Raw genomic sequence first — 57671 nt, 5'->3', positions numbered from 1 at the left:
CTGTAGCCATAAGGCATTCATTCCGGCACGGGTTGCCCCTTGCACATCATTCACTGGGTGATCGCCCACAAAAAGGCAATGTTCTGGTGCAACGGCCAACTTCTGGCTGGTATAGAGAAAAATTTCCGGATTCGGTTTACTGATGCCGACCCGTTCCGAACTGACGATTGCGTCAAAATAATGACTAAGACCCAAACCCTGTAAAATGGTTAAACGGGTGGCATGACCACCATTAGAAACAACAGCCAGCTGATAACCTTGTTGTTTTAATTCAGTTAAGAGCTGACCGGCCCCCTGCATGGCCACTGCGGATAAGCCAAATTGCTGAAACCAAAACTGGGTCAGCTCATCCAGTTCAGGTATGCTTTTCCATGTTAATTCCTGCTGCAAGGCATAAGCCACAGACGCGGCAATACTGGGATGGGTGAGCAATTCTTTTTTCGGGTAACCGCCATTATCAATACGACGGATAATCGCCTGAATTTGGCCAGTTGCATCATGCTGTAACTGGTGCTGATAGGTCTGTGCCAGATATTGGCTATACGCCAGAATACTTTGATCACGATGGGTTAAGGTATTATCCAGGTCGAATAAAACAGCACGAATAGTCATTTGAATACCTATACAAATCTTGCCGATAATGTAGCATTGAAGCTTTATATCATTATGCTCTTTCCTGAATATGCTTATCAGCATTTAATCCAACATCATACTTAACCCGATACCTTTGCAGCGATTTTCCCCACCGATTCAAGCGCGCTTAAGTCTGGATTAAGTTTTTATTGCTGTAATCGCAGCACTAAAATCAATTGATCTTTATTATGCACGATCAGCAACGCTTCATGCTCTATCAGGGCTGTTTTCTCATCATCAGTTTCTGCCTGCTTTTGGTTTTCTTTCCGATCGGGGGCGCGCTGGATCTTGCGCTGATTCATCCCTGGGTCAGTGAATCCGGGAAATTCCTGTTACGTGACAATTGGTATTTAGCTGAACTGAACCATCGTTATGTCAAAAATCTGATTATTGCAGTATATGTCGGCTTTTTAATGATCTGGCTGGCATCGTTCAAGTTTGAGAAAGTCAAAGCTTTACGCTGGACCTATGGTTATTTCTTTGGGCTGGTCATCCTGTCCACCTCGATTATTGGCCTGTTAAAATCGCAGTCTGCCCATGCCTGCCCCTGGAATATCACCATTCCGACCCATCAAGGGTTTTTCTGGGATTTTTCTGCCACCAAAGGCCACTGTTTCCCGGGCGGACATGCATCTACCGGCTTTGCACTGATGGCGGGTTTTTTTGTATTCAGGCTTTCCGATAAAAAGCGGGCCTATTTTTTTCTGGTTTCGGGGCTTATTTTAGGTTTTGCCATGGGCTGGGCGCAAATGATGCGCGGGGCACATTTTCTCAGCCATAATTTATGGACCGCATGGATTATCTGGCTCGTTAACGTGAGTTTTTATCTACTCAATTATCAAAGATTTGCACCAGGCCAAAGCATGGATAAAGCAGCCGAGAAAGTTTAACTGCTCACACCCATCTGAGAAAAGTGATCTGCTAGAGTGGCAATTGCACATTAACCTGCAAGCCACCCAGGCTTGCACTCCTGGAAAATGAAAGCTTGCCGCCGAGTCGTTCTGTGGCTTTATCCACAATAGACAGCCCCAGACCACTGCCTATTTCCAGGTGATGATGGACACGATAAAAACGCTTAAGGATTTGCTCATACAGTTCGGGAGAAATTCCGGGTCCACTGTCTTCGACCTGAATCATGGCAAAACCTGCCTGCTCAAATACCGACACATTAATCACCCCCTGATTGGGCGTGTATTTAATCGCGTTATCAATCAGGTTATAAATAATGGAATGTACCGCGGATTCCTGGCAATGCAGCAGTACGTCTTCCTGACGTTCCATACCCAAGTCAATTTCTTTTTGCATGGCCAGATGAACGAGCTGTTCTACGCAATTTACTGCGACCTGATTCAGTAAAAACTGCTGTTTGGTTTCGACCTCCAGAATTGAAGCATCCTGTTTTGCCAGACTAAGCAGCTGGCTGACCAAATGCTGAATCCGGATTAATCCTTTGCTGAGATTCTGTAGTTCCTGAGCATCTGGAAACTGCTTTAACAGAATCTGCATCTGTAAATTTAATGCAGTGATAGGCGTGCGCAGCTCATGTGCTGCATCGGCAATAAACTGCCGCTGTTCCTGCTGTGCAGAGAAAATCCGTTCAAACAGATGATTCATTTCCATAATGGTCGGTACAATTTCTAGGGGATAAGTATTCGACTCAATGGGACTTAACTCTTCCGAACCACGTTGTGCCAATTCTGCTTTAAAATCATCCAGAGGCTGCAGGCTGCGGCTAATAATCCAGCTCAGTCCCCAGATGATAAAGGGCATGAACAGTAAATAAGGAATAAACATACTGCCGGCAAGTTCCAGGGCCAAATGCTGCCGTGTCGATTGCTGCTGGCTCACCTGAATCTGATAATGCTCTAAAGGCAAAATGTAAGTATGCCAAACCCCCTGTGCCGTTTTATGGGTATAAAATCCTGCTTTTTTCACAGGATGCACCAACAAATTCAGGGCATGGGTTTTATGTTCTGCATTTGCATAAGACCAGACATCGACAAACAGGTCTTCTTCATGATAATGCTTAGCCTGATCAAACTGGCTTTGCACCGGTTCAGGATCATGCTGCGCGACGCGTTCTGCCAGATTCTGCATCTGCGCATCTAAGACTTCATTAATTTCTTGTAGTGCAATGCGGTAAGCAGAAAAAATCAGCAAGCAGCCCAGGGCAATACTAAAAACCGAAACATAAATAATCAGACGTTTTTTTAATGAATACTGTGACTGCACCAGTGGCTGACCTTCTAGCTGATTTTATGGTTGTCTGATTTATAATTGTCCCAGTCGATAACCTAAGCCGCGAATGGTGCAAATGAAATCTTTACCGAGTTTGGCACGTAAATGATGCACATACACTTCAATGGTATTGCTGCTGACTTCGCTATCCAGATCATACAATTTATCTTCTAGATTGGCTTTAGAAAATATCTTGTTCGGATGACTGACCAAGGGAATCAGAATTGCCCATTCACGATTGGACAGGTCAATATATTGCCCCTTGAACTTGGCAATGTGCTGTTCAACATCCAGCGTGAGTTCGCCATAACTTAAAATTTGCGGGTTGTCCTGCAGCGCAGACTCTGCCCCGCTACGACGTAACAAAGCATGGATACGGGCCAACAGTTCATCAAACTCATAGGGCTTGATCAGATAGTCATCTGCCCCGCTGTTCAATCCATCCACCCGGTTTTGCAGTTGATCCCGTGCTGAAATAATCAGTACAGGCAAAGCGGGCCACTGCTGGCGAATCTGTTTCAGCACCTGCATGCCATCCATCATCGGCAGGCCCAGATCGAGCAGGACGATATCAAACTTTTCCTGTATGAGTTTTTTTAAACCGTCAATTCCGTTGTTGACCCATTCCACATCAAATTGCTGATATTTCAGCAAAGTCATGCTGGATTCAGCAATCATGAAATCATCTTCAATGATCAATATTTTAATCATGCTTTAAACTCATACCTTCTTTGTTGACTGACAGTGCTGCAACATATTTTTTTGTTCATCAATGGTTTGGGTTTTCACATCCAGTAAACTTAACAGACTCGGGAACAAATTATCCTGACTTAATTCTTTGCTTTTTTGCTGGGCTAAGCAAGTGATTTGCGCAGAATTTTGTGCAGTCCATTCAGGAGAAAACCACATCAGCATGGGAACATGGGTTTGTTGGGTCGGTGCAATCGCATAAGGTGAACCATGTAAATACAAGCCATGTTCTCCTGTCGATTCACCATGATCGGACAGATACCAGAATCCGGTTTGATAAGCACTATTGCCTTTTAACACCTGAATGAGCGAACTCAAAACATGGTCGGTATATACAATCGAATTATCATAACTATTCAACAATTCTGTACGGCTGCAACCTTGAATTGCATTGCTATCGCAACTCGGCTTAAAAGGCTGGAAGGGTGCTTTGGAACGCTGATAATAAGCAGGTCCGTGACTGCCCATCTGATGCAGGACAATTAAACGTGGGGTCTTGTCGGTTTCAGGAATTGCAGCCAGATAGCTTTTTAAACTGTCCACTAGAATTTCATCATAACAGTCCCCATCTTTCACACACCATTTATCTTTGAGCTGTTGCGGAATCTGATACTGTTCAACCCGGTCACAGGCACCTTTACAACCCGAGTTATTATCCATCCAGGTCACTTTATAGCCGGCACGCTGTGCGATATCGAGCAGTCCTTCACGGTGACTGGCCAGCTGTTCGTCATAATCTTCACGCGGCATGCCAGAGAACATGCAGGGTACCGACACGGCGGTTGCAGTACCGCATGAACTCACCTGACTGAAATTGATAATGTCCAGTTTAGAGAGTTCAGGATTAGTATTTTTGGCATAGCCATTCAATGAAAAACTTTCTGCACGGGCTGTTTCACCCACCACCAACACCATGAGCTTCGGTTTAGCCTGCTCATTGACTGGCTGAAGCAAATGAGCATCTTCCCCATACTGAATTAAAGGCAAATTCTTTTTAGGTGCAGATTTGTGGTAATACGATAGGGTCGATGCGATGGCATTTTGTGGAGAAATCATGCCTTTCAAATCACGATGTTCCCGAAAAATTGCAGCATAATCAACATAAAAAAGAAATAATAGCCCACCGACCAGCAGCAACGAAGCAACGCCACTCAATAGCTTTTTAATGATTTTTCGAGGCAAAGATTCAGCTTTAATCCGAATCAGACTGATAAAAAGGAGAGGAAACACAACAAAAGTAGCTGTCCACAATACAAACTGTAGAGACAGTAAATCGCCGACCTCACGGGCATCGGTTTGCATCATGTTTTGAATTTGTTCGGGGGAAATGACTACACCAAGACTATTGACAAAATAGGCGGTAAAACCACCCACCACCAAAAAGATGGAAGCAAATATTTTGGCATTCCATTTCCACTGAATCAGCTGAAAAATCAGGTTATAGGCAGCCACAATCACCAGTACCGTTGCCATTAAAAACAGATAGGCTTTCGGACCCTGGTAGGGAGTCAAACTCTGGATTTTCTGAAAAAATGCAAAATTTAAAATCGCGCCCAGCCAGATCGCCAGCAACACATTAAACTGGCTTAATGAAATCGGCTTTATCTTATCGCGTATGGGACTGATGATATTTGACATGACTTTGGGCTAATCTTTTTACTGATGCCTTAATCTAAAATACCAAACTTAAAATTCACTTAATATAAAAAAAGTAATAAAAAAGGCGATGTTAAACATCGCCTTTTAGAATACAACAACTGACAGATTAGAATTTATATTCCAATCCTGTACCCACTACAGGTTGTTTGGTTTCAAGATCACCTTGTTCAAGAGTCAAGTAACCTACATAACCATAAGCTTTCACCTGTTTGTTAAATGCATAGTCGGCACCGACAAAAATCTGTTGCGCATCAAAATCTGATTTTGCTGATTTAAAGCTGGTTGTATTTTGGCTATATTGCGCTTTTACTGTCCAAGCCTTAGCTGTCGGCAGATTATATTCTGCACCCAACAACCAGCCTTGTGAATCATCAATATCTGCTGCGGCTAGCTCATTGCCGGCTGCATCTTCTACTTCAGAAGTTTGATAAAGTGCTTTTAATGCCAAACCACCATCAATATTTACACGGCCAATCGCACGAAGTGTATTCGCTGCAGCAAAAATAGAAGTTCTATCACCCAATTCACTTTGCTTTGTATTTAAAAAACCTACACCAGCAAAATTACTTGGAATTGCTTTGTCATATGCAATACCAGCCACAACCACTGGACTGTCATAGACTACAGATGCAGACCATGCGTCACCTAAACCACGACCAGCAGTTTTAGAGGTGCCATTACCTTTCGCAATGCCTGAATCTTCGCCAGAAGCCAATAATGCATTTACTTTAATGGCACCTGTAGGCAAGGCAATTGCCGGAGACTCATAAATAACCGCATTCGATATACGGGCTTCGCCAGTCATAATCCCTGTAACATCAGCCTTGTTTGCTACATAGTTATTGAATGTATCAACTGGGCTTGAAAGCTGTTTAAGCGGAGTATCATGTGCACCCACTTTTAAAGTACCGAGCTGAGCATCTTTTAAACCGACAAAACGGTTACGTTGCGACCAGTCCGTACCTTCGCCATCTGCGTTAAATGCCCACTCAATCGCATAAACTGCATTTAAACGTTCAGACAGTTTTTCTTCACCTTTTAAACCAATGAAAGAGCTGTTAGAACTGACTTCTACTACATCTTTATCCGAAGTATTGGCATTGTCTTCTGGCAAGTAATCAATACTTGCATCAATTTCCCCATAAAGAGTTGGCGCTGCAAAAGTTGGTGCTGCCAGTAGGCTTAAAGCAATCGCTGCTGCTAATTTGGTTTTCATTTCAATAGTCCATTGGTTTATTTTGTAACAAATAATACACAAAGGTTTTATGTTACAAAATCATTAATTTTATATTTATATATAATTTTTAATAATTTAGCCTTATCAAACAGTCAAATTATTGATTTGTTAAGTTTTTATTACATTGTTTAAAATATTTTATCCATCGGAAAATTGCCCACAAGCATAAAATCGCAATCAAAGTAATAATGATGAGATAATTTCCATAGCCTAAACGATCGGCAAAAATCCCGCTTAGGCTATACAGCCCCCCGCTCACGGTGGCCATCAACGCCACCTGAAAAGTGAAATCTGTTCCTGCCAAATGTTTGCGGCTGTATTGCATGACCAGAGTCAGCATCACCACCAACAGCATGGCGGAAATCATGTCCTCAGCGGCATTAATCAGATAGATCAGCCAGGTTTCAATAGGACCTTGTGCCTCATATTGAACGGCTAGCCAAGCATAGGCAGCCAGACTGAAAATTTTCAAAATAGAAAACCCGACTAAGGCATGTTCACGGGAAACATACTTCAGGCTGAACCCTGCCAGCCCTGCACCGATGAGCGCAGCCACAGCGCCCAGCATGGTCACATAAATGCCAATCTGGGAAAATGTCAGTCCTAAATCGACCATTAAGGGTTTCAGCAAAGGCCCGGCTAAACCATCGGCAATCTTAAAGGTGATAAGGACTGCAAGCCATGCAGCAAGACTTTGCTCTTGATAAAAATAAGCCAGATAATCTTTTATTTTTTGCCAGCGAAACGTTTCTGCTTTAACTCGGGACGGCGTATGTTTTAATTGTTGCGGTTCTTTCAGCCATAAAATGGGTAAAGTATTCAGCAGCACCAGTCCCGCCAAGATTAAAAATGTGCTTTGCCAGTCCAGCCAGTCCAGTGCCCATAGAATGGTCCCTCCACCGACAATAAAGCCCAGTCGGGAGCCAATGACCTGAAAGGTATTGCCCCAATGTTGCTGCTGACTGTTCAGCAAATTGACCGCCAAGCCATCGGTGGCAATATCCTGGGTGGCACCGACCAGATTCATGCTCAGTAAGGCAATAAAAAAGACCAGTAAATACTCAGGCTGGTTTAAAGCCTGAATCGGCAGGAAAGACAAGCCAGCCAGTACCAGCACACTCAACAACTGGGTCGGAATAATCCAGCTACGGTAATGGCCAAAACGGTCAACCCAGGGCGCCCAGAAAATTTTAATCGACCAGGGCAACATCAATAAGCCAAAACCGCCAATATGTGCCAGCGATACCCCTTGGGCACGTAAAATCACCGGTAAAGCATGGGTCATAAAACCGACGGGTAAACCTTGGGCCCAATATAAAGAGAACAACAAGAGATAGATGTTACGTGTACTCGGCATAGTGTGCCCTTAGGGTCAAAAACCGGATTGACTATTTTGATCAGGCAAGCTGAATGATGCTTTACATTTTGCCAATGAATCTTATTTTACAAAAGCTTAACATATTTAAAAGTCTATAGATTTGCCGGGAAATTACATACAGCACCATGACTCAACACTTTCCGACCTTGCCCGATCAAGTGCCTGCCCGTAGTGGTCACTTAAGCCGAAATATTTTCAAAAAATTATTTCTGGCTCAAGGCTGGAGTTTTGAAGGTGATTTTCCCAACCTGCCGAAAGCGGTCGCCATTATTTCTCCACATACCTCGAATATTGATGCCTGGCATGGTTTTGCAGCACTGCTTGGGCTGGGTATCAAGATCACAGTTTTTGGCAAACACACCTTATTCAACACCCCGTTAAAACCCTTACTGGAATGGATTGGGGTGATTCCGGTCAATCGCAGTATCCAGCAAGGCACGACTCAGCAAATTATCGACTTCATCAATACGCAACAGCAGATCTGGGTCGGTATGGCACCGGAAGGAACGCGCAAACAGGCTGAATCGTTTAGAAGTGGTTTTTACCGCATTGCCGTGGGTGCCCATATCCCGATTGTGATGTTTTCACTGGATTATAAAAACAAGGCGATACACTGCCTGGGCGTGTTTCAGCCTACAGGAAATTATGAACAGGATGTAGAACAAATTCTGGATCACTATACCGGAAAATTTTCTCCCAAAAATCCGGACTGGTTAGCCAAGCCTTTACAAAATCGTTTAAAAAACAACTAGCCAAACATAAAATTATTTGCTGTGATGTGTGCAACCTTGTCTATTTGATGTTCAATTTCAACCATGAAACTTGCACACTATTCCTGTATTGGCTTACTTGGGCTGAGCCTGGTTGGCTGTGATAAAACCACCAAAACCCCACCGCAAACCACAACCATCAAGGCCCGTGAACCTGTGGTTGCCATTGCGCTCGGGGGGGGCGGCGCCAAAGGATTTGCCCATATCGGGGTGCTGAAAGTTTTAGAGTCGCATGGCATTAAACCGAAAATCGTGACCGGGACCAGTGCAGGCAGTTTTGTCGGCAGCATTTATGCCAGTGGTAAAACACCCTATCAACTACAGCAAATTGCACTGACGTTAAAAGAATCAGATATCCGTGATTTAACCTTCAACAGCCAAGGTGTGGTGCAGGGTCAGAAATTACAGAATTACGTGAACAAGCACATTGCCAATAAACCGATTGAACAATTTCCGATTCGCTTTGCCGCTGTTGCAACCCGTCTGGACACCGGCACTAAAGCTGAATTTATTAAAGGCAATGCCGGTCAGGCCGTGCGTGCTTCCTGCAGTATCCCGAATGTGTTTGTTCCTGCCACCATTGGCGGGAAACAGTATGTCGATGGGGGGCTGGTCAGTCCGATTCCGGTGAAAACCGCAAAGGCCATGGGGGCCGATATTGTCATTGCCGTGGATATTTCGGCACGTCCGGCCGGCAATAAACCGATGAACATGTGGGGGCTGCTGGACCAGACCATCAATATTATGGGTCAGCAAAGCATTAATGAAGAACTGAATCAGGCCCATGTAATCATTCAGCCTAAAGTGGGACATTTAGGCACGCTGGATTTAAAAGCCAGTCATGAATCCATTCTGGAAGGCGAAAAAGCGGCCCAGCTGAAAATTATCTCGATTGATAAGGCGATTAGCGATTTTAAAAAGTCACCCGCAGCGTTTAGACCTGCGCCAAAATCCAGAATTTAAAATTTATGCTTTTTTAATATTCAAAGACTTATTCATCTGCTAAATTGATATAGACAGTTAGTCGTCTATATCAATTTTTACAATACACGAGTAGATGTATGGAATTTGTTCTGGAACCTTGGCACTGGTTTGTATTGGGTATTTTACTCATGCTCTCCGAATTGGCCCTGCCCGCTTTTGCTGCCTTATGGTTTGGTATCGGTGCCATTATGGTCGGGGTTTTATACTGGATGTTTCCGATGATGGGTTTCACTACCCAGATTGTCACCTGGATTATCCTGTCTGTGCTATGCACCTTGTTGTGGTTCAAGTTTATCAAACCACTTTCCATTGATAAAACCAAAGCCGGATTATCCCGTGAAGCCACGATCGGTCAGGTCGGCATGGTGATTCAAATCCATTTGCAACATGACCTGATTACGGTACGTTTTCCAATGCCTGTGTTGGGTTCAGATGAATGGAATTGCCGTACTTTAGCGCCGGTACACGTTGGAGACCGGGTTCGTGTGGTCGAAATTTCGGGTAATGATCTGGTGGTTAAACCCCATAATCCCAATAACGAAAATATATAAACTGAGGAAATAACATGTCTGGTGGAACAATTATTGTTTTGGCGCTGCTGGTTTTTGCCGGGGTGACCATTTTTAAAGGGGTGCGCATTGTCCCGCAGGGTTATAAGTGGATTGTGCAACGTCTGGGTAAATACCATACCACTCTGGCTCCCGGCCTGAGCTTTGTGATTCCCTATATTGATGAAGTGGCTTATAAAGTCACCACCAAAGATATTGTGCTGGATATTCCTTCGCAGGAAGTGATTACCCGTGACAATGCGGTACTGCTGATGAATGCAGTGGCCTACATTAATATCACCACCCCGGAAAAAGCGGTTTACGGTATTGAAAACTATACCTGGGCCATTCAGAACCTGGTGCAAACTTCACTGCGTTCTATTGTCGGTGAAATGGATCTGGATGATGCGCTGTCTTCACGTGATCACATTAAAGCCAAACTGAAAGCCGCCATTTCCGATGATATTTCGGATTGGGGCATTACCCTGAAAACCGTGGAAATTCAGGATATTCAGCCGTCCTCGACCATGCAGGCAGCTATGGAAGCCCAAGCGGCTGCCGAGCGTCAGCGTCGCGCTACCGTGACCAAGGCAGATGGTGAAAAACAGGCGGCCATTTTAGAAGCCGATGGCCGCCTGGAAGCTTCACGCCGTGATGCAGAAGCACAAGTTGTCCTGGCTGAAGCCTCACAAAAAGCCATTGAGATGGTCACTTCAGCAGTCGGCGATAAAGAAATTCCGGTCGCTTATTTGCTCGGTGAACAGTATGTCAAAGCCATGCAGGACATGTCGAAGTCCAATAATGCCAAAACTGTGGTGTTGCCTGCCGACATCCTGCATACCATCCGTGGAGTGATGGGACGCAATCAGTAACCTATTCTTTTGACTTGAAAAATAGACAGCAAAGGCTGTCTATTTTTATTTCCGCCACGAAAAAATCTGCAATTTTTTTTAATCTATGGTTAAATTTCGCGTTATTTTTTTGAAATTATTTGTGCTTGTTCTTTAAAAGCCTGTGTTTCGATCTACTGTCCACCGTGTAAATGGATACCGTATGAGCTCCCTGAATCCGACCTTAATTACCTTTCTTTTTTATATTGTCGCCATGGTCGCGATTGGCCTTCTGGCTTATCGCGCGACAGCCAATTTCTCTGATTACATTTTGGGAGGTCGTCGTTTAGGTAGTTTCGTGACGGCGCTCTCTGCCGGTGCTTCAGACATGAGTGGCTGGCTGCTGATGGGCCTTCCTGGCGCAATTTATCTTTCAGGTTTATCTGAAATGTGGATTGCCATTGGCCTGATTATTGGTGCATGGCTTAACTGGCTGCTGGTTGCCGGACGGTTACGTGTACACACCGAAGTGCAGCACAATGCCCTGACCTTGCCGGACTATTTTTCCAACCGTTTTAACGACCAGAAGAAAATCTTGCGAGTGGCATCCGCTTTCATCATTTTGATTTTCTTTGCTATTTACTGTGCTTCAGGCATGGTGGCCGGTGCACGCCTGTTTGAAAACATGTTTGACCTGTCCTATAGCACGGCGCTTTGGATCAGTGCGATTGCCACCATCAGTTATGTTTTTATTGGAGGCTTCCTGGCGGTCAGCTGGACCGATACCATTCAGGCGACATTGATGATTTTTGCCTTGTTACTCACCCCTATTGTGACCATTTTGAGTTTCTCGGACCTGTCTCAAATAACCTTGGCACTTGAGGCAGCACGTCCACAAGCCATGAATGTCATGGGGGATTTAAGCTTTGTGGCGATTATGTCCCTGCTTGCCTGGGGCTTGGGTTATTTTGGTCAACCGCATATTCTGGTGCGTTTTATGGCTGCAGATTCGGTGAAATCCATTCCCAATGCACGCCGTATTGGTATGGCCTGGATGACTTTATGTCTGGGTGGTGCAGTGGCGGCAGGTTTCTTCGGGATTGCCTACTTCCAGCAGCATCCGGAACTTGCAGGTGCGGTAACGGCCAATCCTGAAACCGTATTTATGGAGCTGACCAAAATCCTGTTCAATCCTTGGGTAGCAGGCATTGTGCTTGCGGCCATTTTAGCGGCAGTGATGAGTACCCTGAGCTGTCAGTTACTGGTCTGCTCAAGTACGCTAACCGAAGATTTTTACAAATCCTTCCTGCGTAAAAACGCATCGCAAACCGAACTGGTCTGGATTGGCCGTCTCATGGTGTTACTGATTGCCCTGCTTGCCATCTGGATGGCTGGAAACCCTGAATCCAAGGTCTTAGGTTTGGTGGCTTATGCCTGGGCGGGCTTTGGTGCGGCTTTTGGTCCACTGATTATTCTGTCCTTGTTCTGGCGTCGTATGACTTTAAATGGCGCACTTGCCGGTATGCTGGTCGGAGCCGTGGTGGTCATTCTATGGAAAAACCTGTTGGGCGATACCGGTGTTTATGAAATTATTCCGGGCTTCATTGCTTCAATCATTGCCATTGTCGTGGTCAGCCTGCTGGGTAAAGCCCCTTCTGCTGAAGTGACCACCCGTTTCGATGAAGGTGACCGCCTGTATAAAGCATCTAAATAATTTTTACAGTCTAAGCGCGTAAAAAAAAGAAGACTTTAAGTCCTCTTTTTTTGATTCAATTTTGATGAATTTACATTATTTTTAACTTTTACGCGCCAATAAAAATTCTGAAATCTGGTTCAGTTCAGCTGCATCTTCAGCAAACATCTCCAAAGCATTAAAGGCTTGATCATGCAGCTCCTTGGCATAGGCTTGAGCTTTTTCCAGCCCCATGAGTGCAGGATAAGTCGATTTATCCACTTGCTCATCCTTGCCCGCAGTTTTCCCCAGTACTGCCGTATCGGAAATAATATCCAGAATGTCATCCTGCACCTGGAAGGCCAGTCCAATCGCTTGCGCATATTCACGCAGTTTAGGAATGGCAGGATCTGTACCTTCAAATATAGTTACGGCTGCCATCATAACGGCTGCAGAAATCAGGGCGCCGGTTTTATTACGGTGAATAGTTTCCAACGCATCCTGATTCACCTGCTTGCCTTCAGCCTGTAAATCCAGCACCTGACCACAGACCATTTTCGAGCTGGCAGTCGCCAGAATTTGCATCTGTTTTAAAACAATGGCCGGAGCAACTGCCGGGCCCTGGTCAAACAGACGGCTACCCAAGATTTCAAAGGCCATCGACTGCAAGATATCCCCTGCCAGTAATGCCGTATCTTCCCCAAAAGCGACATGACAGGTCGGTTGACCACGACGCAAGGAATCATTATCCATACAGGGTAAATCATCGTGGGCCAGTGAATAACAGTGAATCATTTCAATGGCGACTGCAGCACGGCGTACGGCAGCAAAATTTGCATTCGGTTTTAAAGCAGCGGTGGCATAACAAAGTGCAGGACGTACCCGTTTTCCGCCCAGCATGACCGCATGATACACAGCCCCTTTAAGCGGCTCCGGTATGGAAAATGCGTCTAATGCCGTTAATAAATCTTGTTGAATACGTTGCTGTGCTTGAGTTAATGCATTTGCTTGCACGTCAGTTAAAGATGACACATTCGCCTCGAATACTTTGCTTTGGGAATAGATCGGGAAAATTAAAAATGCCCCGATCTAATATACAACGCTCTTGTCACCTTCGACAGAGAACTTGCGATTCCTCATCTACATGAGAATTGAACCGTCATCATCGTTTAAGCTTGAACCAGGCTAACTTATTGATCAATGACAAGCAGCATGATACTGCTTTCTCGCAAGATTCTCTATCTTGTTTGCTATTTCAAGCTATCTTCCGGAATTCGAACCCAGCCTTCCATCAGTACCCGTGCACTGCGGCTCATGACCGCTTTTTTGACTACCCATTGTCCATTTTCCTGAACAGCTTGTGCACCGACTCTTAAAGTACCAGATGGATGCCCGAAGCGTACCGCTTCACGTACTCCGCCACCTGCTGCCAGATTGACCAGGGTTCCAGGAATCGCGGCAGCCGTACCGATCGCCACTGCAGCCGTGCCCATCATGGCATGATGCAGTTTGCCCATCGACAAGGCGCGAACCAGCAAATCGACATCAGTGGTTTGAATGTCTTTACCGCTTGAAGATGTGTAGGCTTTAGGTTTCGATACAAAGGCAATTTTCGGGGTATGTTGGCGCTTTTCCGCTTCGGAAATGTCCTGAATCAGTCCCATCTGTTTGGCGCCATAAGCGCGGATGGTTTCAAAACGTGCCAGAGCTTGGGCATCGCCATTAATGGCATCCTGTAATTCACTGCCCTCATAGCCAATATCTTCAGCATTCAAGAAGATGGTCGGAATACCGGCATTAATAAAGGTCGCCTGGAAAGTTCCGATTTCCGGCACTTCCAGGGTATCCACGACATTCCCCGTCGGGAACATGGCTCCGCCCTCTTCACCATCATCAGCCGGGTCCAGAAATTCAATTGCAACTTCAGCTGCCGGGAAAGTCACCCCATCCAGTTCAAAATCACCGGTTTCCTGTACCTGTCCGTTGGTGATCGGCACATGGGCAATAATGGTTTTTTGAATATTGGCTTGCCAGATACGAACGGTACAAATGCCATTTTCAGGAATACGTTCTGCATTTACCAAGCCGTTGGAAATGGCAAATGAGCCGACTGCAGCCGTCAAGTTACCGCAGTTGCCGCTCCAGTCCACAAAAGGCTGATCAATCGAAACCTGTCCAAATAAATAATCGACATCATGATCTGGCTGGGTACTTTTAGCCAAAATCACGGTTTTACTGGTACTTGAAGTTGCTCCACCCATACCATCAATCTGCTTGCCGTATGGATCAGGACTTCCAATTACTCGCAGCAATAACTGATCACGCACTTTTCCAGCCTGCTGTGCAGCTTGCGGCAAGTCATCCAGTTTGAAGAACACACCTTTACTGGTACCGCCACGCATATAGGTTGCTGGAATCTTGATTTGTGGAGCAAAACTCATTTCTCTTTTATCCTTTCATTTATCATTGTTGTACATCTTCAGCAAAATGCTAAAAAGTATCATAGCGATTTTTTGATGAAATAGATGCTTTCTTGACTTAAGTATAAAAAACGGATATCAAACTTTTTTTATCATTAACATCATTTTATTTTATGTAATTAAAAATAAAATTAATTCCTTGATTCGAAATTAAAATATATAAAATATGTTTTTTGTGATTATTTTTTAGCAACCTCCCTCCTGGCCCTGTACTAGGCTTATACATTTCAATCTATTACAATCTATTACAATCCTTTCCTTACACATTGTCGGGCTGAATACTTTGAACAACGAGTCTTCCAAACTTCAGCGTGGCTTAAAGAACCGTCATATCCAACTGATCGCCATGGGCGGTGCAATTGGGACAGGCTTATTCTTAGGTTCCGCACAGGTCATCCAATCTGCTGGCCCTTCCATTATTCTGGGTTATGCCATTGGTGGTTTAATCGCCTTTTTAATCATGCGCCAACTGGGTGAAATGATTGTACATGAGCCTGTAGCAGGATCATTTAGCCATTTTGCCTTTAAATATTGGGGCAAATTCCCGGGCTTCCTGGCGGGTTGGAATTACTGGATCTTATATATTCTAGTAGCCATGACAGAGCTGACTGCAGTCGCCAAATATATCAATTACTGGTGGCCGCATATTCCTGCATGGGCTTCGGTACTGTTCTTTTTCATTGTCATTACTCTGGTCAATCTCGGCAATGTGAAGTTTTATGGCGAATCCGAATTCTGGCTTTCTATTGTTAAAGTGACTGCCGTGATTTCCATGATTGTTTTCGGTTTGTATTTATTGCTGACCGCAGATGCAGGTTCAACCTCTTCATTTAGCAATCTCTGGGCACATGGCGGTTTCTTCCCGAATGGTTTTGAAGGCCTGTTCTATATGCTGGCTTTCCTCATGTTCGCCTTTGGCGGTATTGAACTGATTGGTATGGCGGCTGCGGAAGCCAAAGACCCGGAAAAAACCATTCCTAAAGCCATTAACCAGGTCGTTTTCCGTATCCTGATTTTCTATGTGGGTTCACTTACGATTCTTTTATCCTTAGTGCCTTGGAACCAGCTAGACCTCGGCGGTCTGGATAAAAGCCCATTTGTGATGATTTTCAGTCAACTCGGCATTGGCTGGGCAGCGCACTTACTGAACTTCATTATCTTGACTGCTGCACTGTCTGTTTATAATAGCGGTATGTATGCCAATAGCCGTATGCTGTATGGTCTGGCACAGCAAGGCAATGCACCAAAAGCGTTCCTGAAAGTGAATAAACAAGGTGTGCCTATTCCTGCTGTTTTATTCTCGGCCCTGCTCATTTTCGGTTGTGTGCTTTTAAACTACTTCGTTCCAGAAGACGCTTTAGGTCACTTGATGTACGTGGTCGTGGGTGCATTGGTTCTTAACTGGGCCATGATCAGTCTGACACATCTGAAATTCAAACAGGCTGTCAAAAACGCTGCGATTCAAACCAAGTTCCCTGCACTCTGGGCTCCTGTCAGCAATTATGTGGTACTGATCTTTATTGCGACAGTACTTTATATTATGTGGACCCAAGGTTTTAAAGAATCCGTATTGATGATTCCCGTCTGGATAGTGCTGATGTTTGGCCTATTTAAAAGCCTAAAGACGAAGAAATCTTAAACATAAAAATCATTTTAAAAAGTTATTGTTTCGACAATAACTTTTTTTTTACCGGTATTTGCGCTACATTAGCTGCGCATTGCGCCCTTAGCTTAACTGGATAGAGCAGTTGCCTCCTAAGCGACCGACGTGGGTTCGAGTCCCGCAGGGCGCACAATACTTTTCACCCTAAAATTTTTAATAAAAATAATCTAAAGCCCTATTCAGCTTGCCAGATCTCGCTTCCCTACCTGTCTATATTTAAACTTTCCCTTAGTCAGATAATGAGACGAGTATTTTAAAATTCCCAAATTGCAATTAATAATAAAAAATATTTAAAAAATTAAATTTCCTGACCTCCTGTTTTTTAAATTTCAATTATTACGTTTGAAGAGAGAACTCTATCACATAAAAATACGATACTTTTTATGATAAATGGTCATTTTTTAATCAAATAAATATTCACATAAAATAATTATCAATTTAGTTTAATTAATTATTTTTCAATTGTTTAAAGTAAACTATTAGTATAAATTTAGACTAAAAACTCTAATACGTTCATTTTTTAAACTCTATAGTTTTTTATAGAGCATTTACTCTTTTTTTTATTGTGCTATTTTTGTCACATGGAGTAACAAATGATATCTGGTTATATAACTGATATTAGGAAAATAAATTTAGCGCATTCAAAAACACAAATCAGCCGTAATAAAATTTGTACCTCAAGGAAAGACACAAAATGAAATTAAAAACTCTTAGTACCGCAATGATTCTTGCAACAGTACCAATGACAGGTGCATTTGCAGCTGCACTAGATCGCTCAGGTCAATCTATTTCAGCCTTCCTACAACCGGGTAACTATTTCGAAGCGGGTATTTCTGTTTTAGATCCAAATGTTTCAGGTAAAGTAAATAATGGATATACTCCAAACCCAGCAGCTCCAGCAAGTGCTATTGGGCTTCAAAATACAAACTTATCAGATATGGGAGATGATTATTATTTTCCAAGTGCAGCATTAAAATTACAGCTTACTGATAATTTCTCTTTTGGCTTAATTTACGATCAGCCTTTCGGAGCTGATGCAACTTATTCAGCCACAGACTCAAGTTCACCTGCTGTACTACCAGGTGCATTAGCCGCATTTCAAGGTCAAGGTTTATTCCATAATGGTTCTGAATCAACTAAAGTTGAAGTAAAAACACAAAATATATCAATGCTATTTGGTTTCCAACCAAATAAAAATTTAAATTTTTATGCAGGTCCAGTTTATCAAACTGTTGAAGGTGACGTTCAATTACGTGGTCTAGCATATGGCGGTAGCAGTACATTTGGCTCTTATAATGCCAATATGGAAGAAGACGGTTCAGTCGGTTGGTTAGCTGGTTTTGCTTATCAAATTCCTGATATTGCTCTCAAAGCATCTTTAACCTATCGTTCTGAAATTGACCATGATGCAAAAACCACCGAAACTTTTAATACAGGTTTATTTGCTGGTCTTAACCTACAACCAAATTCAAGTACTTCAATCACGACACCACAATCTGTTAACCTGGATTTCCAAACCGGCATCATGGCAGATACCGTAGCATTTGCTAATGTACGCTGGGTTGAATGGTCTAACTTCTCCATTCGCCCACCTAAATTTGGTACAGCTAGTGTACAAGCACCTGTTGTAGCTTCAACTGGAAAACCAAATGGCTTTGATTTAGTTGCATATTCCGATGATCAAATTTCTGCAACTGTTGGTGTTGGTCGTAAACTGAATGAGCAATGGGCTGGTAACGTTTCCGTAGGTTATGATACTGGTGCAGGCAATCCGGTATCTACCCTTGGTCCAACAGAAGGTTACTGGAATGTGGGTCTAGGTTTACAATTCAGCCCAGCACCAAACTACTTCATCGCTGGTGGCGTGAAATACTTCTGGTTAGGTGATGCTAAAGCACAATCTGGCGCACAATTTGGCACTCCTAATACAGTTGCAAACTTTGAAGACAACGATGCACTTGCATATGGCTTAAAAATTGGTTACCGCTTCTAATATCATGTAATCCATTGATGAAAAAGACCATTGCTAACAATGGTCTTTTTTTTTTCAGTCTTTGATTAGCATTTAATATACATTTATAAATTAATAGCTGTATTTTCCATCAAACGGTTAATTTTTTATTTTGAGATTTACTTCATTCTTCATAATTTCCTTTTTATTTAAAAATCATAAAGATAATTTAACAAAAATAGAATTATTACTCTATCAAGCATCATTTGTGTGCTTACAAGTCAATTATTAAACCCTAGCAGAGTATTTACTCTTTTTTTATTTATGTTACTTTTCCAGCACTTTTAGTTACAAAATGGCATCAGGGAAAGAACCATGAAGCTCAATAAAATATATTCAGCAGTTTTAATTAGCCTACTTCCATCTGCTTCAGTATTTGCCGCTGGCTTAGATCGTTCAGGTCAATCTATCGCCACATTTTTACAACCCGGAAATTATTTTGAAGCAGGCATTTCTATTTTAGACCCTGAAGTTTCAGGTAAAGATAAGTCTGGAAATACGGCTACAGATATGGCTGGTGACTACTATTTCCCACATGCTGCTTTGAAAGTTCAAGCGAATGAACACTTTTCTGTAGGTTTAATTTACGATCAACCTTATGGTGCGGATGCAGAATACTCTGGAAATAATAATTTTGTAGAAAATCGTCCTGTTCTTTTTAAAGATGGCACCTCTGTCGAAGTAGACACACAAAACTTAAATCTCATATTAGGCTACCAACCGACTCAGAATTGGAACTTATATGCAGGTGCCGTATATCAAACTGTGGATGGTACAGTACTACTTCGTGGTACTACCTATAGTGCTTTCAATGGCTACGATTTCAGAACGGGTGAAGATGAGTCGGCAGGCTGGTTAGCAGGTGTTGCATATCAAATTCCGGAAATTGCACTCAAAGCTTCCGTCACCTATCGTTCAGAAATCAAGCACAAGATCAATGCTTATGAACGCTTTAATGCTGCAGGCATGACAGGCAATACCCTATTAGATAATGCAATGACTGCCTTGAATGCATCTTCAGGACAAACTGAATTAACCACGCCACAATCTGTCAATGTTGATTTACAGAGCGGCATTATGGCGGACACTGTTGCCTTTGCAAATCTGCGTTGGGTGGATTGGTCTAATTTTAAAGTTCAACCCTACAATTTTGGAAAACTCTCTCAAATGCTTGGACAAGCAGGTCTGGTACCGGGAAAACCGAATGGCTTTAATCTAATTGACTATAAAGACGATCAAATTTCTGCAACAGTAGGCCTGGGTCGTAAACTGAATGAACGTTGGGGTGCCAATGTCTCTGTAGGCTGGGATTCAGGTGCGGGTAATCCAGTCACTACCCTTGGTCCAACGGAAGGCTACTGGAATGTGGGAACAGGTGTGCGCTTCTCCCCTGCTGAAAACTACTTTATCGGAGCAGGTGTGAAATATTTCTGGTTAGGTGATGCTGATGCTGTGACTGGAGCGCATACCCAAGCAGGACAATTTGCAGATAACCATGCTATCGCTTATGGTTTGAATGTAGGTTATAAATTCTAAATATATTTTATATGTTTAAAAAAGGCGTACCCGATGGTACGCCTTTTTTACTTATATAAATATAAGGATTTAAGCTGGAATATTACGCACTGAAGCATTACGAATCGCTTCTTTTAATGCATCATACCCGTGAATCGGTGGAAACTGTGGGAATTCCGCAATGACATTTTCCGGTGCATCAAACAAGAACCCGTGGTCTGCTTCGCCCAGCATTGTGGTGTCGTTATAAGAATCGCCTGCTGCAATCACACGGAAGTTCAAACCGTGCAGTGCTTTAACGGCCTGGCGCTTTTGATCTGGCTGACGAAGTTTATAAGCGGTGATCATGCCATTTTCATCCGTTTCTAACTTGTGACAGAAAATGGTTGGCCAATCCAGTTGCTTCATTAAAGGATGAGCAAACTCATAGAACGTATCTGAAAGAATAATCAATTGAAAATGAGTGCTGACCCATTTCACAAATTCTTTTGCCCCCGGGAATGGTCCCATCTCTGCAATTACTTCCTGAATATCGTTTAAGCCCAAACCGTGTTCTTTTAAGATATTCAGGCGCTGCGTCATTAACACATCGTAGTCTGGAATATCACGTGTAGTGGCTTCCAATGCTTTAATTCCTGTTTTTTTGGCAAAGTTAATCCAAATTTCTGGAACCAGCACCCCTTCAAGATCAAGACATACGATTTCCATGGGTTCTCCCAATGTCAGTGAAAAAATTTTGCGTTATGATAGCTTAAAAATAGAGATTTCAGGGGCTGTTTTTTAAATCTATTTTATTCATAAGCATTTATTTTTTAGTGCTAAGCAGCTTATTTCAATTCTATTAGAATCATTGTGAATTAAATTAATATAGGTTTTTAAGTGTCCAAGCCTATACGCCAGGAACTGTCATGACTCCAATCCCTACCATTGACCTTGTTGATGCACTTGCATCTGAATATGCCGACAAATCTCCCAGCGAGATTCTGGAACTTGCTTTAAGTCAAGAAGGTGAAATTGCCATTTCATTTTCGGGTGCTGAAGATGTGGTTTTAATTGATATGGCTTCTCATTTGGGCAAACCTTTTCGTGTCTTCAGTCTCGATACCGGTCGCTTACATCCAGAAACCTATCAGTTTATCGACCAAGTTCGTAAACACTATAATATTGAAATCGAAATCTGCTTCCCTGAAACGGAAACGATGCAAAAACTGGTGACTGAAAAAGGTTTCTTTAGCTTCTATCAGGATGGTCATCAGGAATGTTGCGGTATCCGTAAAGTTCAACCCTTACGTAAAAAGCTGGCGACATTAGATGGCTGGATTACCGGTCAACGTAAAGATCAAAGCCCGGGTACCCGCAATGAAATTCCAGTCGTTCAGGCAGATGCCGGTTTTTCCGGTCCAGGAAAACAACTGATTAAATATAATCCCCTGGCAAACTGGTCAAGTTCTGACGTATGGAACTATATCCGCATGATGGAAATTCCGTATAATCCGCTGCATGAACGTGGTTTTATTTCTATTGGCTGTGAACCCTGCACCCGCCCAGTATTACCGAATCAACACGAACGTGAAGGCCGCTGGTGGTGGGAGGAAGCGACCCATAAAGAATGCGGATTACATGCAGGAAATTTAAAATAATATTTTAAAAAAATCACTGTTATTCAGTGATTTTTTTTAACTTATGATTACACATAAAGCAGTTCATTTCTTTTTGAAAAAAGATATACTAAAAACACCTTTTCATATAATTCTAACAAGCCTGTTTATATAAGAACAGCCATAAAATTGCAGTGAGGCATTCAACGCTATGCGTCCATTACACCCAATTGACTTTATTTTCCTGTCGCTGGAAAAACGTCAGCAACCGATGCATGTCGGTGGGCTGTTCCTGTTTCAAATTCCCGACAATGCGCCTGAGACCTTCATTCAAGACCTCGTTGCTGATATTCGTAAATCCAAATGTCTTCCTGTTACACCTTTTAATAATAAACTCAATGGCCTCTTTTGGGATGAAGACCAAGAATTTGATTTAGACCATCATTTCCGCCACATTGCACTTCCTCATCCCGGTCGAATCCGTGAATTGCTGACTTATATTTCACAAGAACATAGCGCACTGCTTGATCGTGCCAAACCGCTCTGGACCTGTAACATTATTGAAGGGATTGAAGGCAATCGCTTTGCCATGTACTTTAAAATTCATCATGCCATGGTCGATGGTATTGCCGGTATGCGTCTGGTTGAAAAATCCCTATCGCAAGATCCAAATGCCAAAAGCATTGTGCCGCTGTGGTGTGTTGAAGGTCCTCGCGCGAAACGTATTAAAAATCCCCCAAAGAGCCGCATCAAAAAAATCATGGGGACTTTAAAGGATCAATTGGAAGCAACGCCAAAAGTCATGTATGAATTATCCCAGACGATTTTTAAAGATATGGGGCGCAATCCTGACTATGTTTCCAGTTTCCAGGCACCCAGTAGCATTTTAAATCAACGAGTCAGTTCATCACGCCGTTTTGCCGCACAATCCTTTGAATTGGGCCGCTTAAGCAAAATTGCAAAAGCACTGGGTGTCACCATCAATGATGTAGTCTTGGCCATCTGTTCTGGCGCACTGCGTGAGTATTTGATCAGTCATCACGCATTGCCGAAAAAACCGCTGATTGCTATGGTTCCGGCTTCAATTCGTGATGATGATTCTGAGGTTTCAAATCGTATTACCATGATTTTGGCTAATCTGGGTACGCATAAAGATACACCTTTAGAACGCCTGCAAATTATTCGCCGTAGTGTGTTAAATGCCAAGCAGCGGTTCAAACGCATGAATTCAAATCAAATTTTAAACTATAGCGCATTAGTTTACGGTGCAGCTGGTTTAAATATTGTCTCGGGAATGATGCCAAAACGCCAAGCGTTCAATATTGTGATTTCTAACGTGCCAGGGCCACGCGAACCGCTATACTGGAATGGTGCAAAACTGGATGCACTCTATCCAGCTTCAATTGTACTGGATGGACAGGCACTGAATATTACCATGACCAGCTATTTGGATAAGTTGGAGGTGGGGTTAACAGGTTGTCGCAATGCCTTACCGAAGATGCAAAACCTGCTCACACACCTGGAAGATGAAATTCAGCGCTTTGAAGAGATTGTAGGACAAGATATTCCGCCAAAGAAGTTGAGAGCGGTGAGTTAGCCGCCATTTCAAAAAGTGAATAGTAAATTAATAAAGGGGCCTTTCAAAGGCCCCTTTATTTTATCTTTGCATGAGATTAATTTTTAATTGCGCGACATTGATTTAATAGTTGATGGCAAACTGAATGAATCATGGCAGCTGTAATTTGAACTTCTTTACCCTGCTCATTGACGATATAACCGTTTTGGCTCATTTTATTATCTGTAACTTTCGTATTTTGTTGAACTGCTACTTGGCTTATACTCATGTCATACCTCTTTTTTGCTAAGCCAAAACTGGGAGATTTTGGCTTTGGCTACTGTGTACGACTAGTATTCAAAATTCAGCTTAAAAAGTAAAATTTCAGATGTAACAAGTGTTTAACGATATTCTGTTACAATTTCAGCTCAGAATGATATCGTATTGCTCTTGCGTATATAGATTTTCCACCTGGAATTTGATGATACGCCCTATAAAGTGCTCCAAATCAGCCACAGCAGGTGCTTCCGCTGTTAACAATCGGTCAATCACCGAAGGATGTGCAACCACGGTAAAACCACTTTTAGATTCAAAAGCACGTGCATATCTCAAAATTTCCCGAAAAATTTCGTAACACACTGTCTCTGCCGTTTTGACATAGCCACGCCCCTGACAAGTTGGACACGATTCACATAATAAGTGTTCTAAAGATTCACGGGTACGTTTCCGGGTCATTTCCACCAGACCCAGTTCCGAAACCTGGGTGATTTTGGTTTTGGCATGATCACGTTCCAGCATACGCTCAAACTGGCTCATCACCTCTTCACGATGCTGGGCTTCCTGCATATCAATGAAGTCAATAATGATAATGCCACCCAAATTGCGTAAGCGCAGCTGACGAGCAATGACCTGTGTCGCTTCCATATTGGTTTTAAATACAGTGTCTTCTAAAGTCCGACCGCCAACATAGGAACCGGTATTGACATCTATGGTAGTCATGGCTTCGGTCTGGTCGATCATCAGATAGCCACCCGACTTCAGTGCTACGCGTGTTTGCAGGGCCTTCTGAATATCTTCTTCAACATTATATAAGTCAAAAATAGGACGTTCACCCGGATAATGAACCAGCCGGTCTTGCATGCTCGGCACAAACTCTTGCACAAATTCTTGCAACTTGGCATGTATTTCGCGTGAATCGACAGAAATTTTAGAAGTATCTTCATTGGCCAAATCACGAATGACCCGCTGTGGCAGCGGCAGTTCTTCAAAAATCAATGAAGGGACGGCAATGCTTTTTTGCTTGCGTTGAATAAATTCCCAAAGCTTGGCCAAATACGCCATATCCTGCGCAATTTCAGCTTCAGGAATCCCCTCTGCCGCGGTACGGACAATGACGCTGCCGGGTAATTTATGCTCGCTTTGAATCCGTTCGATCATTGAACGTAATCGATCTCGCTCTTCTTCAGATTCAATGCGTTGTGATACACCGATATGATGACCATAAGGCATCAGTACCAGATAGCGTGAAGGAATGGAAAGATCGGTAGAAAGACGGGCACCTTTGGTCCCGAGCATATCCTTCATCACTTGCACCGTGAGAATTTGACCGGGCTGAAGCAGTTCAAAAACATTCGGGGTCGGTTGATTGCGCGGCCAGACCATATCGTTGATATGCAGAAAAGCGGTTCGGGAAAGCCCGATATCGACAAAAGCAGCCTGCATACCCGGAAGTACACGCACCACTTTACCTTTATAAATATTGCCCACCAATCCACGCTTAACCGTACGCTCAACAAATAATTCATTGACCGTGCCGTTCTGGATTAAGGCCACACGACATTCCATCGGTGTGACGTTAATCAACAACTCGTCAGACATAATAAAACTCAAAACATTATAAAAATTCTTTTTTGAGGTCAGTTAATTTAGTGCTTTAACTGCCTGTAATAACTGTGCGGTTTCGTGTAAAGGCAAACCCACGACATTGCTATAACTGCCTTCTATACGGGGAATATAACGCGATGCGATACCTTGAATGGCATAACCACCCGCTTTGCCTAAGGGCTCCCCGGTTGCCCAATAACTTTCCATATCATTGAGACTTAATTTTTGAAACTCAACCTGCGTCCGTACCACTATACTTGATTTTTCTTTTCTTGTACGCACACAAACACCTGAAAACACATCATGCTTGCGCCCGGAAATGCGCTGCCACATTTCAAAAGCATGTTGTTTTGATTCAGGTTTACCTAAAATTTGATCATCCACCCCCAAACTGGTGTCAGCGGCGATGACGATGGCATCCGGAAATTGCTCCAACACGGCTTGAGCCTTGCTGCAGGCTAAACGTTCAACATAGGCGGCAACATCTTCTCCGTCAAGAACAGATTCATCGATATCCGGACTATAAATCTCGAAATCCAAACCCAGCTGTTGCAAGAGTTCCCGGCGCCGTGGAGAACTCGAAGCCAGAATTAAACGCGCCATTTTTTTAGCATAAAGTACATGACCGGGAAAACCAGCACACTGCTCAATAAAGGCTGCCAGTGCCGGGTAAGGGAGAACTGCAAGCCGCCCATAATTTGCAAAATCCAGGTCAAAAATAAATGTGCCAGCACGGCCAGGAAGCTGATCACCCAGAGATTGCCAAAAGTCATGATACGGCGCTCACGGGTTAAAAACCGGACAATAAAGGTAATCAACACAAAACTTAGCGCATTCATGCCTAAAGGGGCATCCACTAGCAGGTCGGTGAACATGCCGGTGGCAAAGGCAAACCAGATTCCGCACCAGGTAGGCTGGCACATCACCCAAAACAGCATGAGCAGCAACATGAATAAGGGACGTGCACCTGACACGGCATAAGACAATGGATAAACCATCAGCACCGAACAGACAATGACTGAAACAATAATGGCAATTAAAGGATCACGATTGGTTTCGGCACGTAATTTAGCGAGTGGCATGCGGCTGCTCCATCGCTAATGAATCGGAAAACAGCACCACCACATGATGTCCACCGGCCAGTTGCGCGGCTGGAATGACCTCAATCTGGGCAAACTCACCCGAATTGTGCCGGTTGACTTTGGACACCGTACCGACCAGATAGCCTGCCGGGAAATGCGCCCCCAGACCTGAGCTATAGACTTTTTCACCGACCTTGACATTGGCACTGGTCGGAACATATTCCATCTTCAAATGACCTAAATCACCTGTACCCGATACAATGGCACGCATCCCGGTATGTTCTAAACGCACAGAGAGCGAGTGCTCTTTATCGGACAGCAACATAATACGGCTACTATGCGAATTGACATTGATGATTTGCCCCATAATCCCTTTATCGTCCAGTACGGTTTGACCGACCTTGAGCTGACTACTGGAACCACGGTTAATCACAATAATATGCCGTAAAGGATCTGCATCGGTACCGATGACTTCTGCAATTTCCATGCGCCCATCAATAATCAAAGGTGTATCCAGCAGACCTCTTAAACGGGTATTTTCGGCAGAAAGTTCAGATAATTTTTGCAGACGAACCTGAGCCTGCAACAACTCGGCTTGCATCGCAGTATTTTCACGACGTAACTGGGCTTCAGACTTGGTTTGTTGATTGAGCCATTCTCGCGACAACACCGGATAACTTGCGAGGGCATAAATCGGATTATATGCCGCATACAAGACATCACGTGCGGGCTGAATCACCTGAGGCATGCGCCAGTTAAAAAACAGCACAACCAGACATGTGATCACCGCAATGATAAATGAGCGAAAAGATGGCGGTTGTCTGGAAAACAGTTGTGTTTGCACCGCCTGGTCCCTAACTTAGCCTACAAATAACATGTCGTGATTTGGATTGTCGAAGAACTCCAGAACCTTGCCACCACCACGAGTCACGCAAGTCAACGGATCTTCAGCCACAACCACAGGCAGACCGGTTTCTTGTGCAAGCAGCTTGTCGAGGTTGCGCAGCAATGCGCCACCACCGGTCAGCACAATACCACGCTCTGCAATGTCAGAAGACAGTTCTGGCGGGGTTTGTTCAAGGGCAGATTTAACCGCAGACACAATATTTTGTAATGGATCGGAAATCGCCTGGGTAATTTCGTCTGAAGTCACCGTGATGGCACGAGGTACACCTTCAGCCAGGTTACGGCCACGCACTTCGATTTCGAGTGATTTGGCACCTTCATCAGGAAGAGCCATACCCACTTCTTTTTTAATCACTTCGGCAGTGGTTTCACCAATCACGCAACCATGCGCTTTACGTACATAATTGATGATCTGTTCATCAAATACATCACCGCCAATACGTAGCGAGTCTGCATAAACACAGCCCTGTAATGAAATGATGGCAATTTCAGTGGTACCACCGCCCACATCGACCACCATTGAACCACATGCCTGTTCAACCGGCATACCGGCACCAATTGCAGCAGCCATTGGCTCTTCAATCAAGCGGACATCACGTGCACCAGCATTGAATACCGCTTCACGAATGGCACGGCGCTCAACCAGTGTTGATTTGCACGGCACGCACACCACAACACGCGGTGCAGGCGGGAATAGACGCTTTTCATGGACTTTACCAATAAACTGGTTCAGCATGGTTTCGGTCACTTCGAAATCGGCAATCACCCCATCTTTCATCGGACGGATTGCAGAAATATTTGCAGGTGTACGACCAAGCATTTGTTTAGCATCAAGACCAACCGCGGCAACGATTTTCTGTGAACCGCTGTGACGGATGGCCACAACCGTCGGTTCATTTAATATAATGCCTCGTCCTGGTGCATAAATAAGTGTATTTGCTGTACCTAAATCAATGGCTAGATCGGGCGAAAACAAGCCAATTAGTCTTTTTAGAATCACGGAGACGTTCTCGATTAAACTTTATGTGGACGCAAGGTGGCAACTTTAACTAAATGTGATGATTTGAACAAGTCAATCGCTTATTATAACGCACGATATTTTGAATTTTTTTAATACTGATTAGGTAATATTATGTCTACATCGGATGCACAGCATTCTGCAGATTTAAATGCAAAAACAGTTTCAGCAATCGCACATCTGGCCCGATTGTCGCTAAATGATACGCAATCTGCTGAATATGCTCAAAGTCTAAATAAAATTTTAGGCATGATGGAAACCCTAAAAGGCATTGACACTGAAAATGTTGAGCCGCTTAAAAGTCCATTTGACCATCCACAGCCCTTACGTGAAGACGTGGTTTCTGAAGAAAATCATCGTGAAGAATATCAAGCTGTTGCACCAGCAACCCAAGATGGCTTGTACCTTGTTCCGCGCGTGATTGAATAATCTTTATTCAGTTAAATCATTTTATTAAATTAAACGTAAAGAAATATTTCTCATGACAGATTTACATCGCTTATCAATTCGTGAACTTTCCGAAGGTTTAGCTGGGGCTAAATTTTCGTCTCGCGAATTGACTGAACATTATTTAAAACGCATTGAAAAAATCGATGCCCAAGTACAGTCTTATGTGACCGTAACCGCCGAGCAGGCATTGGCCCAAGCCGACGCCGCAGATGCAGCAATCAAGGCCGGCAACGCCACAGCATTGACCGGTGTGCCAATTGCGCATAAAGATATTTTCTGTACCCAAGGCATTAAAACCACTGCCGGTTCCAAAATGCTGGACAATTTTATCTCTCCTTACGACGCTACCGTTGTAGCGAAAGGTAAAGCTGCGGGCTTAGTCACTTTAGGTAAAGTGAACATGGACGAATTCGCCATGGGTTCAACCTCTGAGTCATCTTATTTTGGCGCGACCAAAAACCCGTGGGCACTGGATCACGTTCCAGGTGGTTCTTCTGGTGGTTCTGCAGCGGTGGTTGCAGCAGATTTGGCTCCTTTTGCCACTGGTACTGATACCGGCGGTTCGATCCGTCAACCGGCTTCATTCTGTGGTTTGACTGGTCTTAAACCGACCTATGGCCGTGTGTCTCGTTTCGGTATGATTGCCTATGCCTCATCTTTAGACCAAGGCGGTCCAATGGCGCGTTCGGCGGAAGACTGTGCTTACTTGATGAACGTGATGGCAGGTCATGACGCGAAAGACTCAACCTCTGTAGAAAAAGACGTTGATGATTATGTGGCAAACCTGAATGCTACCTCAGTTAAAGGTTTACGCATTGGTATTCCAAAGCAATACTTTAACGTTGCCGGCTTAGATGCCGACGTCAAAGCACGTGTTGAAGAATCATTGAAAAAGTTAGAAGAAATGGGCGCTGTGTTGGTTGAGATTGATCTCAACATGACAGAAAGCTACGTGCCGACCTATTACCTGATTGCCCCTGCTGAAGCATCTTCAAACCTGTCACGTTATGACGGCGTGCGTTATGGCTACCGCTGTGAAAACCCAGTGGACTTGATGGACCTCTACAAGCGTTCACGTTCAGAAGGTTTCGGTGCTGAAGTGCAACGTCGTATCCTGATTGGTACTTATGCCCTGTCTGCCGGTTATTACGATGCCTACTATGTGAAAGCACAAAAAGTACGTCGTCTGATCCAGCAAGACTTCCTGAAAGCATTCGAATCTGTCGATGTGATTGCCGCGCCTTCTGCGCCAACCACTGCATACCGGATCGGTGCAAACTTAAGCCCAGTTGAAATGTACCTGGGTGACATCTACACCATCGCGGTGAACCTTGCAGGTCTTCCTGCGATTAACGCGCCTGTTGGTTTTGACAAAGACAACCTGCCAGTTGGCTTACAGCTGATTGGTAACTACTGGTCAGAATCGCAATTGCTGTCTGTGGTACACCAGTATCAACAAGCAACCGATTGGCATACAAAACGCGCTGCAATTGCTGAGGAGAATGCATAATGGCGAAGAACAACGCTAAACCAAAATCTAACCTGATTGATGGTTGGGAAGTTGTCATTGGTATCGAGATTCACACTCAGCTAGCGACGAAATCTAAGATCTTCTCGGGTTCATCAACCGAATTTGGTAATGATCCAAACACTCAGGCAAGTCTGGTTGATTTAGCCATGCCGGGCGTATTGCCAGTACTGAACAAAGAAGTAGTGGATTTAGCGATTCGTTTTGGTTTGGGTATTGACGCGTACATCGACCAGGCATCTGTATTTGCCCGTAAAAACTATTTCTATCCGGATTCGCCTAAAGGCTACCAGATTAGCCAGATGGACAACCCGATTGTGGGCTTGGGTCATATCGACATCCAGCTTGAAGATGGCACCACCAAACGCATTGGCGTAACCCGTGCGCACCTTGAGGAAGATGCAGGTAAATCGATCCATGACCAGTTTGAAGGCATGTCAGGCATCGACTTGAACCGTGCAGGTACGCCACTGCTTGAAATCGTATCTGAACCAGATATGCGTTCGGTTGAAGAAGCGGTTGCCTACATTAAAGCGATTCACACGCTGGTTCGCTGGTTAGGCATTTCTGACGGTAACATGGCAGAAGGTTCATTCCGTGCAGACTGTAACGTATCGCTACGTCGTCCGGGTCAACCCTTCGGTACGCGTTGTGAATTGAAAAACCTGAACTCATTCCGTTTCATTGAACAAGCGATCAATGTTGAAATTGAACGTCAAATGGAAATCCTGGAATGGGACGGCACCATTGATCAGGAAACTCGTCTGTTCGACCCTGTGAAGATGGAAACGCGCTCAATGCGTTCTAAAGAAGAAGCGAACGATTACCGCTACTTCCCTGATCCAGACTTGTTGCCTGTAATTATTGCCGACGAGCAAATCGAAGCGATTCGAGCGACTATGCCTGAGCTTCCTGCTGCACGTCGTGCGCGTTTTGTGGCTGACTTTGCTGTCACTGAGTACGATGCGCACGTTTTAACGCTGACTCGTGAAATGTCAGAGTTCTACGAAGACGTGGTGAAATTTGCTGGCGGTGCTGCACAAGGTAAAGTATCTGCAAACTGGGTAATGGGTGAATTCTCGGGTGCTTTAAACAAAGCAGGCTTAGAATTGGCGGACTCTCCTGTAACAGCTGAAAAATTGGGTGGCATGATTGCCCGTATTGTAGATAACACAATTAACGGTAAGATTGCGAAGCAAGTGTTCGGCTTTATGTGGGAAGAAGGCAAAACTGCGGACGAAATTATTGCTGAAAAAGGCTTGAAACAGGAAACTGATACAGGCGCAATTGAAGCAATTATTAAAGAAGTACTTGCTGCCAACGAGAAGATGGTTGAAGAGTATAAATCTGGCAAAGAGAAAGCCTTTAACGGTCTTGTTGGTCAAGTCATGAAAGCAGCGAAAGGTAAAGCGAACCCTGCGCAAGTGAATGAATTGATGAAGAAATTGATTGGTTGATCTGATCTCTATTTAAAAGAAAACCCGCTTTAGAGCGGGTTTTCTTTTATATTAAATCTAAAAAGCCTTGATCTTCTTGATGATTAATTTCAAACTGACAATCCTGAAGTTGTTTTTGAAATTTTTCATAAATTTTATCAATTAGATTACTGTTTTCATTACGAAAAAATTTAGAAACTTTATTTATTTTAATTTTATCATCTAGAATTGGCATAGTTTGAACAAATCTATCGACACCATAATTTCTTAAATTTTCAAAAATTGCTTTTGATGCTTCTCTACATGAAATTAAGTGATGATAAATCAAATGAGATAAGTAATTACTATTCATATCATTTAAGGTTTGAGTAGTATCTACTATCGAAATTGTTGCTTCCACATATTTTTTGGATATGGAGTTGTCTATATTATCTAAATCTACTTGTATCTCATAATTATCATAACCTTCAATTAAATTAATATGTATACTTTCTTTAAAAGATTTAAGATTAGGATAAATTTGAAAGAAAGACTCTAGCGATGGGTTTAATAAATATTTCTTATATCTATAACTATCAATTTCTGATAAAAATCTAATCTCAGAATTATATTTTTTACTTTTCTCATTTAAAATTTTATAAGTCTGTTCAGCTAAATCCTGAGGTCTCTTTTTAAAGAATGAAGCTACAAAAAACTCCTGAATAGAACGATGAATAAAACTATAGTTATTGCCATCCCGAATAATTAAACATAGATTTTTACTAATATCCTCTAATAAAGCTGATGGATCTTCTTTTTGAAATTTTTTAGATATTGATTTTTTAATACATTCCAAAAGGTCTTGTCGGCTATTAAAAATTAGTTTATTTTCATTTTTAGAAATAAAACACAGAATCTCGAACCACTCTTGTAGCTCACTTTCATTTAAACTACTTTTAAATTCTCTTTGATACCCAGGTTTAGTCCTATCATGCTTATAAATAAGTACACTAAATAATTCTTCATAAAATTTTGACAGACTATCAGGAATAATTAACTTTGCTCTATATGTCATTACAAAAAGAGTAACCATTAAAGGAGTTTTTAATAACTCATCAACTTTTAATGGGCTTTCTTTCAATGCTTTTACGAGATTTCCAAAAGAGTCATCATCATCTACAAGCTTTCTAATTAAACCGATTATTTCATCATCTTCATAGGGTCTTATACTTAGAACCTTAAAAAAATTACTAGATTGAATAGCATTATCAGGTCTTGAAGTTACTACAATTTGTGTCTGTGGATATTGTTGACTAATGCTTTCAAGATCTTTGATTACATTTGATACATCTTTTTCTTTTAGCTCATCAAAACCATCAAGTAATAAAACTACTTTTCCAGATTTTAATACCCAATTTAACAATTCATCACTAACTGAAAAAACCCATGAGCTAATTGATTCTTTTATAAAACTAAAAATCTCAGCCTTTTCATTTAATTTTCTTAATTCAATAAAAATTGGTATTCTTTTTTCTTCTTGATATTCTCTATACGTTAAATATCGTAATAAAATTGATTTACCTTGACCTGCAACACCCTCAATCACGAAGTTTTTTGATGAAATATCTCCTATACTTTCAGCTTTTATATACCCATTATCACTATTAATGTAAGGTGGATAATAAAATAAATTTAAATCAATTGCTTCATCCCCTTTATAAATAGTTTTTACTTTTTTTATATTCTCTATTTTATTATCTAGTTTTCCCGAAATATCATTTAACTTTTGTTTTTCAAGATGAAATTTGGTTTCTTTTCTAATAAAATCATATAGATCATTAAGCGGCTTGTTTATAACTTTAAGTAAAGCTAGTGCTGAAGGGTCTACCATATAAACCTCAATTTAAAGATTAATTATTGACTAAATAATAGCTGAATTAGAATAAATAAAAAATTATAGCTATGAATTATGAAATCAACAAATAAAAAAATCAGAGTTATATAAAGCTTTAAAAATTTAAAATTTTTTCTTTATAGGTGACTATCACCTTCTCCTCACGCAACACTATTACTCATCCCATTGAGAGAAATATCTTTTGCCACATTATCAATTTGATACGCGGTGTTCCCTCTCCTGAGCAAGTTTTAAAGCACTGTTTTTAAAACGAAGCGCAAGAATGGACAGAACTAGGGAGAGGATTAACTTTAACTTCTAATTTCACCTGTAAAAATAACACTTTATAAAAATATAAACTTCAAAAAAACAACATTAACTGTATATTTTATATTCATTTCCTTTTGCAGCTCATGCTGTTTTTTTAGACTATACATGCCCAACTATAAAGCATGAAATGTAGAGTAAATAATGATTTTTAGAACAATAGCACTTTTAACTTTATCCACGGTTCACACAGCTCAAGCTGGCTCAAATCACGATTGGGGTTATGCCAGTCACAAAGCCCCTGAACATTGGGCCAGCTTAAACACAAACTATCAAAGCTGTGCCGGGGCGAACCAATCCCCTATTAATATTCATCAAACCGTACAAGCCAAACTGCCACCACTTAAATTTAATTACCACACTTCAGCTCAAGACATTATTCATAACGGCCATACCATTCAAATTAATTTCAAGCCAGGCAATGACTTAAACCTGGACAATCAACAATTTGAACTCAAACAATTCCATTTGCATAGCCCCAGTGAAAACCAGATTCAGGGTAAATCCTACCCTATGGAAATGCATCTGGTGCATGCATCAACTACGGGTGAGCTTGCTGTGGTTGCGGTGATGTTTGACGAAGGAAAACAAAACCAGAAACTGGCTAAACTGTGGAAAGAATTACCTAAAAAAGCCGGTGCTGCCATTCCACTCAAGCAACAGGACCTGGCATCTGCATTTTTACCTGACAACCTGGAGTACTACCGCTTTAACGGTTCACTCACTACCCCGCCTTGTACCGAGGGTGTCCGCTGGATTGTTTTAAAAGACATTCAACAGGCATCGAAACAACAAATTGAAGCATTTTCAAAACTGATGGAGCATCGGAACAATCGACCTGTACAACCGCAAAATGCACGTGTGGTTTTGGAATAAAGCCACCAATATTTATACAGAAAGCGATTTATATCTCCACACATCTTTTGAAATATACGTTACTTTTAATTCTTAGCCCTTGAACATAAAAAAGACCTGAATTCAGGTCTTTTTTATGGTTGTTTCATCTTATTTTTCCCAACTTATTCCACAAATCCGGCGTCAAAAACGTGATCACCAGTTTATTTAAATCCACATAGCGCAGCACACCTTTGAGCTGACTTTCTACTTCAGGATTTTCTAAAATTTCCTCACCGGTAATTTGTCCAAGCTCCTGAAAACTGTCGCCCACCGCTTGTACACCCTCCGTCGCAATGACTGCTTTAGTCTGGCTCGCGCATTGATCCACCAATATACGCTGTAAGACCTGAGCTAAATTTTTATCCAGCTGGGTTCTCTGTTCTGCATTCACATTGCTGAATTTCTTCAATTCCGGATGTGCAGATAACGCAACAAAGGTCCATTGCAGCACCGTTGTTTTATCTGCTGCCGTAGTGGATTTCACCAGACAGTTACTCAGCTGATCCACCGTTGGTCCGGCCATTGCAACTTGTGTTGTTCCCATGACCGCAGTTGCCATCAAAACAGAACAACCGATTCGAGTAAAGCGACGACCCAAGGTGGTGAAAATAGAGTAAAACATAAAGCAAACTTCCATTCTGAACTGCTGTCTTTTTATCATAAATTGCCGGGCACAGCCTGTTATGGCTGTGTAAAATCAAGCTTCTTTTTCAGCTTGTCTATCCACCTGACAATTTGAAGGGTTTCCGGCTTCGACTAAAGAAAGCCACTTCATCCTTAAAAAGGACCTCTGCTTATGCTATGGTGAATGAAAATAAAACTTTATATAAATCATATCTGAACAGAGGGAAAAATCATGGCTAAACAAATCTTGATGCTGGTGGGCGACTATGCAGAAGACTACGAAACAATGGTGCCATTTCAGTTTTTAACTGGCCTGGGCTATACCGTGCATGCAGTCTGCCCGGATAAAAAAGCCGGTGACAGCATCGCCACAGCCATTCATGACTTTGAGGGCGAGCAAACCTACAGTGAAAAGCGTGGTCATAACTTTGCTATCAATTATGACTTTGACTCAGTCAATACCGAAGATTATGTAGGACTGGTCATTCCGGGTGGGCGTGCACCTGAATACCTGCGCATGAATGCACGTGTGGTGGAAATTGTGCGTGAATTTGATGCTGTTCAAAAACCGATTGCAGCCGTATGTCACGGTGCGCAGCTTTTAGCAGCTGCCGATGTACTTCAAGGTAAAACCTGTTCTGCTTACCCTGCATGTGCAGCGGAAGTCAAACTTGCAGGAGGTTTATATGCCGATATCGCCGTGACTGAAGCAGTCACCGACGGACATCTGGTGACTGCACCGGCTTGGCCTGCGCACCCTGCCTGGATGGCGCAATTTGTGAAAGCCTTGGGTGCAACGATTAACCTGTAATACTGCCACGTTAAAATTTGAAAATTTCAACATTCACGTTCCATCCATGATGATGGAACATGGCACTGATAAAGACGGGTAAAATAGCTTTTTATTTCATCTGCCTGAGCATATTTTTCGCCCCACTGTGATTATAGTTCACGGCTAAATTTTGCAAGACCCGCCTTGCTTGAGCTTTAGAATTCGAAAAGCGGTTGCTATAACTCGGCACACTGGTTAAACAGCGCGCCACCAGCATCCCCGATTCAGTATAGACCCGGGTTCCCTCCGTTCCCTGCAATTTGCCATAATTATAGGCCCGCTGCGCATTATTACAGGCAGCCACCTGATTTTTACCGCTATTTAAATCACGGCGTGCAGCGACGTAAAATTTCATCTGCTGCTGTTGCGGGCTTTCCACCACTTTTAGCGGCTGTTTTTCAGGTAACTCTGCTGCAGGCTTGGTTTCTTTTTTCAGTTCCGTTTCTTTTTTAGCTTCAGCCTCTTGTTGAGGCACAGACTTGTTCGGCGCTTTTTTATTGCCCTGATCATTGGAACTGATTTTTTTATCTGCAACATTTGCAGTCACACGGATATTTTTATAAAACTTTTTGGCTTCCTCCGCAGACATCAGCTTGGTCTGCAAACTGACGACACGCGTATCACGACCCTCATTGAGTTTACGTTCAGCCACCGGCTCAATAGATGCAATCCAGCTTTGCCCATTATTTTGTACACACTTGTAGGCACCTATGCCCTGTTTGACATTGCCGGATGCAGATAAACGCTTTTTATCCGTTGCATCCTTGACCAGAGTCATGGAGCTCTTATAGAGCAGCGTGAATTTGCCCTGCTTGGCAGAACAGTAATTGTTTAAATATTTTCTTGGATATAAAGATTGCGGCTCTTTGTCATTCTGTTTTACTCCCCATGAATAGACATATTCTTTGGCCTGTCCATTGGGTTGGTTAATATTTTTTTGAACGATCATTTCCTGTGCTGAAGCATAATTTTTAGCGGAATCATCTGAGCTCAAAGCATTAAAACTGGTACAGCCATGTAAAGTGATGCCCACTCCGCCAATCAAGATGAATGTTTTGAAATTCACGTATTAATGCTCACTGATGCTGTAACTCAAAAATATATCAAAATTGGGAAAATCACAAATATAGCACTTTGATTTTATTATTAATTCCCTTCAAGTTAAATGATAATTTTTTGCCTAAAAAGGCAAAATAACTGCCAATCTTTTAAAAGTTTTAGCACTGAAATCTGAAGGAGATAACACTTTTTAGCCAATTTGAAACTTTGTATGATTGGTGAAGCTTTAGTTATTCTGGAAGCTATTCGGCAATTTCCATCATGACCTGATGTAAATTTAATCTTTTATATAAATAGCCAGCTGGCGTACTCAAAAGCAAAAATGAAATGGGTTATTTCACCACGGCTTCAATTAAATCAAGATCCCAGGCACCACCGGCAAAACCTTTACACATGCCAGACCAGCGATCTACAGTTTGAACGAAAGCTTGTCCCTGCCAAATCCATTCGCTGATCTTCCAGCAATCACCAATACCACGACCCTTTTGTGCACTGCTGATTTCGCCTGCTGCAAAACCCGATGCAGATTCGGTCACAAAGCTGGCTTTGCCTGTTAAAGATTGATTCATTACCCAAGCCCCATAGCCTTCATTGTAGGCTCCGCGCCAGCATAGGGTGGTAGCTAGAACTTTGTTATTGGTGAGCTTATAGAGTTCAATCGCTTGTGGTTTGGCACCATCTCCATCATAAATACCTTCACAAAATTCAGCTACATCTGACTGTGTCGGCCGGGCTGCTATGAGTAACTGATGCAGGTTTTGGTACTCTCTGGTGTTGGGCTGAAGAATTAAATATGGTTTTTCTGGGATTTTCACTTTGGTGACTACTCGCTTAGGCTGTGCTGCCAATACTTTCGACTCACCTGCCGTACCAGGCTTTACCAAAGCACCTACCGTACCCATACGTTGTTGAAAATCATCCATTTTCAATAATGAAGCCGTCATGCCTGCATCAGAAACCTGCCAGGTGTAATAGGCATTTTTAAATACGATGTTCACTTTTTTCCGGGTCTGTTGTAACAGTGCATTGAGCTGTTTGCTATTTAGCGATCCTGTAAGCAGTTGCTCTGAAATGTTAATCCTGACTCGGCCATAATCCTGATTATTGATAAAAAAGTTTAAACTATTCAGTTTTTTGTTATCTAAGGCTTGATCAAAACTGGATAGGGCAAATGTCCCTTGTACGGTTTGTTTTGCTCCAGCTTTACGGGTCAACAAGATTGTGGCGGGCATGCTTTGCAGATGATCATCCTGATAGCCTGCTGCCCGACAGGTGCCGATATTACTGCAATACACTTCCCAATCCTGATGAGAAAAAGACATGCCTTGAATTTCTTTGGCAAATGTTAGAGGACTGGTCACGGCCAGACAGCAAAGCGAAGTCCACGCATAAAACCTTTTCATTTTTTCTGCCCCTTCCCTTTTTAATTACTATACTTCAACATTTTCATGATTGTGAAATATAAAGCGTTATAAAAAACCCGCATCATGCGGGTTCTGTTGCTCAATTTGATTCTTCATTATTTATGCAAAGTCGATTCAAATGCCCGTAAACGCTTATAAATTGAAAGCAGTTCAATAATCGTTGGCCAAGACTCGATTAAATACTGGAATGACTCGCGTACCTTGCCAAAGACATTGGCAATCTGCATCATCAAACCCAAGGTAATCGCCCCTGCGGCAATACTTGGAAACAGCACAAACAGGCCATACAGATTGTCCAGTTGCATGTACCAGATGCGCACCATGTTGAAATAGGCATAATGAAAATACAGACGGAAATAGTTAAAACGCACGCGACTGAACAGTTCTTTTAAGGTCAGCGGATCGGCACGATCGGCATAGTCTTCACCATAAACCAGTTCCTTACGGTAGGCAGCTTCAACCTTCTGGTTGTTAAATTCCAGACCCGGCAATTTATACCCGACGACCATCAACACCACGGTACCTAGCACTGCCCAGCTAATGGCAGCCCAAACCAGCGCATAAGGAATTTCACCCACCACTGGCAGCTGTTTGACATGCGATGACAACTGCAATAACACCGGTAAAAATGCCATGAGCGTCATGAGAGCCTGAATGAAACTCACTCCCAAACTTTCGGTGGTTTTGGCAAAACGCATGGTATCTTCCTGAATACGCTGCGAAGCCCCTTCAATATGGCGTAGCTGCTCCCAATGTGCAGTGTAATAGTCATTCATGGCCGTACGCCAACGGAATACATAATGGCTGACAAAGAACAGGTTAAATACGGCAATGGTCACATAGACCATGGCGACATAGAGGAAAGTCAAGGTCTCACTGTAGAGTAAATTGACATCGCCACCGCCATTGCTCAGCATTTTCTGAATCAGGTCATAAAAGGGGCTGTACCAGGCATTCACCACCACATTCACCTGTACGGCAAACCAGATGTTAAACAGAATAAAAGCCGAGCCCCAGACCGACCAGCCCTGCCATGGATTGCTGGATTTTAAGCGCCAGAACAGGGCAAAAATAACGGTTGAAACCATGAACCACAGATAGAACCATAAAAATGAAGGGGCCCAAAAGCGACTTACCCCTATCGGTAATTCTGCTGTTGCATAACCCGGTGCAAAGCCTAAAAATGTTCCCCAGCCACTTCCGCCGGAATACCATAGTGCAATATTGATGACAAACCAGAGTACCAACGATGAAAAGAACCACTTCGGGTCAGGAAAAAAAGATTTAAACATTCGCTCAAGCTATTCCTTTATTTTTAGTTTCAAACTTGCCAATCAACCACCCGGCCCATTTAAGACGGATGGGTGAAGCGGCTATTATTCTCGTCTTTTCATCTTTGTAGCAACTTATACACTGTTTGTGAAATGTTTTTTCAGATGAAATATTGTCTTGGGCTGACACCTTAATCAGCAAATGGTAGGGTTCATTCGCCCTATGATGATGTCTTAACCATTCAGTTCAGCTTAAAATCTGCGACATCCTGCATTCAACACAGCACTGATGACTTTAAGCCAGATCTTGACCCAGCTTAGACTGGATAAATTAAAATTTTCTTAAAAATAATCCAGCCATTAAATCCCTAAAAGTTTTATGGAAATGTTCAAAAATGGAAGATAAATCAAAATATAAACTTTAATCCCTTCTCATTTACTTCTTCAGTATGTCGACTACATAATGATTTTTATCCGTTTGTTTTTGATTTAACTCGCAAAACTGATAAAATTGGTTAAATATTTACCAATTTATGGTATAATTAATCTAATTTCTAATAAACAGGGGAAGTGAAATGGAAAAATTAATCATCGAATTATTAAAACCCGTAACCTTGGAAAAAGAAAACTGCAATCCGCTGGTTTTTGAACAAGGCACTATTTTAAAAGTCGTTATGCAAACACCGACCAGCCTGCTGGTATCAGACGACTCAAATTTTAACTTTACTGTTTCTTTGCGAGATGAAAATACAGTCTGGCGTGAGCTATAAATTTCATTGGATTTTTATAGTGATTTAGAAAATTTGACTACGGAATTCTCAACTTGGGTACACCTTCCCTAAACTCAAGTTCGAGATTTTTGATGTGCCATAAACAACCCTAAAGCTAAACAACCACTAAACAATCATAAAGTTTGGCTAAAAAGCCTCCTCTGCTGATCAAAGCCATAGAAAAAGAGATAGATGCTTGATCTGTTATGAAGCTTAAAAGTTCCCTCTATCTCTAGTCCATCCAGCATCCCCCAACCAAGCTGCTTTAAGCTGAATATTGTTTACACCAGTTTTTTTTCAATATTTAAGCGTACTCATAAAGCTTAGCGCAGAAAACAGCCAGATAAACAAGACGAAACTGCGCCCCTGATTAAAATGATTCAGATCCGTACCATGCAAAATATTATGCCGGGTCATGCTCACGGTTGAACTGCTATCCATCTGGTATGCTGCAAGTTCGGGAAAATAAGGATTCAGCTCTGCTGCAATTTTAGATTTATGCCACAGGCTTTTTATCTCGTTGCCTTTTAAGCCTGGAACAATTTTATAAACATCAACAAACTTGGTTCCACTGTGCTTTAAAAAGCCAGCCTCTATCAGTACATCGGTCAAGATGCCTTCGAGCTGTGCATAGACGTTAGGAATACAGCCACTATAAAAACCAAGTTTATACATCTTAAAACTTTCAAGCAGCACAAAACGGCGCTGTGCTTTGATGCTGTCATCAATCTCTAAAGCATCAAATGCTTTAAGCATTTCTGTTTGAAAATATTCGCCATTAATGATGTCGAGTAAATTAAATTTTTCGATATCTTCAAACTGATGAACCGCTTGCCAGAAATACAGCAGGTTTAGAGCATCGTTGGCAACTTTCGCCCCCAGGGGCTGATCAAGTTCTTCTGCCAGTACCTGGAAATACGGTTCCTGCTCGGCTAAGCCCAATAATGTTTTGATAAGAAAAGCATGTTCATCTGCCGAGATCTCTTCCAGATACTGTTCGGCTTCTTTCAAGATTTGATTGCCCATTTGCACTTTATTCTGCTGATTTTGCTGAATACGCGTTACAGGTGGGTCGTAATCAAAATCATCCTGGTCAATCATGGTCTTTACTCTTGGCAGATTGCTTTAAGTGCCTATTATCACAGGTATTCATTACAGCATATAGCGCTATAAAATAAATACTATGACGTTGATTGAATCCCAAGCGAGATTCAATCAACCCTAGCCACCCAATCACAACTTGCCTGATTAAGAGATTGCCCAATCTGCAGCTGGAGCATGTTCGGATGCCATCCGGACAATCTTCAATTTTTCGGCCGTTCTATCCCCTTCAACCATGCCCTGAATGAAGTATCTTTAAAATTGAAACCCTTATTGATGATTTTTATTCTGGTCAGACTTGTGTTGCTCAGATTGATGGGGTTTATCTTGATCCTTTTTGGCCTCATCTTTGTTGTTGGTGTGAGCTGAGTTCTGGTCTTTATCCTGATTGTCCTTGGACGAAGAATCCTGATCCTGTTTTTTCGACTCACCAGACTGAGACTGATCTTCTCCTTTCATTTTACTCATTGTGTCCGTCGCCATCTGTCTCAGTTCACCCAGTTTGACAGAGGCTTCATTGACCAACTCCATAATCTTCTGTTTGGTGTCTTCAAACTTGTGTAGGGCCTCATCTTTTAAATGTGCCATACGGTCCTGCTGATCTGACTGATTTGCCGATTTATCTTCCGATGTATGATCTGCTTTAGCCTTTTTCGTGTCATCCGAACCCTGTTCACCATTTTGCTGGCTGTCTGACTTGCCATTTTTTAGCTCATTCAGAATCTTTTCAGCTTTTTTCAGCAGATCCTCACCAATCGCGATTGCCTTCGCTTTTAAGTCATCCATCTTAATGCTTTCAGTTTTTTGATCTAACTTGCCAGACTGAGCTTGATTAGAATTATCTTTCTGGTCTGCATGTTCGCCACCTGGCTGAGTGCCTTGCCTAGCTTCGGACTTTTCATCAGTATTGTGCTTCTGGGCTTCTAGAACTTCCTGATTATGCTTTTTATCGATCTCGTTCTGCTTTTGCTCTTTTTCCACTTGCTCATTCAATTCTCGTGCATGTTGTTCTTTATCTGGGTTTTGCTTCGAAGTACTTGTCTGGTTATTCTGAGTCATGAGTACCCTCCTGAGGTGTCATAAAATGATCAGACAATTTTTTAGCACAAAGCATGCACCCAAACGGACGAATTAAGTAAACTGCAACAAAGCCTGTACATGTTGTTGCTATTGATTGCAGAAAGTAGCGTTAACTTACCTCGGTCAATTGTTTAATCGTCGCGCATCGGATGATACCGAATGCTGTATTTGAAGATTCAGGTCGCTTTATTCATTGCGCTTCAGCTAAAGCATTTCTTTGTAATCCCCTCTGCATCATGTAAAATTATGGCCCATTGCATAATGAATACGAATGAGAGAGTGAATCCGTGCGTAAAATCCTAGTCACCAATGCCCTTCCTTACGCCAATGGCCCGATTCATATGGGTCACTTACTCGGTTATATCCAGGCTGATATATGGGTACGTGCGATGCGTGCAATGGGTCATGACGTGACTTATGTCTGCGCGGATGATGCTCACGGTACAGCCATCATGCTGCGTGCAGAAGCCAACGGTATTTCGCCTGAAGCGCAAATCGCCAATGTACAAAAAGAACATGAGCGTGACTTTGCCGGCTTTAAGGTTGACTTTGACCACTACGATTCAACCCATAGCAACACCAACCGTGCCCGTGCTTCTGAAATTTATGTGAAAAACCGTGAAGCAGGCAACATTGCAGTTCGTCCCGTCACCCAGTTATTTGACCCTGAAAAAGGTATGTTCTTGTCGGATCGTTTCATTAAAGGTACATGCCCGAAATGTAAAGCGGAAGATCAATACGGCGATTCATGTGAAGTCTGCGGTACAACCTACAACGCAACAGAATTACTCAATCCGAAATCGACTTTAAGCGGTGCGACACCTGTAGAGAAATCTTCAGATCACTACTTCTTTAAATTGCCTAACTTTGGTGAATACCTGCAAAAATGGACCCGTGACGAAGGCCGCCTGCCTGTGTCGATTGCCAACAAGCTGGATGAATGGTTTGAAGCAGGTTTGTCGGACTGGGATATTTCCCGTGATGCGCCTTACTTCGGTTTTGAAATTCCGGATGCGCCAAACAAATACTTCTACGTTTGGGTCGATGCGCCAATTGGCTATATGTCGAGCTTTGAAAACTACATCAAAACCAAACGTCCTGATTTGAGCTTTGACGATTACTGGAAAAAAGATTCGAAAAACGAAGTCTATCACTTCATTGGTAAAGACATTGTTTACTTCCATGCACTGTTTTGGCCTGCAATGCTTGAAGGTGCAAACTACCGTACGCCATCAGGCTTATTTGTGAATGGTTTCCTGACTGTAAACGGTCAGAAGATGTCGAAATCTCGCGGTACCTTCATTAAAGCTGAAACCTATTTACAGCACTTGAACCCTGAATACCTACGTTACTACTTTGCATCTAAACTTTCGGATAAAGTTGAAGATTCTGACTTGAACCTTGATGATTTCGTTCAGAAAGTAAACTCTGACCTGGTCGGTAAAGTGGTCAACATTGCCAGCCGCTGTGCGAAATTTATCAACACCAAGTTTGAGAACAAATTATCTGCAACCTGTGCAGAACCTGAACTGGTACAAAGCTTTATTGATGCGGGTGCTTCAATTGCGTCTCAATATGAAGCGCGTGAATTCTCAGCGGCGATTCGTGAAATCATGGCGCTTGCCGACAAAGCCAACCAGTATATCGATGAGAAAAAGCCTTGGGCACTGGCGAAAATTGAAGGTGAAGAACAACAGGTACATGATGTATGTTCAGTGGGTATTAACCTGTTCCGTCAATTGGCGGTTTATCTGGCTCCTGTATTGCCGACTTTGGCTGAACAGGTTCAAGCCTTCTTGCAGTTAGATGCTTTCGATTTCGCTTCTCGTGAAACAATTCTGGTCGGTCATGAAATTGCATTGTTCCAACCTTTAATGCAACGTGTGGACCCGAAAGCTGTGGCGGCAATGGTCGATGCTTCTAAAGATTCTTTAGCTGCCCCTGCTGAAGCACCAAAAGCTGAAAAGAAAAAAGAGAAGAAGGTAGAAAAGAAAGCTGAGCCTAAAGTGGGTGAAGCTGAAATCATCGGTATCGAAGACTTTATGAAAGTTGACCTACGTGTGGCTGAAGTTTTAGAAGCTGCAACGGTTGAAGGTTCTGACAAGCTTCTTCAACTTACTTTAAACGTTGGTGAAGCTGAACCACGTAATGTATTTAGCGGTATTCGTGAGTTCTACCAACCGGAAGACTTGAAAGGTAAACTGGTAGTGATGGTGGCGAACCTTGCTCCACGTAAGATGCGTTTTGGCATTTCTAACGGTATGGTTTTAGCTGCAGGTAATGGCGATGGCGTTTGGGTGATTTCACCTGAATCTGGTGCTAAACCGGGTGATAAAGTGTCTTAAGATTTTAAATCTTAGATAAGAAAAGCCTCTACTGATGTAGGGGCTTTTTCTTAATATTGATAAATGAAAATTTGAGGGAAAAGGTAAAAATGAGTTCAGTCAATCCTGTAAAACCATTCTTAGATACAACCCAAAGAGTTAGGGAATTAAAATTAAAAAAATATGAATTTCAAGGTTTAGGAAATGAATTAGTAATTTCTCAAGAAGAAATAATGACTCAATATAATAAATCTAAGGGAATGAAACATACACGTGACTTAGGCAATCATCGAGAGGAAATTCTACGTGAATACCTGCTTAATAGTAATTTAGTACCTTCTAAGTATCGGATAAGTCAAACAAGTAGTCGAGTGACGGATACTAACGGCAATTATTCTCGAGAACTAGATATTCTTCTTACTAATAATGATGAAAATATTATTTTGATGAAAAGAGGAAAATCCTTAGAAGTTCATCCCGTTGAAAATACATATGGTACAATTCAGGTTAAATCAAAACTAACCCTCAATGAACTTGAATCTGCATTTGAAAATATTGCTTCATATAAAAAATTAAGAAAAAACTTAACAAATCATTCCAGTGGTTTTTCTAATGAAGGATTTGGAATTATTTTTGCCTATACAACAGACTTTGATCACACACAATTAAATACTCATATAAGTAGTTTAAAAGATCATTATTCTTCTGACTTACTCCCTAATGCAATATGCATTTTAGATCACGGCTTTTTCCTACCATTTCACCAAAATAATAGTGTGATACTTTCCGATACATTAAGCAGCATAAAACAAGACCAAATTCAATATTATTGCAATCCAAATCATAATGATCACTTATTTTATTTCCACCACATCTTATTACAGCTATTAAGAGGCACTAGAACAGATATTGTAGACATAGGCAACTATTACAATATTGGTAATATTGATTTTAGCACTAATATTTCTTTTAAATTTGCTTACGGCGAATACTTCGAATTAGCAAAGTGTACAAAGCATAGATCAGCACAAGCAATTGAATATTTAAAAGAAATTAATAGTCAAAATCTTGAGAAAATATTTCAATATATTAGTACTAGCGAACTTTTTGATGAGCTACTCTTAATAGCTAACAAAAACTCTGGATCATTAGTAAAAATTTACAATCCGGATAATATTGATTTAAAAGATTTATTAAAATATGAGGAGGGTTTTTTGGCATATGAAAAAATTATCCTTAATAAGCTAGGTAGTAAATTTGATGTGCTATTACCCCATTATTACATTCAAAAAGAAAATCTCTTCGAAGATTGCCCCCAGTGCAAAAAAAATGCAAAAACTAGGACTAATAGAGCATTAGCTAAAATTAAGCCTTAATCCTCTAGTCAAGCCTCCCTTACCCACATATGGAGAGGGAGCATTCAATAATATTTTAAAATGTATTATCGAAGTATGATAAAAAATATCTATCCCCTTAGAACTTATAAAAACCTATGAAAACTTTACCCCCCCTATTCCTCACCCTTGCTCTAAGCACCACAGCCTTCACTACGCAGGCAGCTGAACCAACCATCACCGCTCAAAAACAAGTGGCTGGCTACTACCATCACCAGCTCGGTAATACCCAAATCACCGCCCTGCTTGATGGTACGAACTACCTAAACCCATCCATGTTTAAAGGCTTAAGCGACAGCGAAAAAAGCGTCATCCTAAAAAAATATGCTGCTATAAATGACAAAGGCGTTCAAACCTCAGTCAATGCCTTTCTCATCAATACAGGCAAGCAACTGCTCATGGTCGACAGCGGTGCAGCAAGCTGCTTTGGCACACATCTGGGTTCAATCTTTAACAACCTGAAAGCTTCAGGTTATCAACCTGAACAAGTGAATGACATCTTCCTCACCCACTTACACCCTGACCATGTCTGCGGCATCTCAAATAACGGCGTAGCGAATTATCCAAATGCCACTTTGCATATTTCAAAAACAGAATATGACTACTGGCTAAATCCCAATACCGTGAAGAAACTGCCAAAAGACAAGCAAGCAGGTTTCTTGGGTACAGTTGAAAAAATTAAAGCGGCTTTAGCTCCATATGAAAAAGCCAAAAAAGTGAAGGTATTCTCGGACAAATCATTGGCATTGGGTGGAATCGAATTTAAGCCTTCTTTCGGACATACCCCGGGGCATTACAGCTTTAAACTCAAAGCTGATGGTCAGGAAGTCGTGTTTATTGGCGACATCGTGCATTCACACACTTTGCAGTTTGACCGCCCTGAAACCGCGATTGAATTTGATACTGATCCCAAAGCAGCGGTACAGACACGTTTAAAACACTTTGCCGAATATGCCAAAGACGGTCAGCTGATTGCTGCCCCGCATTTACCTTTCCCGGGTCTTGGGCATATCTATTCAAAAGATGGGAAAAGCTACCAGTGGATTCCAGTACATTTTAAGGATTGATAAAAGATGTATAAAAATAATCCCCTCAATACAGGGGATTATTTTTTAATGAACTGCTAAGACCTAAACCGTGATTTTCGCTTCATCGGCAACAAAACGTTTGCGTCCGGTCTGTTTGGCTTTAAACAGGTTTTTATCAACCATATTTAAAAAGTTTATTTTGTCATCTTTCTCTGTCGGACAAATACATTTCACCCCCAGACTTAAACTGACATTTTCTGAAATCGGAGATGCCCGATGAGGGAGATTTGCCTGATTCATCATACGAAGGATATTCTCTGCAATTTGAATCGCCCCCTCTAAATTCGTTTCTGGCAATACAATCGCAAATTCCTCGCCCCCATAACGTGCCACCAGGTCACGTGGACGTACACAGCAGCTTTCCAGCATCTGTGCAATCTGCTTGATACAGGCATCACCGATAATATGCCCATTAAAATCATTGTATTGTTTAAAGAAATCGATATCGATCAAAATGACCGACAGGGGCTTTTGTTCACGTATTGCGTTGTCCCATTCACGTGAATAGAAATCGTCAAATAAGCGTCGGTTGGCAATTTCAGTTAAACCGTCTTTATAGGAAAATTCTTCCAGCTTGCGGTGCAACGCTTTTAGTTCCTCTTCTTTTTTCTTGCGTTCAGAAATATCAAACATAAAGCCGACTAAACGTTCAACTTCACCATTTTCCTTTCGTACCACATGAACCACATCACGAATCCAGCAATATCCACCGCTTGCCTTTAAGGCACGATAGTCCGCTTCATGATCTATACCGGCGATGGATTGCGACACACAATAATTCAGGACATGATCACGATCATCCCGGTGCATACGGTCTGCCCAGTCCTGCACCGACTTCCAGGAACTCTGTTCCCAGCCCAGTAACTTTTCAATTTGAGGACCAATATAACTAAACTGTTTGCTGGCCCAGTCTATGCTCCAGGGTATGGCCAAAGTCGACTCTAATAATGTTTTATAAAACATGTCATTCGACAATTGCTGCTCATCAAACGGATTGTTCGACATAAGACTACTCTAATTTGAATGCACAAAAAATGTCTTAATATGTTCTGGTTTTACCCTACACGACATTTCAATACGCGCTTGATGACTAACCTGCCTGAAACAGGCTCCCCCATAAAAACTGCTTTTTCACCACTGAACATTTTTACATTTCAAGATGATTATTTATTCTACAATTTCTCTCCAAGAAGAAACATATATTTCTAGCAATTTGATTTATTTTCAAGGTAATCCCTATGTTCTGCATTTGGAACAACATCCCTGTATTTTTCTAAAATTTTCAAAACAACACTCAGGATCAGATGATGAATAATATTGTTTACTTTGAAATCCAGTCTTCCAATCCAGCCAGAGACATCGATTTTTACCAGTCTGTTTTTGGCTGGAAATTTAGTAAGGTTGAAGGTTTGCCGATTGAGTATTATCAAATCCAAACTGAGAACATGTCTGGCGGTTTACTGAAACGCCCTGCAGAAATCCCTCCAACCCATTGTGGTACCAATGCTTATACCTGTTCTGTACTAGTTGAAAATTTCGATGAAGTCGCACAGAAAATTCTGAATGCAGGCGGTCAAATTGCCATGGACAAATTTGCCATTCCTGGGCGTTGCTGGCAGGGATATTTTCTTGACCCCGATCACAATACTTTTGGCCTGGTAGAAGCAGATGAAAATGCCCAATAAAAAAGCTTTAGAATTAGGGTCTGTTGACACTTCGTCTATGTTTGCGACTAAGAGTATTTTTTAGAGGATACGAGGCGTGAAATACAAAATTTAGTCATTCTAAATGCGTAGTTCACAACGACGTAGCATCAAAAAATACTCTAGTCCCGAAGGGTTGTGGCTAAAATTATCTCAAACTGCGTCATGAAATTTAAAAATGGAACCACCATTCTTTGCATTTCATTCCTTGTCTGATCAATTTTAGCCTACAACGCAAGCCATTTATGAAATGTCAACAGACCCTAAGTAATTAACATAAATTAAGCGACTACATCGACAATGAAAGGCAGAATAGGTGGCATGATTTATGATAATTTATAAGCTCATTTTATCCATTGTGATTTGGGGCATTCGTGGCTGTTCATTTTCTGCATACATCAGACTGGCATCTGGGACAATTCTTTTATAACCATTCACGCCAGTATGAACATGAACAGTTTTTAAGCTGGCTGCTTCAACAAATCCAGCAGAAACAGCCCCATGCATTACTGATCGCCGGTGATATTTTTGATGTCATCAATCCTGCATCCAGCGCGCAAAAACAGCTTTATCAATTCTTGGCCGATGCCCATGCCCTTGCCCCGCATATGCAAACCCTGATGATTGCCGGTAACCATGACTCGGGCTATCGTATTGAACAGGTCGAGCCCTTACTGGAAAAATACAATGCCAGAACCGTCGGCGTAGTTCATAAAAATGAGGATGGTCAGATTGATTTAGACCGGTTGCTGGTTCCGATTTATGATCAACAGAAACACATTGTGGCCTGGTGTTTGGCGCTGCCCTTTTTACGTCCGGCAGAAATTACTGGTTTTAATGAACACACCACCAATAGTCAAAATGCGATTGCTTATTTGCACCAGCAACTGATTGCAGAAGCCAAAAAACGTAAAATGGATGATCAGGCGCTTATTCTGATGTCACATGCGCATATGCAAGGCGGTGAAACATCCGACTCGGAACGCCCGATTATTATTGGCAATGAAGAAGCCTTATCGACGGCATTATTTGATAACTGTATTGATTATGTCGCGCTGGGGCATTTGCACAAACCGCAAAAAGTTCAACATGCGCACATCCGTTATAGCGGTTCGCCTATTCCTTTGTCATTTAGTGAAATTCACTATAAGCATCAGATTGTAGAGGTGCAGATTGATCCGTTAAAGCAGGACGAATCACGCTTTCAGTTTGAAGCGATTGCCATCCCGCGCTACATTCAGCTGCATAAAATTCGTGGCGAGCTGAATGAAGTAATGCAAAAACTCAAGGCCTTGCCCGAAGGTGAAATTGAACAGATGGATCAGCGTGAATATGTGGATATTGAATATCACACCCTGACGCCACCCTTGCCCAATTTAAGACAACAGTTTGAAGAAGCCCTGCCTAAAAACCGCTATCGTCTGGTGCGCATTTCGCGGCAATATTTATCTGTAGAAAATGACAGCTCAACAATTGCAAAAATCTGCCTGGAACCGCCAACCCCGGAAAAACTGTTTCAGCAGATCTGGGAAAAACAGGGCTATAGCAATGATGAAACCGTCTTGAACGATTTTATGAGTCTGATGCACGAAGCACAAAAATCACTTGAAGAACAACAAATACGCTAAGAACTGTCCATGAAAATTTTATCCATTCGTATAAAAAATTTAGCTTCCCTTTCAGGTGAGCATTTTATTGATTTTGAAAGTGAACCTTTGGCCAGTGCGGGCCTGATTGCCATTGTCGGCAAAACCGGTGCCGGGAAATCCACCATTTTGGATGCCATGTGTCTGGCACTGTTCAACAAGATTCCACGTTTAAAAGACAGCGACGGAAAATTGCAGGATGTGGATGGTTCAGAGTTACTGACCAACTCGCCTTTGACGGTTTTGCGCCGGGGCACCGCGCATGGCTTTGCCGAAGTCTGCTTTGTCGCGCAGGACCAGAAACGCTATCTTGCGCGCTGGGAGCTGAAACGTTCACGTGAAAAAGTCGATGGCAAACTGCAAAGTGTACAGCGGTATTTAAAATGCCTGACCGATGGCGTGGTGATTGCCGATAAAGCCAAAGCCGTCGATGCGCATATTCACCAAATCTGCCAGCTCAGTTTTGAGCAATTTACCCGTGCGGTGTTATTGGCTCAATCGGAAGTGACGGCGTTTTTAAAAGCCCGCGATAATGAACGCGGTGAGCTGCTGGAATATCTGACCAATTCCAGTATTTTTGGCAAAATTGGCCAGTTGGCCTATGAAAAAACCAAACAGATTGCCAACCAGCGTAAAGAAATAGAGAACATTCTCGGACACATTGAAATTTTATCCGAGGAAGAAATTACTGAATTAACCCATCAATTTCAGCAGGCGAATCAGGCATATCAACAGCTGGAACATGAAAAAGCACAACTGGAAAAACAGCAGCAATGGTTTGAGCGCAAGCAAAAACTGGACAGTGAAATTATTCACAAGCAGCAGGCTTATGAGGAGCAAAAACAGCTTCAGCAAAATCTGGCGCCTGAACAGGACCGTTTAAACCGTCTGCAAATATTTTCCAGCATTCGCCCGGTTGTTTTTCAGCAGCAGCAGTTATTCAAAGCCCAGCAGCAACTGGAACCGCAAATTCAGTCTACTCAAAACAGTTTTGATGGATTAAGCTATCAGTTTGAAGCCGAAAAAGTCAAATATATTCAAGCTGAAACAGATTTGAACAGTTTGCAGCAATTTGAACAGCAACATCATGACGCCCTGCTACAGGTGCGTCAATGCGTGCAGGAACGGGATTTTATTGGCGAAGAATACAAAAAGATTAAAGCCCGTTCGCTCCAGCTGGAACATCAGCAAAAACCCTTACTGGACCAACAGCAAAAGATTGAATTGCAGATTCAGCAGCTTGTGCAGCAACAAAGCCAGCTTCACCAGCAACTGCAACAGAGCCAGCAATTTTCCAGTTTGGATAAAGGCTTAAATGCGCATATCCAGCAATTAAGCCAGTTTATTGTGCAATATCAAAATATTGAAAATAGTCTGGGGCAGATCAGTACAGCTGAAACCAGACTTGCCGAAAACAAGGCTGAATTAGATCGGTTGATTGCCCAATTTGGTCCGGCTGAACAGATTGAAATCCGGCTGGAACAACAGCGCCAGTCACGTGAACAGAAACTGGTACAACTCAATCAGTTCGGCTTTATACAGCAGAAACTGAAAGATTATTTTGAGCTGCAAACCGGGTCCCATCAATTGAATGCTAAGCTGGCTCAACTCAACAGCCAGGCTCGGCAAGCTGAAAAAATCGCTCAACAGGCAGAGCAAACTTTTCAAACGGCCAAAGCTGAACGGATTCAGTTGCAGCAGATTTTACAGCAACAACAACTGCTGCATGCTGAAAATATTGAACATTTACGCATGCAGCTTAAAGCCGGAGAAGCCTGCCTGGTGTGTGGCAGCACCTCACATCCTTACCGTCAGGATGAAACCCTGGTCTCCAAAGCCCTGTTTGAACTGCAACAGCAGCAGGAAGAGCAGGCCTTGGGCAAGGAACAGGACTGCTTTAATAACTGGCAGTCAGCGCAGCAAAATCTCGCCACCCTGCAAGCAGAGTTGACCCAGACCACCCACACCCACCAGCAAATGCTGGAAAAATTGTCAGGCTTTAAAAATGAACTGGCTCAGCAACTGCATCAGGTAAACATACAGCTGAACCTGGAGCAATCTCACGATCAAATGAACGCCGAGATGACGCAGCATCTTCAGCAGCTTAAACAGGACATTTCGGCTATTGAGCATCAGCTGGAAAACTTAAGCCAAAATTCCAAAGCCCAGCAGCAACTGATTCAGGCCATCAGCAGTACTGAACATCAAATTACCTCCGCAAAACATTTACAGCAGCAAGTTCAGCATATCCGGGACTGTCTTACTGCAACCGAACAGCAGGCTTGGCAGCAGCACAGTACCCCATTTGCCGAGCAGACCTTAACACGCTTAAATGTGCGTGCCTTGCAGTTAGAGCAATTAGATGCATTCAACAAACAGCTGGATCAGCAAAAGCAGCAGCTCAGTATATCCAACACCCATCAACAGAATCTCGATCAGCAACTGCTGGATACACAGCAGGCATTACAAGAGATTGCCTTAAAGGGACAACACAATACCGATACAGCCAATCAGCTCATTCATGGCATGACCGGATTAACCGGGCTCAAGCCGAATGAATGGCTGGCAGAACATGATACTAAGCGTCAGCAACTGCAACAGAATTATCATCAATTAAAACAAAGCTTTGAGAAGTTACGCCTTGACTATGAAAAGCAAAAAAGCGAACTGGAACAGCTTAAGGCCCAGCATCAGCAAAACCTGAAAGCGTCCGGTCAATGCCAGACTGAAACTGAACACTGGTTAACACAACATGCAGATTTTAGTCATGATGACCTGGCAGACTTGATTCAGATCAATGCCGAGCAAGAGCAGCAGATGCGTAGCAAACTGCACAATGCCGAACGCCTGCTCAATGAAGCCGCCTCTGCCCTGAAGACCATGCAGGAACAGCATGCAGAACATCTTTTGCAGATGCCGGACATGCAGTTTGAACAGCTCGCGCAATTGATCAGCGTAAATCTTGAGGCATTAAAGGCCCAGCTGGAAACCCGTGACCAGTTAAAACTGAAACTTGAATTGCATCAGCGTAATCTCATCAAGCAACAGCAATATGCCGATCAGATCCAGAAAATCCAGCAGGAGGAACACCGCTGGGGCAAAATTTCCGGGCTGATGGGCGATGCCAGCGGCAAGAAATTCCGCGATTATGCCCAGCAATACAATCTGGATATTTTAATTGAGCATGCCAACCAGCAACTGGCGATGCTGTCGCAACGCTATACCTTGAAACGTCTGGATCACTCCTTGAGTCTGGCAATTATTGACCATGACATGGATGGTGAAACGCGTTCCGTCGCCTCACTTTCAGGTGGAGAATCCTTCCTGACTGCCCTTGCCTTATCCCTGGCGATTGCCAACATGGCTTCAGGTTCGATGAAAATTGAATCCCTGTTTATCGATGAAGGTTTTGGCACGCTGGATGCCTCATCTTTATATATGGTGATGAATGCCCTGGATCAATTGCAAAATCAGGGCCGTAAAGTGGTGTTGATCTCGCACATTCAGGAAATGCACGAACGCATTCCGGTACAGATTCAGGTCAAGCCTCTGGGAGCAGGTGCAAGCACGATTGAAGTCATTGGCTAATGACTTCAATTAAATCCACTTCTTTTTCAATGGATGAGGAGACTGCTCTGCAAGGGAGAATTGATTTAAAGTTACGCCTGTTTAGAATAATCTCGTGCCCCAAATAACGCCGTTCCAACACGAACCATGGTCGAGCCTGCGGCGATCGCCTCATTCATATCCCCCGACATGCCCATACTCAAAGTATCCCAGTCTTCAGGATGAGCATGTTCAGTTTTTACATTTTCAAACAAGGCTTTGGCATCGCTAAATGCTTGCGGATTATTCGGTGCGGGAATCACCATCAGACCACGCAATTTTAAATGCGGTAGCTGGCTGATGCTTTTAACCAGCTCAGCCACTTCATTCGGCTGACAGCCATCTTTCGTGTCCTGCGCATCAATATTGACCTGCAAACAGATATTCAGTGGTGCCTGATTCGCCTCACGCTGATTCGACAAGCGCTCTGCAATAATCAGACGGTCTACCCCATGTACCCAGGCAAACTTTTCTGCCAGATGCTTGGTCTTGTTGCGCTGCACATGACCAATAAAATGCCATTCAATATCCAGATCACCCAAAGACTCCATTTTATCCAAGGCTTCCTGTAAATAATTTTCCCCAAATGCACGTTGTCCGGTCTGGTACATTTCGCGCAAAGACTCACTTGGATGGGTCTTTGAAACAGCCAGCAACTGTACGCTTTCCACATTGCGCCGGGCATGTTTACAGGCATCTTCTATTTGCTGTATAACTTGATTTCGTGACTGTTGAAGACTATTCATTGACGAGGTTCTCATTTCATTCATCTTTTTTTGCCTTCCCTTGCAACTAACTGTTGGTTAAGCTTTGGGAAAGCCTTATTATTCTATCAAAATAAATAACATTTAAATGAACTCGGGGAAATTATGGATATCACTGAACTTTTAGCGTTTTCAGCTAAAAACGGGGCATCAGATTTACACTTATCTGCGGGGATGCCGCCACTGATCCGTGTCGATGGTGAAGTCCGCCGTATTAACTTGCCAGCTTTGGAACATAAAGAAGTACACAAACTTGTGTATGACATTATGAACGACAAACAGCGTCGTGATTTTGAAGAAAAGCTAGAAACCGACTTTTCATTTGAAGTTCCAGGGGTAGCCCGTTTCCGTGTGAACGCATTTAACCAGAACCGCGGTGCAGGTGCAGTGTTCCGTACCATTCCTTCAAAAGTACTGACAATTGAAGATCTGGGCATGGGTCAAATCTTTAAAGATATCTGTAATTACCCGCGCGGTATCGTCTTGGTGACTGGACCGACAGGTTCGGGTAAATCCACCACCCTGGCGGCCATGATCGACTATATTAACGATCAGCGTTATGACCATATCCTGACTGTAGAAGACCCGATCGAATTTGTACACGAATCCAAAAAATGCCTGGTCAACCAGCGTGAAGTTCATCGTGATACCCATGGCTTTAACGAAGCACTTCGTTCAGCACTGCGTGAAGACCCGGATATTATCCTGGTCGGAGAGATGCGTGACCTTGAGACCATCCGTTTGGCACTGACTGCCGCTGAAACCGGTCACCTGGTGTTCGGTACACTGCATACCACCTCTGCGGCAAAAACCATTGACCGTGTGATTGACGTATTCCCGGCCGAAGAAAAAGACATGGTACGTGCCATGTTGTCTGAATCCTTACAAGCGGTGATCTCGCAAACCCTGCTCAAGAAAAATGGCGGTGGTCGTGTCGCTGCACACGAAATCATGATTGGTATTCCAGCCATCCGTAACCTGATCCGTGAAAACAAAGTGGCGCAAATGTATTCTGCCATTCAAACCGGTGCCAACTACGGCATGACCACGCTTGATCAAAGTTTAAAAAACCTGGTTGCAAAAGGTGTGATCAGTCCGCAAACGGCCCGCACAATGGCGAAACAGCCAGAAGCATTCTTATAATTTGAAAACGGATTGGGGTTCTTATTATGGATTTTAATGACTTGCTCAATTTGATGATTCAACAGAAAGCATCGGACTTGTTTATTACGGCCGACGTTGAACCATCCATGAAAATTAATGGTCAGATTGTGCCCGTCGCAAAAGCCAAACTGACTGGTGAAGTGGTGGGGCAGCTTTTAAACTCGATTATGAGTGATAAGCAGCGTAAAGAATTTGCCGAAACACGCGAATGTAACTTCGCCATCAACAACCGCGACAAAACTGCGCGTTTCCGTGTCAGTGCATTTCAACAGCGCGATCAGCCAGGTATGGTTTTACGTCGTATTGAAACTGTAATTCCGACTATGGATGACCTCAAGTTACCGTCAATTTTAAAAGAACTGGCGATGACCAAGCGCGGCATCATCATTTTCGTCGGTGCAACCGGTACCGGTAAATCCACCTCTTTGGCATCCATTATTGGCTACCGCAACCAGAACTCCAAAGGTCATATCATTACCATTGAAGACCCGATTGAATTTATTCATGAACATGCCGGCTGTATCATCACCCAGCGTGAAGTCGGGATTGATACCGACACCTTTGAAGTAGCACTGAAAAATACCCTGCGTCAGGCACCCGATGTGATTCTGATTGGTGAGATTCGTTCCCGCGAAACCATGGACTATGCCATTGCCTTTGCCGAAACCGGCCACCTGGTTTTTGCCACCCTGCACGCCAACAACGCCAACCAGGCCATTGACCGTATTATTCACTTCTTTGAAGCGGACCGACACAACCAGCTGTTTATGGATTTATCGCTCAATTTAAGAGCCATTGTAGCGCAGCAATTGATTCCAACCATAGATGGCAACTCACGTCGTGCAGCGATTGAAATCCTGATCAACTCGCCTTTAATTTCAGACCTGATCCGTAAAGGG

49 protein-coding genes and 1 tRNA gene (2 of these 50 running past the window's edge) are annotated in these 57671 nt (G+C 42.7%); 26 read left to right on the top strand and 24 right to left on the bottom strand.

Annotated elements, in window-relative coordinates; translation table 11 throughout:
* Positions 1–612, bottom strand: the 5' portion of a protein-coding gene (locus ACPUEY_RS00825; protein WP_425120787.1) for an HAD family hydrolase. 72 nt of this gene lie to the left of the window's left edge; the window shows 612 of its 684 coding nt (coding positions 1–612); it begins with the start codon at positions 610–612; its stop codon lies off the left edge, out of view.
* A gap of 206 nt (positions 613–818) precedes the next feature.
* Here ACPUEY_RS00825 and ACPUEY_RS00820 point away from each other — a divergent pair, with 206 nt between their 5' ends.
* On the top strand, positions 819–1523 hold the full coding sequence (locus tag ACPUEY_RS00820; protein WP_425120793.1) for a phosphatase PAP2 family protein: 705 nt from the start codon (positions 819–821) through the stop codon (positions 1521–1523).
* Between the two features lie 31 nt (positions 1524–1554).
* Here the strand turns inward: ACPUEY_RS00820 and ACPUEY_RS00815 are convergent, their stop codons facing one another.
* The 5 genes from ACPUEY_RS00815 to ACPUEY_RS00795 all read right to left on the bottom strand — a co-directional run bounded on the left by ACPUEY_RS00815 (position 1555) and on the right by ACPUEY_RS00795 (position 7874).
* A complete protein-coding gene (locus tag ACPUEY_RS00815) occupies positions 1555–2865 on the bottom strand; it encodes an ATP-binding protein (RefSeq protein ID WP_425120786.1) in 1311 nt (436 codons plus the stop codon).
* Between the two features lie 39 nt (positions 2866–2904).
* The gene (locus tag ACPUEY_RS00810) at positions 2905–3582 is read right to left on the bottom strand and encodes a response regulator transcription factor (RefSeq protein ID WP_425120785.1); all 678 of its coding nucleotides are present in this window, start codon (positions 3580–3582) and stop codon (positions 2905–2907) included.
* Between the two features lie 9 nt (positions 3583–3591).
* Complete coding sequence (locus ACPUEY_RS00805; protein ID WP_425120784.1) at positions 3592–5259, bottom strand: phosphoethanolamine transferase; 1668 nt, start codon at positions 5257–5259, stop codon at positions 3592–3594.
* A 127-nt stretch (positions 5260–5386) separates the two neighbouring features.
* On the bottom strand, positions 5387–6496 hold the full coding sequence (locus ACPUEY_RS00800) for a porin (protein WP_425120783.1): 1110 nt from the start codon (positions 6494–6496) through the stop codon (positions 5387–5389).
* 118 nt (positions 6497–6614) lie between these two features.
* Complete coding sequence (locus ACPUEY_RS00795) at positions 6615–7874, bottom strand: MFS transporter (protein ID WP_425120782.1); 1260 nt, start codon at positions 7872–7874, stop codon at positions 6615–6617.
* Positions 7875–8020: 146 nt separating this feature from the next.
* On the opposite strand from ACPUEY_RS00795, the gene ACPUEY_RS00790 reads away from it, so the two are divergent.
* From ACPUEY_RS00790 to putP, 5 genes are all read left to right on the top strand, one after another.
* The gene (locus tag ACPUEY_RS00790; RefSeq protein ID WP_425120781.1) at positions 8021–8647 is read left to right on the top strand and encodes a 1-acyl-sn-glycerol-3-phosphate acyltransferase; all 627 of its coding nucleotides are present in this window, start codon (positions 8021–8023) and stop codon (positions 8645–8647) included.
* Between the two features lie 63 nt (positions 8648–8710).
* On the top strand, positions 8711–9628 hold the full coding sequence (locus ACPUEY_RS00785; RefSeq protein WP_425120780.1) for a patatin-like phospholipase family protein: 918 nt from the start codon (positions 8711–8713) through the stop codon (positions 9626–9628).
* Positions 9629–9726: 98 nt separating this feature from the next.
* On the top strand, positions 9727–10200 hold the full coding sequence (locus tag ACPUEY_RS00780) for an NfeD family protein (protein ID WP_092819777.1): 474 nt from the start codon (positions 9727–9729) through the stop codon (positions 10198–10200).
* Positions 10201–10214: 14 nt separating this feature from the next.
* Positions 10215–11069, top strand: coding sequence for an SPFH domain-containing protein (locus ACPUEY_RS00775; RefSeq protein ID WP_092819778.1), 855 nt, complete (start codon positions 10215–10217; stop codon positions 11067–11069).
* Between the two features lie 181 nt (positions 11070–11250).
* On the top strand, positions 11251–12741 hold the full coding sequence (gene putP / locus ACPUEY_RS00770) for a sodium/proline symporter PutP (RefSeq protein WP_425120779.1): 1491 nt from the start codon (positions 11251–11253) through the stop codon (positions 12739–12741).
* A gap of 81 nt (positions 12742–12822) precedes the next feature.
* On the opposite strand, the gene ACPUEY_RS00765 is transcribed toward putP, so the two are convergent.
* Complete coding sequence (locus ACPUEY_RS00765) at positions 12823–13731, bottom strand: polyprenyl synthetase family protein (RefSeq protein WP_425120778.1); 909 nt, start codon at positions 13729–13731, stop codon at positions 12823–12825.
* 218 nt (positions 13732–13949) lie between these two features.
* Positions 13950–15140, bottom strand: coding sequence for a 2-methylaconitate cis-trans isomerase PrpF (gene prpF, locus ACPUEY_RS00760; protein ID WP_425120777.1), 1191 nt, complete (start codon positions 15138–15140; stop codon positions 13950–13952).
* Between the two features lie 322 nt (positions 15141–15462).
* Here prpF and ACPUEY_RS00755 point away from each other — a divergent pair, with 322 nt between their 5' ends.
* From ACPUEY_RS00755 to ACPUEY_RS00740, 4 genes are all read left to right on the top strand, one after another.
* The gene (locus ACPUEY_RS00755; protein WP_425120776.1) at positions 15463–16818 is read left to right on the top strand and encodes an amino acid permease; all 1356 of its coding nucleotides are present in this window, start codon (positions 15463–15465) and stop codon (positions 16816–16818) included.
* Between the two features lie 81 nt (positions 16819–16899).
* Positions 16900–16972, top strand: a tRNA-Arg gene (locus tag ACPUEY_RS00750).
* Positions 16973–17536: 564 nt separating this feature from the next.
* The gene (locus ACPUEY_RS00745; protein WP_425120775.1) at positions 17537–18835 is read left to right on the top strand and encodes an OmpP1/FadL family transporter; all 1299 of its coding nucleotides are present in this window, start codon (positions 17537–17539) and stop codon (positions 18833–18835) included.
* A 333-nt stretch (positions 18836–19168) separates the two neighbouring features.
* Positions 19169–20389 carry an OmpP1/FadL family transporter gene (locus tag ACPUEY_RS00740; RefSeq protein WP_425120773.1) on the top strand — a complete coding sequence of 407 codons (1221 nt, stop codon included), beginning with the start codon at positions 19169–19171 and terminating at the stop codon, positions 20387–20389.
* A 69-nt stretch (positions 20390–20458) separates the two neighbouring features.
* Here the strand turns inward: ACPUEY_RS00740 and thrH are convergent, their stop codons facing one another.
* Positions 20459–21076, bottom strand: a complete 618-nt coding sequence (gene thrH, locus ACPUEY_RS00735; RefSeq protein WP_086196902.1) for a bifunctional phosphoserine phosphatase/homoserine phosphotransferase ThrH — start codon at positions 21074–21076, stop codon at positions 20459–20461.
* 200 nt (positions 21077–21276) lie between these two features.
* Between thrH and ACPUEY_RS00730 the strand changes: the two genes are divergently transcribed.
* Positions 21277–22008, top strand: coding sequence for a phosphoadenylyl-sulfate reductase (locus ACPUEY_RS00730; protein WP_425120772.1), 732 nt, complete (start codon positions 21277–21279; stop codon positions 22006–22008).
* Between the two features lie 169 nt (positions 22009–22177).
* The gene (locus ACPUEY_RS00725; RefSeq protein ID WP_092819805.1) at positions 22178–23563 is read left to right on the top strand and encodes a WS/DGAT/MGAT family O-acyltransferase; all 1386 of its coding nucleotides are present in this window, start codon (positions 22178–22180) and stop codon (positions 23561–23563) included.
* Between the two features lie 76 nt (positions 23564–23639).
* Here ACPUEY_RS00725 and ACPUEY_RS00720 read toward each other — a convergent pair whose 3' ends face one another.
* The 6 genes from ACPUEY_RS00720 to ACPUEY_RS00695 all read right to left on the bottom strand — a co-directional run bounded on the left by ACPUEY_RS00720 (position 23640) and on the right by ACPUEY_RS00695 (position 28393).
* Positions 23640–23810 carry a PA1571 family protein gene (locus tag ACPUEY_RS00720; RefSeq protein ID WP_086196905.1) on the bottom strand — a complete coding sequence of 57 codons (171 nt, stop codon included), beginning with the start codon at positions 23808–23810 and terminating at the stop codon, positions 23640–23642.
* A gap of 134 nt (positions 23811–23944) precedes the next feature.
* Positions 23945–25399, bottom strand: coding sequence for a ribonuclease G (gene rng, locus ACPUEY_RS00715; RefSeq protein WP_092819806.1), 1455 nt, complete (start codon positions 25397–25399; stop codon positions 23945–23947).
* Between the two features lie 42 nt (positions 25400–25441).
* Positions 25442–26008: a Maf-like protein gene (locus ACPUEY_RS00710; protein ID WP_425120771.1), complete on the bottom strand. Its 567-nt coding sequence runs from the start codon at positions 26006–26008 to the stop codon at positions 25442–25444.
* Positions 25996–26487 (bottom strand): rod shape-determining protein MreD, encoded by a 492-nt coding sequence (gene mreD, locus ACPUEY_RS00705; protein ID WP_092819808.1) that lies wholly within the window; start codon positions 26485–26487, stop codon positions 25996–25998. Before mreD ends, ACPUEY_RS00710 begins: the two co-directional genes overlap by 13 nt.
* A complete protein-coding gene (mreC, locus tag ACPUEY_RS00700; protein ID WP_092819809.1) occupies positions 26474–27331 on the bottom strand; it encodes a rod shape-determining protein MreC in 858 nt (285 codons plus the stop codon). Before mreC ends, mreD begins: the two co-directional genes overlap by 14 nt.
* Positions 27332–27346: 15 nt before the next feature.
* Positions 27347–28393, bottom strand: coding sequence for a rod shape-determining protein (locus ACPUEY_RS00695; protein ID WP_092819810.1), 1047 nt, complete (start codon positions 28391–28393; stop codon positions 27347–27349).
* 132 nt (positions 28394–28525) lie between these two features.
* Between ACPUEY_RS00695 and gatC the strand changes: the two genes are divergently transcribed.
* Genes gatC through gatB form a run of 3 tightly spaced genes read left to right on the top strand, consistent with a single transcriptional unit; the run spans position 28526 to position 31846 of the window.
* Positions 28526–28840, top strand: coding sequence for an Asp-tRNA(Asn)/Glu-tRNA(Gln) amidotransferase subunit GatC (gene gatC, locus ACPUEY_RS00690; RefSeq protein WP_086174772.1), 315 nt, complete (start codon positions 28526–28528; stop codon positions 28838–28840).
* Between the two features lie 52 nt (positions 28841–28892).
* Positions 28893–30371 carry an Asp-tRNA(Asn)/Glu-tRNA(Gln) amidotransferase subunit GatA gene (gene gatA / locus ACPUEY_RS00685; protein WP_092819811.1) on the top strand — a complete coding sequence of 493 codons (1479 nt, stop codon included), beginning with the start codon at positions 28893–28895 and terminating at the stop codon, positions 30369–30371.
* Complete coding sequence (gene gatB, locus ACPUEY_RS00680; protein WP_425120769.1) at positions 30371–31846, top strand: Asp-tRNA(Asn)/Glu-tRNA(Gln) amidotransferase subunit GatB; 1476 nt, start codon at positions 30371–30373, stop codon at positions 31844–31846. The genes gatA and gatB overlap by 1 nt, the downstream gene beginning before the upstream one ends.
* Before the next feature lie 46 nt (positions 31847–31892).
* On the opposite strand, the gene ACPUEY_RS00675 is transcribed toward gatB, so the two are convergent.
* Positions 31893–33695 carry an NACHT domain-containing protein gene (locus ACPUEY_RS00675; RefSeq protein WP_425120768.1) on the bottom strand — a complete coding sequence of 601 codons (1803 nt, stop codon included), beginning with the start codon at positions 33693–33695 and terminating at the stop codon, positions 31893–31895.
* 474 nt (positions 33696–34169) lie between these two features.
* Between ACPUEY_RS00675 and ACPUEY_RS00670 the strand changes: the two genes are divergently transcribed.
* On the top strand, positions 34170–34901 hold the full coding sequence (locus ACPUEY_RS00670; RefSeq protein ID WP_425120767.1) for a carbonic anhydrase: 732 nt from the start codon (positions 34170–34172) through the stop codon (positions 34899–34901).
* 124 nt (positions 34902–35025) lie between these two features.
* Here the strand turns inward: ACPUEY_RS00670 and ACPUEY_RS00665 are convergent, their stop codons facing one another.
* Positions 35026–35544, bottom strand: a complete 519-nt coding sequence (locus ACPUEY_RS00665; protein WP_425120766.1) for a hypothetical protein — start codon at positions 35542–35544, stop codon at positions 35026–35028.
* A 234-nt stretch (positions 35545–35778) separates the two neighbouring features.
* Here ACPUEY_RS00665 and ACPUEY_RS00660 point away from each other — a divergent pair, with 234 nt between their 5' ends.
* Positions 35779–36357 carry a DJ-1/PfpI family protein gene (locus tag ACPUEY_RS00660; protein ID WP_425120764.1) on the top strand — a complete coding sequence of 193 codons (579 nt, stop codon included), beginning with the start codon at positions 35779–35781 and terminating at the stop codon, positions 36355–36357.
* Between the two features lie 91 nt (positions 36358–36448).
* Here the strand turns inward: ACPUEY_RS00660 and ACPUEY_RS00655 are convergent, their stop codons facing one another.
* The 3 genes from ACPUEY_RS00655 to sbmA all read right to left on the bottom strand — a co-directional run bounded on the left by ACPUEY_RS00655 (position 36449) and on the right by sbmA (position 40153).
* Positions 36449–37444 (bottom strand): hypothetical protein, encoded by a 996-nt coding sequence (locus tag ACPUEY_RS00655; RefSeq protein ID WP_425120763.1) that lies wholly within the window; start codon positions 37442–37444, stop codon positions 36449–36451.
* A gap of 325 nt (positions 37445–37769) precedes the next feature.
* The gene (locus ACPUEY_RS00650) at positions 37770–38840 is read right to left on the bottom strand and encodes a DUF1176 domain-containing protein (RefSeq protein ID WP_425120762.1); all 1071 of its coding nucleotides are present in this window, start codon (positions 38838–38840) and stop codon (positions 37770–37772) included.
* 116 nt (positions 38841–38956) lie between these two features.
* Entirely contained in the window at positions 38957–40153 is a 1197-nt protein-coding gene (gene sbmA / locus ACPUEY_RS00645) for a peptide antibiotic transporter SbmA (RefSeq protein ID WP_425120761.1), read from the bottom strand.
* Between the two features lie 554 nt (positions 40154–40707).
* Here sbmA and ACPUEY_RS00640 point away from each other — a divergent pair.
* Entirely contained in the window at positions 40708–40902 is a 195-nt protein-coding gene (locus tag ACPUEY_RS00640) for a hypothetical protein (RefSeq protein ID WP_092819820.1), read from the top strand.
* A gap of 297 nt (positions 40903–41199) precedes the next feature.
* Here the strand turns inward: ACPUEY_RS00640 and ACPUEY_RS00635 are convergent, their stop codons facing one another.
* Together ACPUEY_RS00635 and ACPUEY_RS00630 are read right to left on the bottom strand one after the other, a co-directional pair.
* Positions 41200–42003, bottom strand: a complete 804-nt coding sequence (locus ACPUEY_RS00635) for a hypothetical protein (protein ID WP_425120760.1) — start codon at positions 42001–42003, stop codon at positions 41200–41202.
* A 270-nt stretch (positions 42004–42273) separates the two neighbouring features.
* Positions 42274–43062, bottom strand: coding sequence for a hypothetical protein (locus ACPUEY_RS00630; protein ID WP_425120759.1), 789 nt, complete (start codon positions 43060–43062; stop codon positions 42274–42276).
* Positions 43063–43370: 308 nt separating this feature from the next.
* Here ACPUEY_RS00630 and metG point away from each other — a divergent pair, with 308 nt between their 5' ends.
* The 3 genes from metG to ACPUEY_RS00615 all read left to right on the top strand — a co-directional run bounded on the left by metG (position 43371) and on the right by ACPUEY_RS00615 (position 47868).
* On the top strand, positions 43371–45428 hold the full coding sequence (metG, locus tag ACPUEY_RS00625) for a methionine--tRNA ligase (protein ID WP_425120758.1): 2058 nt from the start codon (positions 43371–43373) through the stop codon (positions 45426–45428).
* A gap of 89 nt (positions 45429–45517) precedes the next feature.
* Positions 45518–46783, top strand: coding sequence for a DUF6602 domain-containing protein (locus ACPUEY_RS00620; protein WP_425120757.1), 1266 nt, complete (start codon positions 45518–45520; stop codon positions 46781–46783).
* A 116-nt stretch (positions 46784–46899) separates the two neighbouring features.
* On the top strand, positions 46900–47868 hold the full coding sequence (locus ACPUEY_RS00615; protein WP_425120756.1) for an MBL fold metallo-hydrolase: 969 nt from the start codon (positions 46900–46902) through the stop codon (positions 47866–47868).
* 63 nt (positions 47869–47931) lie between these two features.
* On the opposite strand, the gene ACPUEY_RS00610 is transcribed toward ACPUEY_RS00615, so the two are convergent.
* Complete coding sequence (locus ACPUEY_RS00610) at positions 47932–48894, bottom strand: diguanylate cyclase (protein ID WP_425120755.1); 963 nt, start codon at positions 48892–48894, stop codon at positions 47932–47934.
* A 302-nt stretch (positions 48895–49196) separates the two neighbouring features.
* On the opposite strand from ACPUEY_RS00610, the gene ACPUEY_RS00605 reads away from it, so the two are divergent.
* The 3 genes from ACPUEY_RS00605 (at position 49197) to ACPUEY_RS00595 (ending at position 54826) form a co-directional block, all read left to right on the top strand.
* Positions 49197–49574 (top strand): VOC family protein, encoded by a 378-nt coding sequence (locus ACPUEY_RS00605; RefSeq protein ID WP_131274146.1) that lies wholly within the window; start codon positions 49197–49199, stop codon positions 49572–49574.
* A 392-nt stretch (positions 49575–49966) separates the two neighbouring features.
* Positions 49967–51220 carry an exonuclease SbcCD subunit D C-terminal domain-containing protein gene (locus tag ACPUEY_RS00600; RefSeq protein WP_425120754.1) on the top strand — a complete coding sequence of 418 codons (1254 nt, stop codon included), beginning with the start codon at positions 49967–49969 and terminating at the stop codon, positions 51218–51220.
* Between the two features lie 9 nt (positions 51221–51229).
* Positions 51230–54826 (top strand): AAA family ATPase, encoded by a 3597-nt coding sequence (locus ACPUEY_RS00595; protein ID WP_425120753.1) that lies wholly within the window; start codon positions 51230–51232, stop codon positions 54824–54826.
* Positions 54827–54897: 71 nt separating this feature from the next.
* Here ACPUEY_RS00595 and ACPUEY_RS00590 read toward each other — a convergent pair whose 3' ends face one another.
* Complete coding sequence (locus tag ACPUEY_RS00590) at positions 54898–55590, bottom strand: YggS family pyridoxal phosphate-dependent enzyme (protein ID WP_131274149.1); 693 nt, start codon at positions 55588–55590, stop codon at positions 54898–54900.
* Positions 55591–55713: 123 nt separating this feature from the next.
* Here ACPUEY_RS00590 and ACPUEY_RS00585 point away from each other — a divergent pair, with 123 nt between their 5' ends.
* Both ACPUEY_RS00585 and ACPUEY_RS00580 read left to right on the top strand, forming a co-directional pair.
* A complete protein-coding gene (locus ACPUEY_RS00585; RefSeq protein ID WP_092819831.1) occupies positions 55714–56751 on the top strand; it encodes a type IV pilus twitching motility protein PilT in 1038 nt (345 codons plus the stop codon).
* Positions 56752–56777: 26 nt separating this feature from the next.
* Positions 56778–57671, top strand: partial view of a PilT/PilU family type 4a pilus ATPase gene (locus ACPUEY_RS00580; protein ID WP_425120752.1) — the 5' portion only. Its footprint extends 228 nt past the window's final position; the window shows 894 of its 1122 coding nt (coding positions 1–894); its start codon is at positions 56778–56780; the stop codon falls past the right edge of the window.

Source organism: Acinetobacter sp. G11 (assembly GCF_049808495.1).
Classification (GTDB): Bacteria; Pseudomonadota; Gammaproteobacteria; order Pseudomonadales; family Moraxellaceae; genus Acinetobacter; species Acinetobacter kookii.
Note: the sequence above shows the minus strand (reverse complement) of the source record. Positions and strands in the feature narration are given on the sequence as shown.

What these genes read in the sequence shown, in the direction of transcription:
- ACPUEY_RS00810 (WP_425120785.1), bottom strand. Translation starts at nt 3,582, where the DNA reads ATGATTAAAATATTGATCATTGAAGATGATTTCATGATTGCTGAATCC.
- ACPUEY_RS00805 (WP_425120784.1), bottom strand. Translation starts at nt 5,259, where the DNA reads ATGTCAAATATCATCAGTCCCATACGCGATAAGATAAAGCCGATTTCA.
- ACPUEY_RS00800 (WP_425120783.1), bottom strand. Translation starts at nt 6,496, where the DNA reads ATGAAAACCAAATTAGCAGCAGCGATTGCTTTAAGCCTACTGGCAGCA.
- ACPUEY_RS00795 (WP_425120782.1), bottom strand. Translation starts at nt 7,874, where the DNA reads ATGCCGAGTACACGTAACATCTATCTCTTGTTGTTCTCTTTATATTGG.
- ACPUEY_RS00790 (WP_425120781.1), top strand. Translation starts at nt 8,021, where the DNA reads ATGACTCAACACTTTCCGACCTTGCCCGATCAAGTGCCTGCCCGTAGT.
- ACPUEY_RS00785 (WP_425120780.1), top strand. Translation starts at nt 8,711, where the DNA reads ATGAAACTTGCACACTATTCCTGTATTGGCTTACTTGGGCTGAGCCTG.
- ACPUEY_RS00780 (WP_092819777.1), top strand. Translation starts at nt 9,727, where the DNA reads ATGGAATTTGTTCTGGAACCTTGGCACTGGTTTGTATTGGGTATTTTA.
- ACPUEY_RS00775 (WP_092819778.1), top strand. Translation starts at nt 10,215, where the DNA reads ATGTCTGGTGGAACAATTATTGTTTTGGCGCTGCTGGTTTTTGCCGGG.
- putP (WP_425120779.1), top strand. Translation starts at nt 11,251, where the DNA reads ATGAGCTCCCTGAATCCGACCTTAATTACCTTTCTTTTTTATATTGTC.
- prpF (WP_425120777.1), bottom strand. Translation starts at nt 15,140, where the DNA reads ATGAGTTTTGCTCCACAAATCAAGATTCCAGCAACCTATATGCGTGGC.
- ACPUEY_RS00745 (WP_425120775.1), top strand. Translation starts at nt 17,537, where the DNA reads ATGAAATTAAAAACTCTTAGTACCGCAATGATTCTTGCAACAGTACCA.
- ACPUEY_RS00740 (WP_425120773.1), top strand. Translation starts at nt 19,169, where the DNA reads ATGAAGCTCAATAAAATATATTCAGCAGTTTTAATTAGCCTACTTCCA.
- thrH (WP_086196902.1), bottom strand. Translation starts at nt 21,076, where the DNA reads ATGGAAATCGTATGTCTTGATCTTGAAGGGGTGCTGGTTCCAGAAATT.
- ACPUEY_RS00730 (WP_425120772.1), top strand. Translation starts at nt 21,277, where the DNA reads ATGACTCCAATCCCTACCATTGACCTTGTTGATGCACTTGCATCTGAA.
- ACPUEY_RS00725 (WP_092819805.1), top strand. Translation starts at nt 22,178, where the DNA reads ATGCGTCCATTACACCCAATTGACTTTATTTTCCTGTCGCTGGAAAAA.
- ACPUEY_RS00720 (WP_086196905.1), bottom strand. Translation starts at nt 23,810, where the DNA reads ATGAGTATAAGCCAAGTAGCAGTTCAACAAAATACGAAAGTTACAGAT.
- rng (WP_092819806.1), bottom strand. Translation starts at nt 25,399, where the DNA reads ATGTCTGACGAGTTGTTGATTAACGTCACACCGATGGAATGTCGTGTG.
- ACPUEY_RS00710 (WP_425120771.1), bottom strand. Translation starts at nt 26,008, where the DNA reads ATGGCGCGTTTAATTCTGGCTTCGAGTTCTCCACGGCGCCGGGAACTC.
- mreD (WP_092819808.1), bottom strand. Translation starts at nt 26,487, where the DNA reads ATGCCACTCGCTAAATTACGTGCCGAAACCAATCGTGATCCTTTAATT.
- gatC (WP_086174772.1), top strand. Translation starts at nt 28,526, where the DNA reads ATGTCTACATCGGATGCACAGCATTCTGCAGATTTAAATGCAAAAACA.
- gatA (WP_092819811.1), top strand. Translation starts at nt 28,893, where the DNA reads ATGACAGATTTACATCGCTTATCAATTCGTGAACTTTCCGAAGGTTTA.
- gatB (WP_425120769.1), top strand. Translation starts at nt 30,371, where the DNA reads ATGGCGAAGAACAACGCTAAACCAAAATCTAACCTGATTGATGGTTGG.
- ACPUEY_RS00675 (WP_425120768.1), bottom strand. Translation starts at nt 33,695, where the DNA reads ATGGTAGACCCTTCAGCACTAGCTTTACTTAAAGTTATAAACAAGCCG.
- ACPUEY_RS00670 (WP_425120767.1), top strand. Translation starts at nt 34,170, where the DNA reads ATGATTTTTAGAACAATAGCACTTTTAACTTTATCCACGGTTCACACA.
- ACPUEY_RS00665 (WP_425120766.1), bottom strand. Translation starts at nt 35,544, where the DNA reads ATGTTTTACTCTATTTTCACCACCTTGGGTCGTCGCTTTACTCGAATC.
- ACPUEY_RS00660 (WP_425120764.1), top strand. Translation starts at nt 35,779, where the DNA reads ATGGCTAAACAAATCTTGATGCTGGTGGGCGACTATGCAGAAGACTAC.
- ACPUEY_RS00650 (WP_425120762.1), bottom strand. Translation starts at nt 38,840, where the DNA reads ATGAAAAGGTTTTATGCGTGGACTTCGCTTTGCTGTCTGGCCGTGACC.
- sbmA (WP_425120761.1), bottom strand. Translation starts at nt 40,153, where the DNA reads ATGTTTAAATCTTTTTTTCCTGACCCGAAGTGGTTCTTTTCATCGTTG.
- ACPUEY_RS00640 (WP_092819820.1), top strand. Translation starts at nt 40,708, where the DNA reads ATGGAAAAATTAATCATCGAATTATTAAAACCCGTAACCTTGGAAAAA.
- ACPUEY_RS00635 (WP_425120760.1), bottom strand. Translation starts at nt 42,003, where the DNA reads ATGATTGACCAGGATGATTTTGATTACGACCCACCTGTAACGCGTATT.
- ACPUEY_RS00630 (WP_425120759.1), bottom strand. Translation starts at nt 43,062, where the DNA reads ATGACTCAGAATAACCAGACAAGTACTTCGAAGCAAAACCCAGATAAA.
- ACPUEY_RS00620 (WP_425120757.1), top strand. Translation starts at nt 45,518, where the DNA reads ATGAGTTCAGTCAATCCTGTAAAACCATTCTTAGATACAACCCAAAGA.
- ACPUEY_RS00615 (WP_425120756.1), top strand. Translation starts at nt 46,900, where the DNA reads ATGAAAACTTTACCCCCCCTATTCCTCACCCTTGCTCTAAGCACCACA.
- ACPUEY_RS00610 (WP_425120755.1), bottom strand. Translation starts at nt 48,894, where the DNA reads ATGTCGAACAATCCGTTTGATGAGCAGCAATTGTCGAATGACATGTTT.
- ACPUEY_RS00605 (WP_131274146.1), top strand. Translation starts at nt 49,197, where the DNA reads ATGAATAATATTGTTTACTTTGAAATCCAGTCTTCCAATCCAGCCAGA.
- ACPUEY_RS00595 (WP_425120753.1), top strand. Translation starts at nt 51,230, where the DNA reads ATGAAAATTTTATCCATTCGTATAAAAAATTTAGCTTCCCTTTCAGGT.
- ACPUEY_RS00590 (WP_131274149.1), bottom strand. Translation starts at nt 55,590, where the DNA reads ATGAATAGTCTTCAACAGTCACGAAATCAAGTTATACAGCAAATAGAA.
- ACPUEY_RS00585 (WP_092819831.1), top strand. Translation starts at nt 55,714, where the DNA reads ATGGATATCACTGAACTTTTAGCGTTTTCAGCTAAAAACGGGGCATCA.